Source organism: Micromonospora sp. NPDC048907 (genome assembly GCF_055586885.1).
The window spans coordinates 55,514-96,555 of the sequence record NZ_JBVJHI010000013.1 but is presented as its reverse complement, the minus strand read 5'-3'; the positions used below and the strand labels follow the sequence as shown (position 1 = coordinate 96,555).

The window sequence follows — 41,042 nt, the reverse complement described above, 5'->3', positions numbered from 1 at the left end:
CGACCGCCTGCTGCAGGTGATCCGCGAGGAACTGGTCAACGTCAAGGCCGAGTTCGGCGACGAGCGTCGCACCGAAATCCGCCACAGCGAAGAAGACCTGGACATCCTCGACCTGATCGCGCCGGAAGACGTGGTGGTCACCGTGTCGCACGCCGGTTACGTGAAGCGCCAGCCGGTGAGCGTGTACCGCGCGCAGCGCCGTGGTGGCCGGGGCGGCCGTGCGGCGGCGCCCCGGGGCGCGGCGGGCGGCGCCCGGCGGGGGCGGGGCGGGGGGGGCGCGGCGCCCCCCCCCCCGGCTCTTCTCCGGCTGGGGCGTGCGCACCCTGGCCACCGACTGCGCCCGCTACAACCCGCTCGGCTACCACGTGGGCACCGTGTGGCCGTTCGACAACTCGATCATCGCCTGGGGCCTCTGGCGCTACGGCTACCGCCGCGAGGCCGCCACCATCTGCCAGGCCATGTTCGACGCCGCCGACTACTTCCAGGGCCGATTGCCCGAGGCCTTCGCCGGCTACCCCCGGGCCCGCACCACCTACCCCGTGGAGTACCCGACCGCGTGCAGCCCGCAGGCCTGGTCGGCCGGAACCCCGCTGCTCCTGCTGCGGGTGATGCTCGGCCTGCAACCCCACGACGAGCACCTCATCATCGACCCGGAACTCCCACCGAGGCTGGGCCGGCTGGAACTGCTCGACATCCCCGGCCGGTGGGGCCGGATCGACGCCCTGGGCCGCAGCCGCACGGCGGCCGACGGGGCCCCGCCGGTTTCGGGCCGCCGGCCGGCCACCGGGACCTGGTGAGCCCGGCGCTCCACGGTCAGGAGCGGTCGGAGAGAACCGCGCCCACCGCCCGCCGCCACCGGTCGCGGTAGGTTGCTCAGTCATGGCCACGACCGCCGACGTCCGCCACGATCTCGCCAGCCTCGCCGACCCGCGGCGGGTGGAGGCACTGAGCCGGCTCCTCCAGATGACCCCGGGCGGGTACGGCGAGGGCGATCGGGCCATCGGCGTGCCGGTGCCGGAGCAGCGCAGGGTGGCCGCCCGCTACTGGCGCGATCTCTCCCTGGGCGAGACGGCGGAGCTGCTGGCCGGTGGCGTGCACGAGGAGAGGCTGACGTCGCTGTTCATCCTCGTGCGCAAGTTCGCCAGGGGGGACGAGGAGGAACGGGGCCGGATCTTCCGCCTCGTCCTGGCCAACACGGCCCGCATCAACAACTGGGATCTCGTGGACTCGTGCGCGCCGTACATCGTCGGCCCCTGGTTGGTCGACAGGGACCGCGGCGTCCTGGACCGGTTGGCCGGGTCGAGCGTGGTGTGGGACCGGCGCATCGCCGTGATGGCGACCTTCGCCTTCATCAGGGCGGGCGACTTCCACTGGACCTTCCGCCTCAGTGATCGGCTCCTGCGCGACCCGCATGATCTGGTTCAGAAGGCGGTGGGCTGGATGCTGCGCGAGGTGGGCAACCGGGACCGGGCGGCGGAGGAGGAGTTCCTGGCCGGACGGTACCGGGCCATGCCCCGGGTCATGCTGCGGTACGCGATCGAGAAGTTCGAACCGCAGCGACGTCGGGAGTACCTGTCCGGCACGGCCTGATCGCGCCCACCTGCCGATACTCCCTGTGCCGGGCGGAGTGGACCACCGTGGTCACTCGACCGGGTTCCGCGATGAAATCTCACAACTCGCCCCAAACCGCCCGTAATACCGTCGGTGGGCACGCTAGCCGGAGGCAGAAGTCCTTCTGGCCGGACTGGCGGTCATCGATCGGGAGGAGACGGACATGCACGATCTTTCTCGTCGCAAGCTGCTCAAGGCGACGGCGGCCGTTGGCGCCGGGGCGGTCGCCCTTCCGGGCCTCCTGTCCGGAGGCACCCCGGGCTTCGCGGCCGACGACCTGGGATGGTCCACCAGCGAGAAGTGCCCGCCCGCGACACTGACCGGCCGCATCGTCCGCCCCCAGGACCCCGGGTACGCGAACGCGAGCCTCGGCTGGGACGAGCTCTTCGTCCGCTATCCGCTGGTCATCGTCTTCGCCCAGGACACCCAGGACGTCGTCAACGCCCTCACGTGGGCGCGGCAGCACAACGTGGCGCTGCGGGTGCGCAGCGGCCGGCACAGCCTCGAAGGCTGGTCCAACGTGGACAACGGCATCGTGATCGACGTCAGCGAGTTGAAGTCGGTGCGGATCGACACCACCACGCGCGTCGCGACGGTCGGCGCCGGGCTCAACCAGTTGGAGGCGGTGACCGCGCTCGGCGAGCACGACCTCGCGGTGACCACCGGCACCGAGGGAAGCGTGGGGCTGTCCGGCGCCACCCTGGGCGGCGGCCTCGGCTTCCTGACCCGCTACCTCGGCATGGCCTGTGACAACCTCATCGGCGCGGAGATCGTGGTCCCGTGGGGCGTCGACGGCGCGAAGGCGATCCAGGTGGACCTGAGGAACCACTCGGATCTGCTCTGGGCGCTCCGTGGAGCGGGGAACGGCAACTTCGGGATCGTCACCTCGCTCACCTACCGGGCGGCTCCGCTGCGGAGCGTCGCCTACCTCCAGGCGACCTGGTCGGGCCTCGACGACCTGCACGGGGTCTTCGACACCTGGCAGCGCCTCGCGCCGTTCGCCGACAACCGCCTCGGCACCCAGGTCGAGATCCACAAGTCCCAGATCCTGCTGTTCGGTGTTCTCGCGGACGGCTCGGAGGCGGAGGCGAGGGCACTGCTGGAACCGATCCTCTCGATCGGCGCGCCGAAGGTCACGGTGCAGACCGGCGGCTGGGGCGACATCTATGCCGGATTCCAGATCCCGACGGAGGACGAGCCCGCGAACTGGAAGTTCTTCTCGCAGTTCACCAGGAAGCCGTTCCCGACGGAGGCGATCAACCTGATCCGGACCTTCATGCAGAAAGCGCCCACCGACGACAGCAACTTCTTCACCCAGGCCTTTGGCACGGGGGCGCAGGCGCGGGAACCGCTCGGCGGTTCCGCGTTCCCGCACCGTGACGCGCTCTTCTACTCCGAGCCCGGCACCGGATGGGGCACCCGTGGCGTGCCGGACAGCGGCGACGCCCTCACCCCGGTCGCCCAGGCGTGGATCGCCGAGTTCAGCCAGGCACTGCGGCCCTATGTCAACGGCGCTTACGTCAACGTGCCGAACATCGGAATGGCGGACTGGGAGACCGCCTACTGGGGGTCCAACTTCGACCGGCTGCGGAAGATCAAAGCAAAGTACGACCCCCACAACGTCTTCCAGTACGAGCAGAGCATCCCGCCCGCGGCATGCTGACCTACGAGGCCTTCCGTCCCCAGGTCGGCGTCCAGACCTCGGTGTCGGGTGTCGCCGCCCGCCTGGCGCCCAGGTGATCGCGCAGTGTGGTGAGCGCGGGATGCCGGTTGTCGGCGCGCCAGATCAGTGACATCGGGTATACCGGTGCGGGGCCCCGCACCGGTATGCGCCGCAGGTCGTAGCTGTCCGGCCACAGGTATCGCGTGCGCTCCCCGGCCAGCGTCGCCAGTTCCGGGGAGTCGGCGATCTCGGCCAGCAGCGCCTCGTTCCCGAAGACCGGCCCGGCCCGGTCGATGGTGAGGCCGAACGCGGCGGCGAGCTCGTCGTAATAGTCGGACCATTCGGTGCCGGCGGCCATTCCCGGCATCCAGATGCGGTGTTCGGCGAGCTGTGCGGGCGTGACGGCGCGGGCGTCGGCGAGCGGGTGGCGTGGCCCGACGAGAAGCTCGTGGTGCTCGTCGATCATGCGGGCGGCCCGGATCGCGCCGGGCAGGTTGCGGGCGGGGACGGTGACGGCGTGGAAGGTGGCGTCGACCGTCCCCGCCTCGACCGCGGCGATCGCGGCGTGGACGTCGGCGTCGAGGGTCACGACATCCAGCTCGATCCGCGGATGCGTGCGATGGAAGTCCTGGAGCAGCACCGCCGGCGCGGTCCGCCGGCTGTGGACGTCGACGCGGAGGGCGCGCCGACCGGGACGCACCGACGCGTCGGCCCGGTCCGCCACCCGGAGGAGTTCCCGGGCGTGCGGCAGGAACGCCTGGCCGTCGACCGTCAGCCGCACCCCCCGGGGCGTACGGGTGAACAGGCGCACGGACAGGTCCCGCTCCAACGCGGCGACCCGCTTGGAGACGGCCTGCTGCGTGATCGACAGCGCGGTGGCCGCCACCTGGAACTGGCCGGCGTCGGCGGCGGCGACGAAGGTGCGCACGGCGTCGAGATCCACCCGCCGACCCTAGACGCACCACCAACCGTTGTGGCTCGCCGCCGGCTCGGTTGTTTGATCCCGCCTCCCCGGCCCTGCTGTGATCACGGCCGTCGACGGTCCGGGACGGGAGGTGCGCGGGCTGGTGGTCAGACAATCCCTCGGCCGGCAGTTCGGGTGGCTCTGGGCGGCCTACGCCGTGAGCGCCTACGGCTCGGCGCTGAGCTTCGGCGCGATGCCGCTGATCGCCCTGCTGGTGCTGCACGCCAGCCCCGCTCAGGTGTCCGCGCTGTCCGGGGTGGGGCCGGCCGTCGGCGCCCTGATCGCCGTGCCGCTCGGACCCTGGGTGGAGTTCCGCCGCAAGCGACCCGTGATGATCGGGATGGACCTGGCCCGGTTCGCGGCCCTCATGACGATCCCGGTCGCCTACGCCGCCGGCCGGCTCGGTTTCGTCCAGTTGCTGATCGTCTCGGCCGTGGTCGCCGCCGCCAAAATCACCTTCCAGGCGGCCGGCGGCGCCTGCCTCAAGGCCCTCGTCCGGCCCGACGACCTGCTCGTGGCCAACGCGAGGTTCGAGTCGACCACGTGGAGCGCCATCGCCGTCGGGCCGCCGCTGGGCGGTGCGGCCGTCGGCCTCATCGGGCCGGTGACCACCGTGCTGGCCGACGCGCTCAGCTACCTGTTGTCCGCCCTGGGCGTCACAGCGATCCGCGGTCGCGAGGAGGACCCGCGGCGAGCCGACCGGCAGCCGGTCCGGGCCGGCGAGCTGCTCGACGGCTGGCGCCACCTCCTGACCCACCCCGGCCTGCGCGCGCTCTACCTCAACCAGCTGCTCGTCGGCGGACTGATCATGGCCACCGAGCCGCTGCTGGCCGTGCTCCTGCTCGGCCAGCTCGGGTTCCCGCCCTGGCAGTACGGCCTCGCCTTCGCCGCCCCCTGCGTCGGCGGTCTCATCGGCTCACGGCTCGCTCGCCGGGTCGTGGCGCGGTACGGCCAGCACCGGGTGATCCGGACGGTCGGCACGCTGCGCGCCGTCTGGCTGATCGGCCTCGCGTTCGTCCAGCCCGGCATCGCCGGCCTCGCGACGGTGATCGCCGTCGAGCTGGCGATCATCCTCAGCATGAGCCTGTACAACCCGGTGCTCGCCACCTACCGGCTCGAACACACACCCGGCGACCGCATCGCCCGCACCCTGTCGGCCTGGTCGATCAGCAGCAGCGCCGCCATCGCCGTCCTCAGCGCGCTCGGCGGGCTGCTCGCCGACGCCACCAGCCCCCGCACGGCGATCGCGATCGCGGGGCTGCTGATCCTCGCCAGCCCGCTGCTGCTGCCCCGCCGCCAGGACCCCCCGGTCGCACCCGCCCGTGAACCCGCGACGGCCCACGCCGGAGCGCCGGGGGCCCCTTCGCGCGAGGCCGATTTCCCCGGTGCCCTCAGGCCAGGAGCGTCTCCCGCATCGTCGCCCCCGGGTTGATCCGGCCGACGACCCGGGGACCGTTCGGGTCGTACACGTCCAGGGTGTTGTTGCGGCGCATCAGCTCACGAACGGCGGGTGGCAGCCGGGGCGGGTCGTCCATGGCCGCGAGGACCTGGCCGGCGGTCGAGATGAGCCGAGCGGCCAGGGCCGCGGAGTCGGCGTCGATCCGCACCCGGCCGTACTCCCACCCGGCGGTGGTGAGGTCGAGCAGCTCGAACACGCGGGTCACCACCGGGGTCGGGTCGGTCACCCGGTCGAGCCGGGTCGCCCCGCCGCCGACCACCGCGACGGCGGCGGCCACCTGCGCGTACGGGTGGAAGCCGCACGGGAGGTCGAACAGCGGCCACCGCAACGCCCGGCCGGCCTCCTTCCACAGCGGCCGGTAGTTCCGGCGGTGCACCAGGAGCCGCCGGCCCGTCCGCCGGTGGACGTCGTGCGCCTGGGCCCGCAGGTCGTCGTGGGCCTGGTCGGCGACCTCGCGCACGACCTGGGCCGCCACCACGAGGCCGTCGTCACCGTTCAGCATCCGGGTGACGGCGTCGACCTGGTCGGCGAACCGGATCCGCGCGTGTGCGCCGTACCGGTGCCGGACCTCGGCCAGCAATGTCTGCTGCCGCTCCGGATCGAGCTGGACCCGCCCGCCACCCAGCAACCGCCGGAGCCACCGCATGTCGCCTCGTTTCAGCAGAGCCGTCCCGGACCGCGGCAATGCTATGCGTCGGACCGGCCTCGTATGGTGATGGGGTGGCAGACAGATCCCTGACCTTGATGGCGGTGCACGCGCACCCCGACGACGAGGCGACGAGCACCGGCGGCATCCTCGCCCGCTACGCGGCCGAGGGGGTCACGACGGTTCTCGTGACCTGCACCGACGGGGGGTGCGGCGACGGCCCCGGTGGCAGCAAGCCGGGCGACCCGGGGCACGACCCGGAGGCCGTGGCGGCGATGCGCCGGGCCGAGCTGGAGGCGAGCTGCGAGGCGTTGAAGGTCACCCACCTGGAGACGCTCGGCTACGCCGACTCCGGGATGATGGGCTGGGCGACCAACGACCTGCCCGGCGCGTTCTGGAACACGCCGGTGCCGGAGGCGGCCGACCGGCTGGCCGAGTTGATCCGGCGCTACCGGCCCGACGTCGTGGTCACCTACGACGAGAACGGCTTCTACGGCCACCCGGACCACATCCAGGCGCACCGCATCACCATGGCCGCCGTCGAGCGGACGGGCATCCCCGCGAAGGTCTACTGGACCACCGTGCCGCGCAGCGCCTTCCAGGAGTTTGGCCGCGTGATGAAGGAGATCGGCGTCGAGTTCCCCGAGCCGGACGGGGCGGAGGAGATGCCGCAGCTCGGCCTGCCCGACGACGAGATCACCACGTGGGTGGACACGAGCGCCTACGGCGCGCAGAAGTTCGCGTCGTTGGCCGCGCACGCCAGCCAGGCCGAGAACATCTTCTTCCTGCAACTGGGGCAGGACCGGTTCACCGAGCTGATGGGCGTGGAGACGTTCGTCCGGGTGCACGACACCACCGGCGCGCCGGCACGCGAGGACGACCTGTTCGCCGGGCTGCGCTGAGCACACTGGCGGGCCTGGCCGCTCGCGTGCGGTGGCTCTCGCGCTGTCACAGTTCGCCGCGGGCCAGCCGGATCAGCCGGTCGAGGACCTGGCCGCCGCTGACCCGCAGACCGTCGTGCTCGTACTCGTTGGTGACCCAGGTGCGCAGGCCGCGCACCGCGTGGGCGGTGGCGAGCGAGTCGTCGGCGTCGACGTACATGTCGTCGTGGTAGACGGCCGCGGCCACCGGGACCTCGTTGCGCGCCAGTTGCCCGGGGTCGTAGAGGTCGGGCCAGTCCTCCCGCTGGGCGAGCAGGTCCGCCACCTCGTGCAGCGGGGCCAGCGCCGGGTCGGTGGCGAACATCCAGGGGTAGATCATCTCGCCGGTGAGCAGCACCGGGACGCCGTCGGCCAGGGCCTGGTCGGCGACGAACCGCGGGAACTCCGCGCGTACCGACTGGGCCGCCCATCCGGTGCCGCGCGGGGACACCGAGCGCTGTCCGTAGATCGACTCGTGCAGGACGGCGTAGAGCGGCCGGCCGGCGAACGACAGGTGCCCCTCGACCTGGGCGAGGAACGGGTCGGGAAGCCGGCGACCGCGTGGAACGCCGTCCTCGAGCAGGTAGTGCAGCGTGTGTGAGCCGCTGGCGGTGCCCAGCATGATGCCGAGCGCCTGGAACGCCTCGGCGGTCAGCAGCCCGCCACCGGGCAGCCGTACCTCCTGCTCCCGCAGGTGCCGCACGAGAGCGCGGACGGTTTCGACATCCTCCGGGTAGCGGGCGTAGTGCGCCTCGACCTTCCGCTGCACCCGGGGGTAGGCGGCCCGGTAGACGGCCTCGGGCCCGCTGCGCAGGCCCGGGAGACCCCCGGTCACGAAGGCCTCGCGGACGCCCTCCGGCGCGTACGACAGGTAGGTGAGGGTGCAGAAGCCGCCGTAGCTCTGGCCCAGCAGGCTCCACCGCCCGGCCTCGCCGAGGAGTTCCCGGCGGATCAGTTCGCAGTCCCGGACGATCGAGTCGGCCCGGAAATGCGCCAGGTACCGGGCCTGGGCGGCCGCGTCACCCCGCAGCGGCAGCGTGTGCCGGTCGGCGGGCGTGGAGCGGCCGGTGCCGCGCTGGTCCAGCAGCAGCACCCGGTAGTCGTCCAACGCCCGGTCCAGCCAGCTGTCGCGGCCCACCGGGCGCGGTGACCGGCCACCCGGCCCGCCCTGCAGGAACAGCAGCCAGGGCAGTGACTCCCGCTCCCGGCCGGCGGCGACGACCTCGCGGGCGTACACCTCGATCCGCTCGCCGGCCGGATGGGCGTGGTCGAGCGGTACCCGGAAGGTGTGATCGGTGATGACGGTGCCCGGCTGGCGGTAGGTCGGCACGCGATGTCCCCTCCCCACGCCGGGCGGCGCACTCGTCGACCCTAGCGGGACGTGGCATCGACACCGTCAGAGTGGGCATAGCGGGAGGAAGCCGGGACGCCGTTCGCGACGGTGTCTTCCGGTCAGACCCCGGGCGGTAAGAAAATTCCGCCCGGGGTCGACGGGGCGTCAGGAAGGGCCCCCGCACCGCCACGAGGGGTGGGAAGGGGGCCCTGCCTTCTCGGCTGTGCCGGCACGACCTAGCGGTGCCGCATCTCCCCGGCGGCCTGCCGCGTCTCCTCCTGCATCTGGTGTGCGGCCGACCGGCCCTGGTCACGGACGGCCGACGCACCCTGCGCGGCGGTGGACCGCACCGACTGGGCCGCCTGCTGCGCGGGCTCCCGCAGGTCGTCGCGGAGCTGGTTACCAACCTGGCTCGCCTGCTCGCGCAGCCCGGCGGAGTGCTCCCCGACCATGTCCCGGGCCTGCCCGGCCCACTGCCGCTCGGGGCGGCTGGGCGGGATCAGGGAGGAGACCAGCAGCCCGGCGCCGAAGGCGATCAGGCCGGCCGCGAGCGGGTTGCCCTGCGTCTGTGACCGGGACTGCTGCCCGAGCGACCGCGCCTCGTCCCGGACCGAACCGGCAGCGCTCTGCGCATGCGCGCGGGACTGCTGCCCGAACGACCGGGCCCCACCCCGCACCGAACCGGCGCCCTGCGACATCCGCTGGCCGGCGCCGTGCCCGTCCATCTGCCCGCCCATCACCTTCTCCTTGACTCGGGTCAGCGCGCCGCGAGCCTGCCCGACACGCTCGCCGGCGATCCGACGCGGGTTCATCTTGTCGGTCAGCGCATCCACGTCGCTGCTCAACTCGTTCCGGGTGCTTTCGATCTCTGATCGGATCCGATCCGGATCGGTGGACATGATCCGCTCCCCTCCTGGCTCGGTCACCGGCCCCGCATGGCCTGCGGCATCTCCCGCGCGGTCTGTTTCGTCCGTGGCAGGACCGCACGGAGCTGCCGCACCTTGGTCCGGGCGTTGGCGAGCAGGATGGCAGCGACGACCGCCCAGATGACCGCCACGATCAGTGCGGCCCATCCCTCGTCCATCACGTTCGACAGGCCCCACCACACCGCGTACGACACGAACAGCACGGCGAGGAAACCGGCCAGCGCCGCACCGCCGAACATGCCGCCGGCCTTTCCGGCCTGGCTCGCCTCCTCGCGCAGCTCGGCCTTGGCCAGCTCGACCTCCTTGCGAACCAGCGTGGAAAGATCCCGGGTCACGTCGCCCAGCAGCTCACCGACCGAGGCCTGCGTCCGCTCCTTCTCCGGGGCGCTCACGGCGCCACCCCGCCCGGGATGTCCGGCTCCGGCCGACCGGCCGGCGACACGTTCTGCACCCGGGCCACCCCGGTGTAGGGCTGCTCCCCGGTGTACGGCGCCTCGACCGCGCGCTCGGACGACGGTGCCGCCGGCGCCACCGGCTGCGCGGGCTGGGCCGGCGCGGCGCCGGAGCCCGACCCGTCGGAGGCGGTCAGGTTCCGGGTGAGCCGGCCGACGAGCAGGCCCGCCACCACGGCACCGGCGAGGAAGGTCCCGGGATGCTGCCGGGCGTACCCTCGCACCTCGTCCAGAACGTCGCCCGGCTCCCGCTGGTCGAGCCACCCGGCGGCGCGCTGCGCCGCGTCGGCCGCCCGGCGGACCGCCTCGCCGGCCATCCCCGACTCCCCGCTCTGGTCGGCCATCGAGCCGAGCTCACGGCCGAGGTCGCGCAGCCCTTCGGCGGCCCTGTGCTGCTGGGTCCGAGCCTGCTCCCGCAGTTGCGTGGTGGCCTGGCCGGTGAGGTTCCGTGCCTGTTGCATCGCCTCCGCGGCCACCTGCCCGCCCTGCTCGGTCGCGGCGTGCGCGACCTGTCCGCCCGTCTGCATGGCGTGTTGCCCGACGCGGGACGCCTCCTGCCGCGCCTGCTCCCCCGTGCCGCCCGGGGGCCGGCTCTGGTTGGTTGCCGTCATGGCCCTACTTCCTCCCTCGCGACGGGCCGGCGAAGCTTCTGCTCCGCCCGCCCGGTCACAGCAGATCGGCCGCCGTTGCGGGAGCGCCATCCGGATGAACCGGGAACCAGCTGTCCTTCGTCGAGATGCGCCTTGCCGTGCGGCCGTGGATTACTGCACGCTCCGGCCTCTCCCGTTTCCGGCAGGTGAGTGCCCACCGGACCTGCCGTTATGCCCGCCCGCCCGGACCCGGATCCGGAGACGGCGAACGGCCGGGACGACTTCGGTCAGGCCCGCTGGGACGCCTCGAACGCGTCGACGCGGGACCGGACGGATGTGCACCGGTGGCGGCGCGGGTCACCGGACCACCTGGTAGTGGAGGTGGGTCACGCCCGGGGCCGGGACGGCCTCGACGAGGCGGAGCCGCACGTGCTCGGGGAGCGACTGGAAGTAGGGCAGGCCGCCGCCGAGCAGGATCGGCACCTGGTGCAGGATCACCTCGTCGACCAGTCCCGCGGCGAGGGCCGCCGTCGCGACGCCGCCGCCCATGAGGGCGACGTCCTTGTCGCCGGCGGCGTCCCGCGCGACCGCGACCGCGTCCTCGATCCCGGTGGTGACCAGCGTCTGACGGTCGTCGCTCATGCCCGGAACCGGCCGGTGGCTGAGCACGATCAGCGGCGCCGTCGGGTGCGGCGTCCCGCCGTGGACCCACCCGGAGTAGTCGTACGTGTTGCGGCCGGCCAGGCTCGCGCCGACGCGCCCGGCCACGGCGTCGAGCACCCGGGCGCTGGGCTCGGTCAGGTGGAACCCGTCGAACACCTGGCTGGGGGTGTCACCGTCGAAGAACCAGTCGAACAACGCCGTCCCGTCGCCCAGCCCGCGCCCGACGCCGGGGTCGCGACCGGTGATGTATCCGTCGACCGAGACCGACAGCGCGATGAACACCTTGCTCATGCCGTACCCCTCCTCAGTTCCTTCAAGAGACTCCATGACCGTAACAGCTCAAGTTCCTTAAGGGAACTCAGCTTGCTACACTGGCGTCATGCAGCGCACGAACTTCGGCGAGATGGCGTGCTCGATCGCCCGCACGCTCGACGTGATCGGCGAGCCCTGGTCACCGCTGGTCCTGCGTGACGTGTACGCCGGGTTCACCCGGTTCGAGCAGATCCAGGCGGACCTCGGCATCTCGCGCAAGGTCCTGACCGAGCGGCTGAACCACCTCGTCGACCAGGGGGTGCTCGAGCGACGGCCCTACGACCAGCGACCCCGGTTCGAGTACGTCCTGACCGAGAAGGGCACCGAACTGGTCGACCTCCTGCTGGTCATGGTCCGGTGGGGCGACAAGTGGCTCGCCGGGCCGGCCGGGGCGCCGGTGCTGTACCGCCACCACGCGTGTGGCGAGGTCAGCAGCGTCGACCTGCGCTGTGCACACTGCGGCGAGCCGATGCACGCCGGTGACGTCGACCTGCTTCCCGGCCCCGGTGCGGCGGTCTGACACCGCCCTGACCGCCGCCCCGCGTCACGGACCGGCGTACCGCGAGCCGCTCAACGCCCCGGCACGCGGTCACCGGCGGCGCCTAACCCGCGCCGGTGCGGCGCGTCGTGCTGAACCGGCGCTGGTAGGCGGCGGGGCTGATCGACAGTTTCCGGGCGAAGACCCGCCGCATGCTCTCGTAGCTGGGAAACCCGGCGAGGGTCGCGGCCTGCGTCGCGGTGTGCCCCTGGTCGAGCAGTGCCCTGGCCATGTCGAATCGGATGTTCTCCACGTAGCGCGCCGGCGTCGTGGACAGCTCGTCGTGGAAGAGCCGGGTGAGGTGCCGGGTGCTCACGTTGAGGTGTTTCGCGAGTTCACCGAGCGAGTGGTCCCCGCGCGGGTTCGCCGTCACCAGGTCGGTGATCGTGCGGAGAGCCGGCGACCTGGGCGCGGGCCCCTGCAGCGGGGCGGAGAACTGGGACTGGCCGCCCGCGCGCTGCATGTACACCACCAGGGCGCGTGCAACGTCGCGGGCCACGTCGGGTCCGTGATCCTCCTCGACGAGAGCGAGCGCCAGATCGATCCCGGCCGTGACCCCGGCCGAGGTGTACGTCGTGCCGTCGCGCACGTAGATAGCGTCGGGCTCGACGCGGGACGTCGGGTGCCGGGCGGCGAGCTCGTGCGCGACCTTCCAGTGCGTGGTCGCCCGCTTGCCGTCGAGGAGGCCGGCGGCGGCGAGGACGAACGCCCCGGTGCAGATCGACGCGACCCGACCGGCTTCGGCCGCCGGCATCCGTACGGCGTCCGCCAGGTCGGCCGGGACACGGGTGCGGGGAAAACGGTCGGACCCGGCCACCAGCAACGTGTCGAAGGCCGGCTCCGACGAGATCGCGCCGTCGACCGCGATCCGGACTCCGAGGTTCGTCGTGACGTCCGCTCCGGTCGGCGACAGAAGCACGATGCGGTAGTCGGCGCCGAACCGGTTCGCCTCCTTGAACACCTCCCCAGGCCCGGCGACGTCCAGCAACGTCACGCCGTCGTAGACGAGGATCGCGACGCGGTGGGAGCCGGCAGTCACCACCGCGGTCCCTCCGGAGCCGGAGCCCCGTCGGGGCGGCCGGACGCCGGCGGCACCGACCGCCGTCGGGTCGGTGCGGCGGGAGGCTCGGGCACCGCTCATTGGTAGCACGCCGCCGCCGGAGACGGCGGGCTCTTCGTGGTCAAGATCGCTCACGGTACGACGTCCGGGTGACCGGACCACCGGTGCTCTCGGGCCGATCGCGCCCTGTCCGGATATGAGGGATTCCTGGCCGGACGAAGGCGGCACCGTACGACGATCGGTGGGCAGCATGGAGGCCGGAGACAGCGAGCGCGAACATTTCCGGGAAGGCCAGAAATCATGCCAGAGGTCATCGCGGGGTGGGAGATTCCGGAGACAGCGGCGGTCGCCGAGGCGACCAGGCGCATCCGGGAGACGACCAGCCCGCTCATCTACCACCATTCCCGGCGGGTCTTCCTCTTCGGCCTGATCCACGCGGAGCGGCTCGGCGTGAAACCCGACCGGGAACTGCTCTACCTGGCCGCCATGTTCCACGACACCGGCCTCCTGACCCCGTTCTCCGACGTCGAGCAGCGCTTCGAGGTCGACGGGGCCGACCACGCGCGCACGTTCCTCCTGGACCGGGGTTTCCCGGCGGCCGCCGCGGAGACCGTCTGGACGGCGATCGCGCTGCACACCACGCCGGGCATCCCCGACCGGATGGCCCCGGAGATCGCGACCACGTACCTCGGCGTCCTGACCGACGTGCTCGGCCTCGGCCTCGACGGACTGGACCGCGATCAGCTGGACGAGATCCTCGCCGTCCATCCGCGCGGCGACTTCAAGAACGAGTTCCTGCGGACCTACGTCGAGGGGCTGAGGAACCGGCCCGAGACCACGAACGGCACCGTGAACTCCGACGTGCTCGAACACTTCATCCCCGGCTTCCGCCGGGTGACGACTGTCGAACGCATGCTCGGTTCGCCCTGGCCGAGCTGATCGCCCACGACCACCCCGAACCGAGAATCGCCCTGGAGAGGATCCGAGCATGCGAGCGATCACCGTACGCGACCGCGAGGCGGGTGTCGGCGGGCTCACCCTGACCGACAGGCCCTACCCGCACGCCGCCGAGAACGACGTCATCGTGCGCGTGCACGCCGCAGGCTTCACCCCCGGCGAGCTCGACTGGCCGGCGACGTGGACCGATCGCGCCGGTCGCGACCGGACACCCAGCATCCCCGGGCACGAGCTGTCCGGAGTGGTGGTCGAGCTCGGCTACGGGACCACCGGCCTCACCGTCGGCCAGCGGGTGTTCGGACTGACCGACTGGGCCCGCGACGGGTCCCTCGCCGAATACGCCGCGGTGGAGGCCCGCAACCTCGCTCCCCTCGCGGCCGACATCGACCACACCGTGGCCGCCGCATTGCCCATCTCCGGGCTGACCGCATGGCAGGGACTGTTCGACCACGGCCACCTCACGACCGGCCAGACCGTCCTCATCCACGGCGCCGCGGGCGGTGTCGGCTCGCTCGCCGTCCAACTCGCGCGGGAGGTGGGCGCCCGCGTGATCGGGACCGGCCGGGCCGGCGACCGCGATGTCGCGCTCGGGCTCGGCGCGCACGCCTTCCTCGACCTGGACGCCGACGAGCTGCGGCACGCCGGCGAGGTGGACCTGGTGCTCGACGTCATCGGCGGCGACATCCTCACGCGATCGATCGAACTGGTGCGGCCGGGCGGCACCGTCGTCACCATCGCCGCGCCGCCCACCGTGCAGCCGAAGGGCGGGCGAGCCGTCTTCTTCGTCGTCGAGCCTGATCGCGTCCGGCTCGCCGACCTCGCCCAGCGTGTGCGGACCGGGCGGCTCAACCCCATCGTCGGCGCCGTGCGCCCGCTCACCGAGGCGACCTCCGCGTTCGCCCGCCACCGCCGCACGCCGGGCAAGACGATCATCCAGGTCGCGGCCTAGTGGGGAACGCCGCAGTCGTCATCGGTGCGCGGCTGCCACCGGCCCGCCGATCGCCGGCACGGCATCCGGAGCACCCGCCGTTCATCAGGCGATTCAACCTCCGCGCAAGGTTTGTCCACACCGGCACCGGAAGCCTCTGACGCAGGTGCCCCGGACACCCCGGGGCGACTCTCACAGGAGGTTCCCATGCAGTTCCGGCGAATCGCGACGGTGGGCGCCCTCGCCGCCGGTGGGGTGCTGACGTTCGTCGCGCCGGCCTCGGCGTCGGCGCCGTCGATGCAGGCGGCGGCGAGCCCGCCGTCCGTCTGCCACGGCGACTACTCGTACGACGGCGGCGCGTTCGCCTGCTTCGCGCCCTACGGGGAGCACCTCTGGGTCTGCGACACGGGCTCGGACCACCACCCGGTGGTGAACTACGCGATCAACGGTGGCTCGTGGAGCGGCAACAAGCACTACTACCCCGGCTACGGCAACTGCGTCGACATCGACCTCGACATCGCCGAGACCGGCTACATCACGTTCACCGTCGCGAACTACGAATCGTCCACGTTGGTCAGCGGCAGCCGGCTCTTCGAGGTCTCCGCCGCCGGCTGACACCGCCGGTTCGCCCAGCACCGTCCCGAGCACCACGTCAGCGGGCCCCGCGACTCCTCCGAGTCGCGGGGCCCGTTTCGGTGTCCGTCCCAGAACGTAGGCGCGGGACCCGCGCTATTCGAGTCGGTGAATGTCCCGGGTAGACTGGAACGGTTTCTTGAGCAAATCTTGAATCGCCTGGTCAAGCCGGGAATGGGCGACAGCGGGGGACGGTGTCGGTGGAGTTCAGGCTGCTGGGCGAGGTCGGGGCGGAGATCGACGGCGTCTGGGTCGACCTGGGTCACGCGCGGCAGCGCAGCGTCCTGGCCGTCCTGCTCATCGAGGCGAACCGCGTCGTCCACGTCGACCAGCTTCTCGACCGGGTCTGGGCCGACCATCGTCCGCAGCGCGCCGTGAACTCCCTGTACAGCTACCTGTCCCGGCTGCGGTCCTGCCTCGCCGGAGCCGCGGGTGTCGGGATCTCCCGCCGGTCGGGCGGCTATCTGCTCACCGTGGACCCGGCGGCGGTGGACCTGCACCGGTTTCGCGAGCTGGTCGCCGGGGCCGGTGCCGTGAACGACGACGAGGCGGCACTGCGGCACTTCGACGAGGCGCTCGGCCTGTGGCGCGGCGAGCCATTCGCCCGGCTGGACACCCCGTGGCTCAACGAGACGCGGGAGGCGCTCACGCAGGAGAGGCTGGCCGCGGAACGGGACCGCACGGATGTCGCCCTGCGGCTGGGCCTGCACGCGTCACTCCTGCCGGACCTGCTGCGGGAGACACAGGCCCACCCTCTGGACGAGCGTCTCGCCGGGCAACTCATGCGGGCCCTCTACCGCTGCGGCCGGCAGGCCGAGGCGCTCGACCACTACGACCGGCTCCGGCGCGTCCTGGCGGACGAGACCGGTGTCGACCCCGGACCCGATCTGCAGGCGCTGCACCTGGGCATCCTCAGCGGCGAGCCGACGCTCGCCGCGCCGTCCGGTGAGGCGGCGGTGCCCTACCCGACGCCCCGGCAACTGCCGGCGCCGCCTCCCCTGTTCACCGGCCGCGTCCGCGAACTGGCCACGCTGTCCAGGCTTCTGGAGGGTCAGGCGGATGGCGCGGAGGCCGTCGCCGTCGCGGTGATCGGTGGGATCGGTGGCATCGGCAAGACGTGGCTGGCCCTGCGCTGGGCCTACGACAATCTGGACCGCTTCCCCGACGGTCAGCTCTACGTGAACCTCCGGGGCTTCGACCCCTCCGCCGATCCGGTGTCCCCCGCGGTCGCGCTGCGCGGCTTCCTCGACGCCCTCGCCGTGGCACCCAGGGCCATCCCGAACGGCCTGGACGCACAGGCGGCCCTCTTCCGCAGCCTGATCGCCGGGCGGCGGATGCTGATCGTGCTGGACAACGCCCAGGACACGGCGCAGGTCGTCCCGCTGCTGCCCGGCAGCCCCACCTGCACGGTGCTGGTGACCAGCCGCCGCCGTCTCGGCGGACTCGTCGCGCAGGGCGCGCAGGGATTCACTCTGCCCGTGCTGACCGGCGACGAGGCCCACCACCTGCTGTCCCGCCGGTTCGGGGCGCGCCGCGTCGCGGAGGAACCCGACAGCGTCGCGGCGCTGCTGGACCGGTGCCATGGTCTGCCGCTGGCCCTGAGCATCGTCGCGGCCCGCGCGGCGATGCAGCGTGACCTCCCGCTCCGGGCGCTCGTCGAGGAGTTGTCCGAGGAGGCCACGCGGCTGGACGTCCTGACCACCGGCGAGTTGAGCGCCGACCTGCGGGCGGTCTTCGCCGCCTCGACCCGGGCGTTGCAGCCCCGGGCGGCAGGGCTGTTCCGCCTGCTCGGGCTCACCCCGGGCCCCGACGTCAGCCTGGGGGCCGTGGCGAGTCTGGCCGGCCTGTCCGCGCAGCAGACCCGCACGCTGCTGCACGAACTGCACGAGGCCCACCTGGTCCACCAGCAGACGCCGACGCGATACCGCCTGCACGACCTGGTGCGCCTGTACGCGGCGGAGCAGGTCGAGCGCGACCTCCCCGAGACCGGGCGCCCCGCCCTGCGTCGCATGCTCGACCACTACCTGCACACCGCACACGCGGCAGCCGGCCTGCTCGACCCGCTCCGCGAGCCGATCACCCTGCCGCCCCCGGAGCACCAGCTCACCCTCGATCCGGTCGCCGACCAGGGTCAGGCGCTGGTCTGGTTCCACACCGAGCACGCGGTCCTGCTCAGCATCCTCGACCGGGCGGTCCGGGACGGCCTCGACGCGTACGTCTGGCGGTTGGCCTGGACGCTGGAGAGCTACCTCGACGAGCAGGGGCACTGGCGCGACTGGACGACGACCCAGCTCGCGGCGCTGCGTGCCGCCTCCCGCCTGGACGACCGGCGCTGGCAGGCCTGTTCCCACCGCAGCCTCGGGGTGGCCCACACGCAGCTCGGGGAGCTCGACGAGGCCCACCGGCACCACGCGACGGCGCTCACGCTCTTCGAGGACCTGGGCGACCTGGTGAGCCAGGCGCACACCCACCGAGGGATCGGCTGGGTCTACAACCAGCAGGACCGATGGTCCGACGCCCTCCACCACAACGAACTGGCCCTCGACCTCTACCGGCAGGCCGGGCACCGGGCCGGGCAGGCGCGGGCCGTCAACAACGCCGGGTGGCTGCACGCACAACTGGGCGACCATCACGCGGCGCTGGCGTACTGCGAGCGGGCCGTCGAGCTCAACCAGGAGATCGGCGACCGGCACGCGGAGGCGGGTGCCTGGGACAGCCTGGGCTACACCTACCACCACCTGGGTCGCCACGCGGAGGCCAACGCCTGCTACCAGCGGGCCCTCGACCTGGTCCGCAGCTTCCGGGACCGGTACAACGAGGCGGAGATCCTGACGCATCTCGGGGCGAGCCACCGCGCCGCCGGCGAGGTGGATGTCGCGCGGGACTATCTCCGGCAGGCGGTCACCATTCTCCGCGAACTCGACCATCCGCACGCCGACGAGGTGGCCGGCACGCTGCGCGAACTCGACCGCGCAGCAGCACGGTGAATTGCTCCAGCCATACCGGCCGCATTCCTGCCGGATCCGTTCAAGACACGTTCAAGAATCGCCCAAGCACGCGCGCCGAAGCTTTCTGACGACCCCATCAGTCAGAAATCGGAGGAGCAATGAAAAGCATCCGGATTGCGCTCGTCGCCGCGGTCGCGGTCGCGGCGTCGGCCTTCGGCGTGGCCAGCCCCGCGTACGCCGCGGGCGACACCCAGCTCGGCATCGACGTCGGCAACATCGCCTGGGAGCAGTTCACGTCCACCAATTCCGACGTCCAGGCACGGCTGTCCGAGACGTCGACCGAGGACTGCAACTTCTACAGCGGCTTCTGGGCCGACCCGGCCAACGACCGCTACGACGGCACCGCCTCCACGTACGCCAAGTGCGGCAAGACCACCAACGGCTACATGTACCGCGACGGCACCAAGTCCTGGGGCCCGGTGGCGTGGCGCAAGCGGCCCTGGTGCGCCGACTTCGCGAAGTTCGCCTTCTACTGGGGCGGCGCGAAGTACACCGGCCTCACCGCCGCCGCCGGCAGCTTCCGGACGTACGGCATCAACAACGGCACCTGGCACGGGCGGGGCAGCGGCTACGTCCCGCGCAAGGGTGACGCGGCGGTCTACGACTGGGACGGCAACGGCACCTACGACCACGTCGCCATCGTCACGTCGTACTACGACACCAGCACGGACGGCAACCACTACGTGGTCGGCGGCAACCAGTCGGACGGTGTGACCCACCCGCAGTACAGCAACTGGGCCTCGTCCATCGTCGGCTACGCCTCGCCGGCACCGAAGTAGGCCGCCCGCCCACTCGAGACGCGACACCGGCTCTGCGCCTTCGGCCAGGGCCGGTGTCGTCCGAGCTCGGGGGTGTCGCGGCGGAGCTTCCGTCCAAAAATGTTCTGGCATAGCGTCGGATCCGGGGCGAGTCGTTCGTAGAGCAGGTGAGGGGCGGCCGGAGCGGGCCGCCGGGACTAGGGAGTCATGGGATGACGCGGTACCTGATCTCGTTCAACGACGGCGCGATGGACCACATCCCCGACGAGGAATTGCCCGACGTGGCCAAGGCCTCGCACGCCGTGGTCCAGGAGGCCGTGAACGCCGGCGTGTGGGTTTACGGCGCCGGACTGCAGCGCCAGCGGGCGAGCGTCGTGGCCACCGACGGGATCGTCACCGACGGCCCCTACCCGGAGACCAAGGAGGTCATCGGCGGGTTCTCGATCGTGAAGGTGGACTCACGCGAGGAGGCGCTGGCGTGGGCCGCCAGGATCGCCGCCTCCTGCCGCTGCGCCCAGGAGGTCCGGCAGCTCATGCCCGACCCCGATCAGGACGCGATGCTCCGCCAGGCCGACAGGCGATGGTGACATCCCGACGACGACCGACCGAGCGACGCGCCACCGGCATCCCCGGTCTCGACCCCGCGGTGCCGGCGGAAGACGGGTTCACCGAGGCTGAAGCAGTCCGCGCTCGGCCATGAAGGCGCGCAGCGTCTCGGCGTCCTGCGCGGACATCAGGCGGCGCGGGATCACGGTCGCCGGCATCCGGCCGACGTACACGATCCAGAAGTCAGGGGTGTCCCGTACCTGGGTGACGCCGTCCCAGGCGATGCCGCCGGACTCCGAGCCGCTGCGCATCATGATGTTGTCGTCGGTGATGTCGTAGGCGCCCTCGACCGCGTAGCGGCCGGAGCGGCGCTCGGCGCGTCTGCGCACCCACGGTGCGTAGAGCATCGAGAGCACGCCGGCCAGGACCAGCGCCAGGCACAGCGGCAGGATCCGGTCGCCCCATGCGAGCCCCCACGAGACGGCGAGACCGATCGTCCCGAGCGCCGCCAGCGCCGCGCCGATGTAGCCGTACCTGCGTAGCCGGTCACGGCTGAGCGCAGCGGCCACGCGGCCCGGGTAGGCAGGATCGGCGGGGACGTCGAAGCGGATGTGCACGCCAGAACGATAGTGCCCCGGCACCTTCACTCCCGCCGCGAATCCTTGCGCCGGTCCGGTGGACACCACCACCCCGGCCAGGCCCAGCCCCACGGACGGACGGAACTCGCCGACCCCGATCGTTGCCGGGCCGTCACGCAGGTCGCTCGATCCGGTCCACCGCCGTACGTTCGCGGTCACCGGCGCTACCGCATGCCAGAATGCCCCCAAACCAGGAGCAGAGCTGGCAGGACGGGCGGGCCGATGACGACGAGCAGGGCGGCCGAGCTGGTGCGGGAGCCCGGGGATCCACAGCGCGCCACGCTCCTGGAGCTCTTCTTCGACCTGGTGTTCGTCCTCGCGCTCGCCCAGCTCTCGCGCGGCCTGGCCGAGGATCTCGGGTGGGGCGGCGCGGTATTCGGCCGCGTGTCCCGGTCCCGACCGATCGGCGTCCTCGCGCTGGCCGCCCTGACACCGGCGATGCTCCCCCTGCCGCCAGTCGTGGTCGCCGCCGCTGCCGCCCTCGTCCTGACCGGGATCGCCATCTCCGACGCAGCCCGCGCTCGCCGGCACCCGTCCGAGCCGCCGTCACCACCCGCTTAGCCGGCAGTGTCACCCGTGTCCTGAGACTGATCTGCCACCGACTCCAGCGCTGCTTCCACTCCGTGCGGTCCGAGCCGCTCTGCGGCTACCGCTCGCACGATCCGCTGTCGAGGTGGAAGTACCTCGTGTTGGCCCAGCGGCAGAGCCGGACGCCGACGACGATGCCGGCGATCGTGACCAAGGCGGGGAGGTACCCGCTGGCGACCTGCACGATGGGGATCGCCGGGCAGCCACCCGAGATCGCCCAGCCCGTCCCGAACAGGATTGCGCCGGGGACGACGCCGGCGTGGATGCGACCTGGGGTGCGGCGGACGCGCAACACGGCGAACACCACGACGATGATCGCTACGGCGCCGGCGAAGGCCAGGAACATGCGGGGATCCTGGAAGGTGAACATGCGGTTCAGTTCGGCGTAGTCACCGAACCCGATGTTGGCGACGGTGTAGCCGAGAGCCAGCCCCGCGATGATGTTGGCGACGATGATCCCGCCCCGGGTACGCATCAGATCACCTTCCACAGCAGGAACGACACGAGGACGCCGGTGCCGAAGAAGACGGCAGTCGCCACGATGCTGACCGGCTGTAGCCGGCCACAGCCGTTGAGCCCGTGACCGCTGCTGCACCCTCCGGCGAGACGGGTACCGAAGCCGACGAGTACGCCGCCGACGAACAACGCGCCGGTCATTTCGATCGGCTTGTCGGTCACGATCTGACCGAAGGCGTCGCCCATGTCGAGGCGGAGGTGGAACCGGCCGGCGGTGACCGCCGCCACCCACCCGCCCACGAAGATCGACAGAAGAAGGGCGACCTGGCTGAGCAAGGGCGCCGGGAGCATGCTCGCCAGCGAGAAGCCCGGCGAGGCGGGTGGTCGCCCGCCCTGTCGCGGTGCCCGCGCGCCGCCGTGCGGGGCGGGAGGCGCGGCAGGTGCCGCCGAACCGGCTCCGAACTGGTCGACCGCGGCCGCGGCGAGAGCCTCGGTGAGGACACGTTCGTCAGCGAACTGCTCGTTCACCCGTTCGACCCGACGTTCGGCGCGCCAGTGCAGCACGCGGTCCCACGCACCGGAAACCCCGAAGGATCGATCGGTTGTGACGGCGTAGTTGATGGTGGTGAGAGCCAGCCCGGCAGCCCCCGCCCACCAGGGCCAGTAGTCAGTCATGCTGGACCTGCCATCCATTCACGAGTCGGGTACACCACCGGACCCGCCGAGGCGCCGGTGGAGCCGATGGAGTTCTGGAGAGGTGCGGACCCGGTGCGGACGAGCCGGGCTGGAGCCTTCACCGGGCGCCGGTGCCAGGTGGAGCTCACGGGCCGGCACCGGCTCGAACCGCTGCCTGCGTTGAGCAGGGGGAAGAGGGAGCGGCCCTGAGCGTCCGAGCAGCCCATGTCACTCCGATCTGGCCAGCGCCACCCGGCGAACGGGTGGGATGACATGAGTTAAAGAGGCAGGTCTCGATCAGCAAGCATACATCCGTATGGACGACTGGCGATCGACAAGCGACCATGTCGAACGCCGCTTCGATCAACGGCCCGGGCGCGGCCGGACGGCCATTGTCCATGGTCGACGACCCCGCCGTCGGCCGCCTGAACGGTGACCGCGAGATGCGGCACGCCGGCTCGAATGATGCGGCGGCCTCGACCTGTCACTCGACCAGTGGTACCCATGCGGCGGCGACGGTTCCGTCGCGTCGCGCCTCGGTGAGCCGTTGAGCCGGAAGCGGCTCGGCGTGCGCCGCCTGCGACAGGGGACCAACTCCGTAGACGGCGGCGACGGCGCCCCTCGCCCGTGCGGCGGCCGTCCAGGTGGACGGTATCTCGGCCATGCCGTAGGCGAATACCTGACCGGTCGGGTCATGCAAGGCAAGACCCGTAGCGCGCAGACCCAGACCCCAGGTGGTCACCGTCGCCGGAGGTGTCGCCGACGGCCAGCGCGGCAGGCCCAACAAGACCGCCGCCTCCAACTGCGCCTCGCACCGCGAGCCGGTGAGGGTTTCCGTCCACGCGGCGCTGGCCGGCTCGAACCAGGCGACGGCGACCTCCACCGGTCCGTCGGCGTGAGAAGGCTCCCCCTGCTGTGGGAGGGGAGGAGGAGCAGACCACGGCCCCTCCTGGCTCGTCACCCACAGGTGCAGCCGCTCACCGCCGCGGCGTTTCGCATCATCGGCGACGGCAAGCACCCATGCGTCGCTGACCTGGTCTCGGGCGCCAGAGTGATCCGGGTGGTCGACCGATGGACTCGGCTCCGTAGCACCTGCGCACTCCGCAGCCGGTGATCCATCCGACACCTCTCGCGATGGTGCTGATGTCCCAGGGCGGCCTACGTTCACCGGTTGCGTGGGCCTGGGTACTGCCGCCGGTACGGGCCGGAACACGTCGACCCCGTTCGGCAGGAGCGTGATCGGCACGAGCTGGCCGGTCCGGTACAGCTGGTACCGGACGCACGTCCGCCAGCCCTCGGCGTTGTCGCAGTAGTGGTTGCGCCAGGCGCTCAAGCTCGCGTTGAGCAGGGGGAACAGGGGGCAGTCCTGAGCGTGTGAGCAGCCCATGTCACTCCGATCTGGCCAGCGGCACCCGCGAATGGGTGGAATGGCATGAGTTGGAGGGGCAGGTCTCGGTCAGCAAGCATACATACCGTATGGACGCCTGACGATCGACAGGCGACCATGTCGAACGCCGCCGCTGGATCACCGACGCATCGTACGGTCGCAACCCGTCCTGTTCTGGTCCCCTCTCCCGCGGCTCCGGCTGTCATTCCCGCCGACGGCGGCAGTTCGTGATGCGAGTGATGGGTGCGAGCCATGAGGTAAGGACTGCCGGTTGACGACGAACGCCGACAACCTGTTCGCGGCACCTATCGCCTTCCCTGTGTTACATCGGGTGCGAGGCACCGTGAGTGCCCTCCCGATGGGCGTGGGAATGGGCCGCGATCACCAGGCGGTACCCCGAGGGCAGGGTTGTCGTGGGCACCGTCACCAGAGTTTTCCCAGGCAACCGCGAGTACACGGTCATGCTCGACGATTGCTGGTCGGCGGTCGAGTATGAGGACAACGCGCCGCCGGTCGGCTGGACCGGCCCGTTCCGTGTGACCCGTCTGCTGGAGTGGACCCACCGAATCTGCTGACCCCGACGGCGTAGGGATCGACCCGAGGGCTGGGCAGAACCACGTCGATCGCGCCGAGCGCCTCCGGGTCGGCGGCGGGCTGACGTACTCGACCCGGCAGTCGAGGCCGAGGCGATCGTCCGGTGCAAGCCGCGCGACGCCTCAAGTCATTCTCAAATCCAGCTCGGCCGATCCGCGGAAGCGACGAACCTGCATACGCTCGGCGCAACCCGGCTCACTCACGGTCCTCCCCGACCCCGTCACGGCGGCGACCACCGTCGTGCACGGGCCGACCCTGCGCGAGCCCGGCGTGACCGTCACGCATGGACGGCCTGACCCGCAGCCTGGCCGGCCACCGCGTCAACCGCACGTCGCAAGCAGAAGGAGGGGAGTATGCGCCACACACGACGACGCATCGCGCTTTTCGCGCTGCCCACCCTGGTGGGAAGCGTCCTCATGGCAACCGGGCCCGCGGGTGCGGATGCCGCCGGGCCGGCAGCCGCGGCCGGTTCAGGACGATCCGGCCTTGAGGTTCCGGAGGCCGCACGCCTCGTACACATCAAGCTGACCGGCGCCGACATGCTGGACAAGGTGGCCGCCGCCGGCTTCGACCTCGAACACGGTCTGAAGCGCGTGCCGACGGGCATCGAAGGCGAGGCGGTGGCGACCGCCGAGCAGGTCGCCGAACTCGAGGCGCTGGGCGTCGAGATCCTCGGCGACAGCGAGGGCTTCGCCTGGAGCGAGGAGGCCGACGGTGGCCTCCAGACACTCCGCACGACTGCCGTCCAGCCGCTCACCCACCAGGAGACGGTACGGATCGCCCGCGCCGACTGGTTCACGACGAAGGGCCAGGGCTTCCTCTACGTCGAGGCACGGACCACCGAAGGGGCGCAGACGAGCCCGGTCGTCGGGATGCAGCTCGAGAACGACTCGGGCGCGGGCACCCCGTTCGGCTCCGCGCGGACCATGAGCCGGTTCGTCGACTCCGGGCAGTACATGTTCCACCGGAACCTGTTCAAGCTCGACGCCCGCCCGAGCCAGATCCGGGTCACGAGCTCGACGGGAGGCGTCGCCACCGGCTACGTCTCCAACTGGCTCGAGGACGGCGCGGCGCCGCTGACGGCGAACCCCGCCTACAAGTGGGACTTCGTCGACGGTTACCGGCACCCGCAGCAGCTCTTCAGCCGCGCCGAGGAGATCGCCCACCAGTACCCGGACATCGCCGAGATCGTCTACCTGCCGAACAAGACGAACGGCTACCAGCGGAAGGCGCAGGCCACGATCGGCGGCACCGGGCAGAGCGCTGTCGTCGTCAGCTCGGCGGCCTGGGGCCACGAGGGCGGCAACGACATCACCGTCGAGTTCGTGGACCGGCCGGGGGCGAACCTCCCGCTCGGTGTCGAGGTTGCGGGCAAGGCGATCCGCGTCCTCCTCGCGAAGGACGCTTCCGGTGAGCCGGCGAGCACAGCCGCACAGGTGGCGGCGGCACTGGAAAGCCAGTCTCAGGGCCTGATCGACCGGGCGCACCCGTACCGGACCAACGCGGGCACCGGCATCGTCGCGGCGACCTCGGGCCCGGTCGCGCTGACCGACTTCCTCGACCAGAAGCGCGTCGGCGCGCCGGAGGGTGAGGTGCCGCGCGGCCCGGCCACGATCCCCGTCCTACGGATCGGCAAGCACCGCGACGGCAGGAACCCGGGCGTGCTGATCCAGGCGCAGGACCACGCCCGCGAATGGGTGCCCGCGACGACAAGCCTGGAGTCGGCCGAGCGTCTGGTGCACAACTACAGGTCCGACCGGGAGACCAAGAAGATCGTCGACAACACCGACATCTTCTTCATCCTGTCCAACAACCCGGACGGGGCGAACTACAGCTTCTACAACTTCGCCTCGCAGCGCCGGAACATGACGAACCACTGCCCGGACGACAACGCCGATCCGGCCCGGCGCAACTCCTGGGGCGTCGATTTGAACCGGAACTACCGGGTCGGATCGGCCCACGACGGCTACTCGGGCGGGTCGAACAGCTGCGTCAGCGACACCTACCAGGGCCCGGAGAAGCTGTCCGAGCCGGAGTCGAAGAACATCATCTGGCTGGTCGAGAAGTACTCGAACATCAAGTTCATGATGTCGGTGCACTCCAACGGCGGCCAGCTGTTCTGGCAGCCGGGCGCCTACATCGCGGACGGGCGGATCACCACGCCGCGTCCGCCCCTGGGTGACGAGGCGTTCTACTGGCAGTCGGCCGCCCGGATCCTGTCGCAGGTGAAGGCGCACCGGCAGACCGTCGTCACGCCGGAGAACGTCGGCGGCTCGTCGGACGTCCTCTACTCCTCCGCGGGCAACGTGCGCGAGGACCTTTACTACACGTACGGGATCTACGCCTTCGGCTGGGAGGTCGGCGGCTCGGTCTACAACCCGGCCACCGGCAACTGGCAGGGCGGTTCGTTCCAGCCGGCGTGGGTGGGCGACCCGGACCTCGTCAGCGGCCACTCGGAGACGATGGAGTACGCCAACGGCATCATGGAGATGTTCCGGATCGCGGCGGACTGGGGCAAGGACCACCAGAAGCCGACGTCCCAGCTCGTACCCGGCGGCGGCAGGTACACCACGCCCGTCGACGTGCGCTTCGAGACGAGCGAGCCGGCCACCATCTACTACACGACGGACGGCAGCCGGCCGACCCTCGATTCGCCGCGCTACGCGGCGACCGAGTTCCGTGAGCCGGGGCAGGTGTTCCACGTGACCGAGACGACCACGTTCCACTGGTTCTCGGTCGACAGCGCCGGCAACATCGAGCAGAACTACGACCCGTCGAAGAACGACAGGCGCAACAACTACCGTACGGCGACGATCACGATCGCCCAGCAGTAGTCAGAACGCACAGCGTCATCTCGTGATCATTGCCTCGTCAGTGAGGGCCCGCCCTCGCTGACGAGGCAATGGCCCTTCGAGCAGCGGTTTTATTCCGCACGACGGGGTGGCCAGGGTCACCGGCCCCACCTCCGCGATAAGTGGACGGCTCTCGTCCCCTTGAACTAGCTTCGCCAACCGGACGACAGTCGTCCGGCTGCGGTCCTGAGGAACCCGGCCGCAACCAGCAGCTAAAAATGTGGAGGCAAGGCATGAACTCCCAGCGTTTTACCGGCAAGGTCGTTCTCGTCACCGGCGCCACCTCAGGGATGGGCCGAGCTCTCGCCGAACGGGTCGCCGCGGAGGGCGCGAAGGTCGTTCTGGCGGCGCGCGGCAGGGACGCGGGAGAGGCGCTCGTCGCCGAGCTGCGGTCCGCCGGCCGAGAGGCGATCTTCGTGCCGACCGACGTGACCAGCGCCGCCGAGGTGGAACAGGTGGTGGCGCGCACCCTCGACCACTACGGCCGGCTCGACGGCGCCTTCAACAACGTTGGCGCCGCCACCGCGATGGGTCCGGTCACCGAGATCGACGAGGACGCCTGGAACGCCGAGGTGGCACTCAACCTGAACAGCGTCTTCTTCGGGTTGAAGTACCAGATTCCCGCGCTGCAGGCGTCCGGTGGCGGCGCCATCGTCAACAACGCCTCCACCACCGGCGTCACCGGCGCGGCGGGGATGGCGCCCTACAGTGCCACCAAGCACGGGGTCGTCGGGCTCACCCGGTCGGCGGCACTCGATGTCGCCGCGTCGGGTGTGCGGATCAACGCTCTCGTCACCGGCGGCGTGGACACCCCGCTGCTGCGGGGCAACCTCGGCCCGGACCCGGAAGCGAGCCTCCGGGCCGGCAGCGCGATGCACCCGGTGGGACGCATCGGGCGGCCCGAGGAGATCGCGGCGTTCGTGGCCTTCCTCCTGAGCGACGACGCCCCCTTCATCACCGGGAGCGCGCTCGCGATCGACGGGGGTCTCACCGCCGGCTGACGCGGGGTGAGACCCCTTCCACCGACGTTGCCGGAAGGACAGAGCTCTCCGGTGGACGATTCCGGCACCAGTCGGGATCTGCAGCCGGAGACCTCGCCCGCCAGCGCCTCGCCGGTTGTCCGGAGGCTGCGCCCGGGTGCCTCCGAGCAGCCAGTGAACAGGATTCGGACGGAAGCCGTCCGGTTGCGGTATGCTGTTCTGATGCCTGATCTGGACCGCGAGCCGAACGTCCGGTCGGACGCGCGACGCAACCGGCGCCAGCTCATCGCCGCGACGCGGGAGGCGATCGCCGCACGGGGGCTCGACGTCTCGGCGCTCGACATCGCGACGGCGGCCGGCGTGGGGGTTGGCACGCTCTACCGGCGTTTCGGCACCAAGGAAACGCTGCTCAACGCGGTGGTGCTCAGCCTCTATGACGAGTTGTGCGACATCGCGCGGGAGTGCATGGAACGCGCGGATCCCTGGGACGGCCTGGCCGAGTTCGTGGTGGAGCTGGCTCGAGCCCACCGGGAGAGCCGCGGACTGGCCGAGGTCACCGCCGAGTGCGAAGGCCCCCCGTCGCCCGAGGTAGCACAGCGGACCGCCGCCCTTCAGGACGCGGTCGCCCAACTGACCGAACGGGCACACGCCGCGGGCGCACTACGCGCCGACGTGACCTGGCAGGACATCCTCATCTGCTCCCGCGCCCCACTGGACATCGACCACTGCCTGGGCGTCGACGCGGGACCCGACGGCTGGCGTCGCGTCGTCACCATCCTGCTCGACGGGATACGCGCTCCCGGACGTACCCCGCTCGAGGGGCCTGCGCCGCGGATCCACCGGGCGGCCTGACGCGCCCAGCGCGGGTAGGACATTTCACACAAGCAGCGCAGTGGTTCAGTACACGTCATCGTCCGCCTCGTCGAGGTATTCGGCGTCGATCTGATGTGCGGCCAGGACCTCGGCTGCCTGATCCGGCCGGCCCTGAGCACGCAAGGCTCGCGCGAGGAGGGCACCGGCTGACCAGCCGTACTCGTCGGGATCCTCCGCCAGCACCTCGCGCGCCTCCGACTCCGCGGCGGCCGGATCACCGGCGCGAAGTCGCAGGCGCGCCCGTTGAAACCGGACAGCCCGGCGCTCGTCGGCCAACTCGTCGGGGCTGAACAGGGTCACGGCCACCTCGAGTCGGGCGAGCGCCTCGTCGATGCGGTCGGCCGCGGCCAGCAGGCGGGCAGCGGCGGCCTGGACGTTCCCCGCCTGCTCCGCTGGTGGTTGCCTGGCAACGTTACGCAGGGTGTCAACGCGCTTCAGTACGGTCCATGCGTGCTCGCTGGGCGGTCGACGGGCAAGCAGCACGAGCGCCTTGCTCAACACCCGCAATTCCGCTTCGGTGGTGCCGCTGGCGCGATGGCGATCGGCGGCGGCGAGCAGGTGGGTGACAGCTTGCTCGCCGCGCGTCGAGCCGGCGGCGTCCTCCAGGATCACCTCCAGCGGCGGCACTCCTTCGGGCAGGTGCTCCATCTCGCTGAGCTGGGTGAGGAGCGCTTCGGCGGAGTCCCGGTGGTGATACGCCCTTCGATACAGCTCCCACAGCAGGTAGCGGCAGCGAGCGGCGTCGTCGCGCAGACCGGCACGGTCGAGGCTGCGGACCGCCTCCTCGGCGGCTTCGACCGCGTCCTCCCACCGGCCGGCGTTACGCAGCGCGTGTGCGACGTCGAGCCGGGCCCGCGCCGCGCCGGCGGCGTCGCCGGCGCCGGTCAGCACGGCCACCCGCTCGACGAGGGCCACGAGCTTCGGGTCGGTGGCCCGCGCGGTGTCGGCCGAGCACCCGGCGAGAACGGTGAGCGGCAGCCGCTCGATCACCGGCTCGGCGGCCATCCGCGCCTCGATCCGGTTGCTCTGGTGCCGGTTGCCGTTGCGGGCGTCGAACCGGGCGGCGATGGTGCGGGCCTGTCGGGCCACCTCGTCGTGGACCTCGGCCACCGTCGCGTCCCAGCGGCGGGTGCCGTCGTCGGAACGGCGGGACACCACGAGATCACCGCGCCCCGACGCCCGCAGCCGGCCAAGGACCAGTGCGGCGGAGGCGGCGAACTCCATCGCCGCGTAGGGCGATGAGGGCCGTTCCAGCCAGCTCAGGTGCCGTTCGACAAGCTCCAGCCCGCGCGGCTCATTGCCGGTCAGCCCGCAGAACAGCACATGCTGGGCGAGGTTGTCGAGGTGGTGCCGGTCGTCCCGGATCCGCCGATAGCCCTCCCGGTGCGCCTCGACGGCCTCGTCGAAGCGGCCGGTACGCAGGTACGGCGTGAGAAGCTCGCTGAGCATCCATTGAGGCTGTTCGCTGCAGCCGCCGCGCTTGAACGGCTCCCCCACGGTAATGGCCTCCTCGAAGCGGTCGAGGGAGGTGAGGTGCCGGACCTGTCCCGAGGGGACGCACGCCGAGCAGTCCGACAAGTTGTCGCGCTTGGCGGGGAGCATCCGGTCGTACGAGTCCTGCGCCGCCGCCATGTCCCCGACGTGGTGCGCGACCAGCCAGCGGTGCTGGTGGACAGCGTGCAGGCTGTGGCCGGCAAGCTGGTACCGGCGCTGCATGTCGTCGAGGACCGCCATGGTGCGATCCATGGGGATGTCGGGGAACTGTGGCAGTGCCCAGACGATCCACTTGAAGTCCCACAGCAGGCGGTGGGCGTACTGACGGCCGACCACCTCTGGTTGCTTGTCGAAGACCGACAGGCACCAGGAGAAGGCGAGGAACGCCCGGGTGGGGTCACCGCCGTGGTGGAAGTCGCTGATCGCGTTCATCCGGGCAGAGAAGGCGAACGGGATGTCTCCTGCGGCGTCGGCGTGCCGGAAGACCGCGTCCAGCGCCGCGAAGCGCGCCGGGCCGCGCGGAAGCGCGTACGCCTGGGCTAGCCGCTCGTGCAGCTCGCTCGACGAGGTGGTCATCGCGGCTGTCCCATCGCTCGGGCGAGCAGGCCGAGGAACGACTGGTTCAAGGCCGCGGTGTCCGCCGGTCGCAGCGGCTGGTGGCCCAGCAGCAGCGCCTGCACGTAGAGGCCCTCGACCGCCAACGTGGTGAGTTCCTCGTCGGAAGCGGCGACCGCTTGGCGGACCAGCGGGTTGCGATAGTTGAAGACCAGCTGCGGACGGTCGGTGCGGTCCTGAGTGAAGGTGCCCAGGATCGACGACCACAGCGCGTCGGCCTGTTCCTGCCCCTGACGCAGGTCGACCGCCAGCGCGGTGTCACCGTCGAGCAGGTGCAGCGCCGGCAGGCTGGCCGGATCGAAGGCGCGGACGAGAACCTCGACGCCGAGTGGGTCGAGGGTGCGTTGCGCCAGGGTCTGGAAGGGGCGCACCGCGAGATCGGCCTCGGGGTCGAGCGGTTCCAGTCGGGTCGCGAGGTCACTCGCGGTGAGCAGCTCGGTGACGATCGCCGGGTCGAGGTCGGGCAGCCGGCCCAGCAGCTGTGCGTCGTACACGTAGCCGGCGTTGACCACGGCGATGCCCTGCGCGGCGGCGACGGCGGCGAGCTGGCGAAACTCGTCGACCGACGGCGTGTACCGCACCACCGAGTGCCGCTCACGGAACTCGGCGAGGGTGAGCGGGCCCATGTTCGTCTCGAACGGCCACCACTGGTCGACCAGCCGTAGCATCTCGTCATCGTGCACGGCGAGCGCCTTGACGCCGAGATGGTGAACCCGCAGGAAGGCCTGCAGCCGTCGGGGATCAGTGCGTCCCAGCCGGGTGAGCCAGCCTCGCAGGCAGTCACCCAGGGACTCGCGGACCTGGTCGAGCAGGGCGTCCTCGTAGAGAGCCTCCCGGCTCGCGGTCGGCCGCAGTTCGCCCGTGTCGACCACGCAGCGGACGAAGAACGCCCAGTCGGGCAGCAACCGTTCGATGTCCTCGGAGAGCAGCATCTGCTTGAGGTAGACCCGGTGGGCCGCCCGCGCCGCCGGGCTGGCCGGCATGGGCAGTACGAACGCCACCCCGCGCAGCCCCGCCGCGGGCACCGCCAGGTCGATCACGTCGAACGGCGCGAACCCGAACACCTCCCGGGCGTACGCGTCGACGCGCGCCCGGCGGGCCGCCGGCGTCTCCGCGGCGTCGGTCTCCCACGGCGCCAACCCGGTGGTGATCAGCCTGTCGTCGACGTGCACCGGGAGGGGCAGCATGGAGCCGTACAGGGACGCGATCTCGATGACGGCGTCCCGGCGTAGCCAGTGCTCCTCGCCCCGCCGCGGCACAAGGGTGACCCTGGTGCCCTGCTCGGCACGGTCCCGCTCCGCCGGAGCAAGGCGCAGCTCGTAGCGCCCGTCGGCGTACCCGGTCCACTCGACGGTCGGCGAGCCGGCCGCGCGGGTGCTGACCCTGATCTCGTCGGCAACCAGGAAGCAGGAGAGCAGGCCGATGCCGAACTGCCCGAGGAACTCGTGCCGGGCGAATCCCAGCTCGTCCCGCTTGGAGCTACGGCCGATGGTGGCCAGCAGCTCGTGCACCTGCGCCTCGGTCAGGCCGACGCCCGTGTCCTCGACGCACAGGGTCCCGTCCCCCGTGGTCTCCGGAGGATGGATCCGGATCACGCCCGGAGCAGCGGGGTCGATCACTCGCCGTGCGGTGATGGCGTCGACGGCGTTCTGCAGCAGCTCCCGGACGTAGACGCGAGGGCTGGCGTACAGGTGATGACTGAGCAGGTCGACGATGCCGCGCAGGTCGACGTGGAACGTGTGACTCACCACGAACTCCCCCATGATCCGGTCGGGAGCACCTTAGCGGCTGCGGCTATCGCGAGACACCCCGTGCGTGGGCCTCCGCAACGGCCCGCTCCCGAGGCTCCCTCAGCCTCTGAATCGCGGCTCCGGATCTGGTGCCAGGTCGCCACCCGCAGCGCCTCCACCCTCGGCACAGCCACCTGATGCGAAACCGAACATGCATGCGTGGCGCATGCGGACAACCTCGGCTGCGGCATGGCAAGTCCGCGCCACATCGGGCGATGCGCCGCCAATGCCGCCACGACCAGACCGGCCGGTGGGGACGCGCGAGGGTGAGCGCTGCCGCCAGGACGTACTCGTCGTAAGAAGTCCGCCTCATCGGCTCGCCACAACGGCTGGCTACGTGAGCGGCCGAGTTGGGGAGGTCGAAGGGAGCGCTAGCGCCTCCTCGTACCGCAGCTATCCGATGGCGTGGATGCCCGATCGCAGGGGACGCGCCATACATCCACGCCGGCGAGGACGGCCGACAGCGCCAACCGGGGAAAATCGTCCTCCTCGGCAACCTCCCATAGGTGCCGTTGGGTGAAAGCCTGCCAGGTGTGGGCGTCTTCGTCGCGGAGTAGGTCCCTCACTGCAGTCGAACTCTCATAACGGGGAGGAGAGCGATCTTGAGGTCAGCGGGCGGCCCGGTGGAACTTAATTAGGTCACAATTGTCGGGGTCGCCTTCAAATCGGTACAGCCAGGGCTCTTCTCGGTTGCCGGAGATCCACAGCTGCAGGTCTTCAAGCCTCAAGTCCTCGGTGCTCTCTGAATCGAGATCGAGCGTCCACGTGCCCTCTTCATTGGCCCCGGGAAGATTGCTGGCGCTGTAGCGCCCATCTTCGCCTAGCTCGACTCTTCCACCGTCAAGACTGGTGTAGACCCCTGCCAGGTCTGACTCGGAGATGTCTTCTGGCGGCTGGGGTGCGCACCCGAAGTACCGGCTACATCCTGCGGGGGCCATCAGTACGAGCAAGCTGAACGCCAGGGCCGCGGCGAATCGCGGAACTCTCCCCATCAAAGGCTCCGTCCTGCCCGGCGGATATGCAGCCGGCCGACAGCGGACTCTACAGCCCGCCGCCTACCTGGGAGCACGCTCTGGCCTGCCGTCGGTCAGCACCTCGCGGCCAGGCGACCTCAGACCCCTTCGGTGTGGACGCGGCTGGAGACCACTGACGGCTGTCGCCTGCTCCCAGGAAACCTCAGTCCATGCACGTTGTTCGGAGTCCAGCCACGTCCGGTGTTACCGGTTGCCGTTTCGTTCGCTGCCTCTGTTGCCCCGCGCCTCCGTAACCCGCACGCGCATACGGCGGCCAGATCGCTACGCTTCCCCGGTGACGAATGGTGCCGGAGTGGCATTGGGTATCGAGGCCGCTCGGCGGTTGGCACAGCTGGACCTGGTTCACATCCAGCCAGGGCTCACCGACGCCGAGTTCGTCAGCATCGAGCGACGGTTCGGCTTCGAGTTCGCCGACGACCATCGCGCCTTCCTCGCGGCCGGGCTGCCCGTCTGGACACCTGGGCACGATGACCACCCCGACAAGGCAAGTTGGGGCTGGCCGAACTGGCGCCTCGACTCCGACGCCCTGCAGGAGCAGGTTGACTGGCCGCTCACAATCGCGCTCGACGACATCGAGCAGGGCGAGTGGCCACCCGGGTGGGGCAATCGCCCTCACGACCCCAACCGGCGCATCGCCAAGGCGAAGCGCCTCCTCGCCGACGTTCCTCAGATGGTTCCCGTGTACGCCCACCGCTACCTGCCGGCCGGCCGCGGCTCGTTCGCGCATCCCGTGCTGTCCATCCACCGGCTGACCGACACCATCGTGTATGGCCACGACCTCGCCCACTACATCGATCAGGAGTTCCGACAGCCCAGGGTGACTGTCACCTTCTGGCGTGACTACGTGTGAGAGGTGAGGCTGGCGCGCCTGCTCGACCCCCAGGCAACAATCACGGCCCGATCACCTGCTGCCTTGTTGGCTCTGGGCTGCGGACATGGTCCACGATCGTCCGTGCTCGTCGCATGGTGTCCGACCCGATCGTCACCCAGTTAGTCACCCACGTCACGCAGCATGGTTTCCGCCTCGCGCACCATGTCCTGTTCAAGTTGGGCACGCCCAGCGGCGTTGTCCTCCCACAGGTCGGCCAGGATGGCGAACGTGGCAAGGGGCTCCGGGAATCCTAGAGAGCCGCCATAAGCGGCGATGGCGTGCGCGCCTTCCACCGGCGCGACGGCCCCGGACACCAAACGTCGCGCATACGAGACGACCACCTCCCAGACGGCCTGATCCTCGTCTGGCAGCTCAGGCAGGCCCAACTCGTCGACCACCTGGTCCAGCAGCTCGCGTGCCTCGCGGTACTCGCCTCGGGAGAGCCCAGCGAGTACGCGCAACGATGGACTATCCAGCCCCTCGGCAAGCGCTCGTGCCGCAACCATCGGCAGTTCCTCGCTAGCCATATCACCGGCCAGGACCCGAACCCCGACGTCTCGCATGTTGATCACTTGCCGACCGTGCTTGCTCCGCGGATCCCCGTCCGCCGGGTGCGCCAGACCACACGCTTGTAAGTTCTGGTCGCTCCGTCCGGCGAGGTCCGTCCTCGTCCGCGACCTCGGGCGACTGTCCGTGATCGGCGGTCGGCGCCCGTCCCCGTACCAACCCGTTTCTGTCGACACTCGCTATGCCTCGGATCCAGGAGTCGTGGTGTCGAAGCTGGCTTGCTCGGTGTGGAGGATGGCCGCCCAGCGTCCGCCACGGCGACATCCTTGCTGACCCTCCCGCTGTGCCAGCGGCGGGCGATGCTCAAGCGGTGGGCCATTCGTCAGATCGGCCGTCAAGCTCAAGCGACTGCTCTGCGACGTCATGGAAGGCGTCGTGCGTTTCCCGCTGATCCGCGAACGCCGGACTGAGGTGGACCAACTCCTTCGCTCCACCGAGGCTAACGCCCCGCAAGGTGCGGACCGCCTTGATGCAGGAGAGGATCCCGAACCCTTCCCTGCGCAAGAACGCGATCGTCGCGTCCAGGTCCTCTCCGCCCGCCGTCCTCTGCCGCGCCGCACTGAGCGCCCGCTCGTACTCCTCATCTGCCAGCACGTGCCCAGTATCGTGCGGCCCTGAATCCGGCGTACAGGTCGACTCGTCCGTCGCCCACCAGGTCAGCCACCCGCGCATGGCGGCTGACCAGCCGTTCCTTCGGGCGTTGCTGGTCGTCTCTGGTAATCCCTGGTCGCGTCTGACGGCCCAGGCGGCCCAGAGACGGCCCGGTGTCTCTAGCTCGGCTAGCCGATCGAGGAGCCGGCAAGCGGCCACCGTGCCGTTCAACCATCGCGGACAGGGCTTCCATCCGCGCCTCGGATGCTGGGCCGGGCATGAGTTCGGTAGGCGGATCAGTAGCTGTCGGGGCTGACCTCGTGCATCGTGCCGTCCGGCCCCATGCGGTACATCCGAGGCGGTCCCATGCTCTGTAGTGCCTCCGCGTATGCGGCCTCACGGGCGGCCTGTTCCTTGCCGGACGGGTCGGTCACGCGAAATCCGTGCAGATGAACGGAGTCAGCGTCGATGTCGTCGGGGGAAGGAAGGCCCTCGATGATGAAGCCGAACAACGCATGCAACGCTTCCTCGCCGAGGTCGAGGGGATGGAACGGCAGCGGGTAGGGATCCTGGTTGTGCAAGCCTGGTACTGCCTCGACGGGATGCTCACCGGCCGAGTACGGCAACTCGAAGTCGTACGGCTTGCCGATGTTCTCCTGGATGCCGCCGTCGGGTGACAGGCTCAGCGATCTGATGAGTACGCCGTCCTCCCACACCGCGAAACCGAGCCAGTCCACGACCGAGTGCATCCCGTGCATGATGATTCGCCGGCCCGCTCCGGCTCGGCGCAGGTGCTCCGGTAGCTCAGACGGGCGATCGAGCATGAGCCGTCGATCGCAGTACAGCTCTGCCCCGGCCCGCACGGTGGCGTACGTGAGGTCATCTGGCGGGTAGGTGCCGTCGAGCAACGTGTTGTCATCGGCGGGTTCGACGACGTAGCCGGGGTGGACTTGACGTACCAGTGCCTCGGTCTCGGCTCGCTCAGACCGCGTGGCGCCACGCAGCGCCGGACGGATGTTGCCGTCGGTGAACGCCAGCAGGGCTGTTTTCGCGCCCACGTCGCTCCTCCCAGTTCTGTGACAGGCCACCTCCCGCATGCCACCCGGCGGACATGATCGTTTAGCGGAAGGTGTCACAGACGTCCTGAGACCGATCTGTAACCAACGTTCTGAGACCCGACAGCCTGCCGGCCTCAGAAACTCTGTGACAGATCGAAAGGCCACCATATGGTGCCGGCCAGGCCGCCGCGTGCGGCGGTGGCAGCCACCGTCAGGGGCTGGCTCGGACCGGCGGTCCGATCTCCTGGATACGCCGCCCAGACGGGGATCATGGAAGCGGCCGTCGCCGCTTCCGTGCCACTGACGGGTGGGTCTGCACCGCCCCCGTCGAGCGACAGAGAAGAGGGCATCCAGCGGGACGTGTCACCCCGTCCGGAGACTGATGTGTAACGCAGACGCTCGTCGGCCACGCCAGCGCGGCGTTCCTTGCCGGATCGCTGGACTCGACGTCGGAGATGCCGAGCGGCTTTCCTGCCGCTGATGCGGCCACGCCCGCCGGCCTTCGATCAACTCAAACGCCGCGGCGAATTCCTCGGCAACTGACGCACCACCCGGTCAGGTGCCGGGCGGCACAGGTGGCGGCGGTGCTCCGTCGGCGGTCGCCGGTGCTGACGCCGGCAGGTCGAGGTAGGCCAACAGCCGCAGAACACCGGCGAGGTGTTGCAGGTCGTGCCAGAGCACCGGCATCTCGCCAGCCGGACGGCGCAGCAGTGCATGCAGCTCCGCCACATCGTCACTGCTCTGCCCGACGTCAATCCCCACCGCCGGGTCATGCCCCAGCTCGAACGCGGACCGCAGGTCGACGTTCCAGTAGAGGTCGACACCAACCCCCAACGGGTCGAGTTCCGCCCCGAACCGCTCCTCCACCGCGTCCAGCAGCAGTCCGCACACCTGGCGAAGGTCCTGGACCCTCAGCACGTCCGTCACGTTCGCCATCCTCCTCGGCAGTGCCCCACCCACAACGACCGCGGTTGCTGCAACTGCTGTACGGGCAGCAAAAGGCCACCCCCAACGAATGGGATGGCCTTCTACCTGTGTGGGCAATACTGGGCTCGAACCAGTGACCTCTTCGGTGTGAAGCAGGACGCTGCACCGACTCTGACCTGCGGAAACGAGAACTCGCAGGTCGCGGTGGGTGCATTTAGACGCCGTTCAAGCCCGTTGAGTGCTGTTCCATGCCGTTGAGCGCACCCGCCTGCTCCCATCCCGCTCCCCCGGTCCCGGCATGAGACCGGTGTCGGTTAACCAGCGGCGGTGGACTGCTGCCGCGCAGGCCGGCACCGGCATGGTCGCCGGATCCGGGGCGATTGGCCGTCGGCTGAGATGCGGTCGCTACCTTGGCGTCACCGCATCCTGCACTCGTAATCCGCTCCCTACGGACGTCAGCACCAGGCGTCCGCCGCGCCAGTCACGCCTCCTGCATTCACCGCACCACGCACACCGCGATGGCCGACCGGATACTGAACGTGACGAGCCCAGCACGCACCAGAGCGGGAGAGGCGCACGCGCGGTCTTGGTCAGCACAGCTGATCGAACTGTCACACGTACGAAGGCCGGCGCGGGTCCAGCAAATCGGTGACGCGGCCACGGCTGAGAACCTCGATGAGTGCGTCGGTACCGTGTTCGACCTTGACCGCTATCCGCCGCGGGTGCAGCGGGATCAGCTGCAGTCCATCCACGCGAAACTGGTAGCCACCTCTGCTGGCGCCTGCGCCTATGCGGGGCGCCACACCCTCGCCGTCAGCCATCTGTACCGCCCCGTCCGGTGTTCGACGGCGCTTCGCGGACCAGGCGTGGACCACGACGCCCACGATCGAACCCTGAACCCACTTCCACTGCTGAAAATCAACCTCAATCGGACGGATCTGCTGGTTGACCTGCGGCAAGCTTGGCGACAGTTGACAGCATCTGTCGCCACTCATCGTCGTCACTTGTGCCGGATTTGTACCCGACGATCTTGCGCTGACACACAGCCCGTGCTGCCCCGTGGTATTCCCGGTCTGGGCCCATAGGTCTGCACAGAGACCTTGATCAACATACGACCGAGGACTAGCGTGCTGCGCGCGCAGTTGTTGCGTACGCGAACCATCCCTGAGGGAGACCCTATGACCGCGCGCCGAACGGCTCGCCACCTCCTACCCTGGGCCACCACCGCCCTGCTCACCGCCGCCGTCACAATCCCTGCCGCCGCAGCACACGCCTCCACTGGCAGGCACAAGGTGTCGCTGACAACGGCTACGGCCGCCGCCGACAGGGACCTCAACGGCGATGGCATCCCGGATCTCCTCACGGTCGGCGGGACGTCCGGTCTCGCCTCCGGGCTGTGGCAGGCCACCGGCGTCATGGGCGACGACAGCGCCACCGGGACCGGACGGGTCAACACGCCCGCGCTGAACATCGGAGCCAACGGCAACAACATCTTCCTCGACAACGTGCCATCCGACTTCGACGGCGCACAGGTCATCACCGGAACCTTCACCGGTCGTGGAGTCCAGGACGTGCTGGCCTACTACCCCTCCGGCAACAGTGCCGGCGGCGCGGTGATCCTTGATGGGACCGGCGACGGCTCAGTTCTGCAAAGCCAATTCGACGAGAACGCGGCCCCAATAAGCCCCGGCACGTTCACCGACAACAACGGCGCCAACCCGCTGCAGTTGGCCAACGCCTACAACGCCTCCGGGAACAACTACCTCTACCCCGACCTCATCGGGATCAGCGGGGACGCCGCCACCGGCTACTACCTGGACTACTACCCCAACTACAACGGCACCGGCGGCTACGCGTATGTCGCCCAACTCAACACGGCCACACCGACCGGCGGCCACGACTGGAACACCTGGACGATCGCGTCCACCCAGCTCTCGTCCGGTACGGCCATGTTCCTGTGGAACCAGTCGACCGGGCAGCTGTACCTGTGGGAGGGCGTTACCTTCACCGATAACGGCGACTTCACCGGCACGCTCGCGTACACCCAGTACCAGATCTCGACCAACTGGAACCGGGACACCACGCTGTCCGCTCTTGAAGCCGCCGACATCAACGGTGACGGCGTACCGGATCTCTGGGCCGTCACCCCAGCCGGCGCCGTCACGGCCTACCTGATCTCGGACCTGTCAACTACCCGGGCCGCGACCGTACGAACCAGGAAGCCGCAGACCTTGTCATAACCCGCCGCGCGAGGACCACATGGGACGGATGTGGTCCTCGCGTCGCGACATGAGCTCGCGAACCAGATCACTCTGCGTCGCTGGCGACCCAGAGGCGGACTCCCGGTCGAGGGGCCCGGGCAAGCCGCGTCGGCGACGAGGGCCGTCGGCTCACGAGCAGGATCGCACCGCAGAGCGCGGCCAATGCGTCCAGCGTTGGCCACGCGTGGACATGCCGCGAAGCGTGCGCCCGCCGCGCCCGGCCCTTCTCCAGACTCGCCGGTCTCATGAGACACCGTTGGTCCGAGGTTCAGAGCGTCCCGACAGTAGCGGCGGACAGCCCGATCAGATCCACTGGATGACTACGCCAGCTGACGACAGCGCGTTACCAAGACGAGGGGCGGAGCGCCTGGATCGCGGAATAGAAAGACGTCCTTGCCCAAGCGCAGGGTGACCCTCCCTCGTCTGTCCCGTCGCTGGCCGACCGTCGGTGACTTTCCCGTGGCACGGGTGGCCTGTGGAACAGGTAGTCGCCCGGCTCATTCGACAGCCGGCCCCGGCCGGTGCAGGGGACAGGCTGGCGGTAGCGGCTGGGAGATCATGTGCCGAGGCAGTTGACCTTGACGCAGGGTCAATCTCTCAACATGGGTGACATGACCACGAAAGAAACCAGTGCGACGGAGGTCGCCGGACTACGCAAGTCGGGTGGCCATCACGGCGACGATGGGAAGCCGGCGGAGAGTGGCGACAGGGCGGCACGGCACTTCACTATTCACCACGACGGTGTCACGATCCCGGTGTCTCGCGGCGGCCGGGGACGGCCGCTCGTTCTGTGCCCCGGGCTGAACTCGACGCAGGCAGACCTG

General features: G+C 70.4%; 38 protein-coding genes and 2 pseudogenes (1 of these 40 cut by a window edge). 21 read left to right on the top strand and 19 right to left on the bottom strand.

Annotated features, from left to right (window positions below; all coding sequences use genetic code 11):
* Positions 1 to 16: 16 nt before the first annotated feature.
* The 4 genes and pseudogenes from ACZ6PY_RS30095 to ACZ6PY_RS30080 all read left to right on the top strand — a co-directional run.
* A pseudogene (locus ACZ6PY_RS30095) lies at positions 17 to 202 on the top strand (hypothetical protein); the annotation flags it as partial.
* 88 nt (positions 203 to 290) lie between these two features.
* Positions 291 to 797 (top strand): annotated as a pseudogene (locus tag ACZ6PY_RS30090) (MGH1-like glycoside hydrolase domain-containing protein); the annotation flags it as partial.
* 82 nt (positions 798 to 879) lie between these two features.
* Positions 880 to 1,590: a DNA alkylation repair protein gene (locus ACZ6PY_RS30085; protein ID WP_466078570.1), complete on the top strand. Its 711-nt coding sequence runs from the start codon at positions 880 to 882 to the stop codon at positions 1,588 to 1,590.
* Positions 1,591 to 1,774: 184 nt separating this feature from the next.
* Entirely contained in the window at positions 1,775 to 3,274 is a 1,500-nt protein-coding gene (locus ACZ6PY_RS30080; RefSeq protein ID WP_466078567.1) for an FAD-binding oxidoreductase, read from the top strand.
* 1 nt (position 3,275) lies between these two features.
* Here ACZ6PY_RS30080 and ACZ6PY_RS30075 read toward each other — a convergent pair whose 3' ends face one another.
* On the bottom strand, positions 3,276 to 4,217 hold the full coding sequence (locus ACZ6PY_RS30075; RefSeq protein WP_466078564.1) for a LysR family transcriptional regulator: 942 nt from the start codon (positions 4,215 to 4,217) through the stop codon (positions 3,276 to 3,278).
* Between the two features lie 124 nt (positions 4,218 to 4,341).
* Here ACZ6PY_RS30075 and ACZ6PY_RS30070 point away from each other — a divergent pair, with 124 nt between their 5' ends.
* Positions 4,342 to 5,670 carry an MFS transporter gene (locus tag ACZ6PY_RS30070; RefSeq protein WP_466078561.1) on the top strand — a complete coding sequence of 443 codons (1,329 nt, stop codon included), beginning with the start codon at positions 4,342 to 4,344 and terminating at the stop codon, positions 5,668 to 5,670.
* Here ACZ6PY_RS30070 and ACZ6PY_RS30065 read toward each other — a convergent pair.
* Complete coding sequence (locus ACZ6PY_RS30065) at positions 5,630 to 6,343, bottom strand: hypothetical protein (RefSeq protein ID WP_466078558.1); 714 nt, start codon at positions 6,341 to 6,343, stop codon at positions 5,630 to 5,632. The two genes, ACZ6PY_RS30070 and ACZ6PY_RS30065, sit on opposite strands and share 41 nt — an antisense overlap.
* A gap of 74 nt (positions 6,344 to 6,417) precedes the next feature.
* Between ACZ6PY_RS30065 and ACZ6PY_RS30060 the strand changes: the two genes are divergently transcribed.
* A complete protein-coding gene (locus ACZ6PY_RS30060) occupies positions 6,418 to 7,245 on the top strand; it encodes a PIG-L family deacetylase (RefSeq protein WP_466078555.1) in 828 nt (275 codons plus the stop codon).
* Between the two features lie 46 nt (positions 7,246 to 7,291).
* Here the strand turns inward: ACZ6PY_RS30060 and ACZ6PY_RS30055 are convergent, their stop codons facing one another.
* From ACZ6PY_RS30055 to ACZ6PY_RS30035, 5 genes are all read right to left on the bottom strand, one after another.
* Positions 7,292 to 8,593 carry an alpha/beta fold hydrolase gene (locus ACZ6PY_RS30055; protein WP_466078552.1) on the bottom strand — a complete coding sequence of 434 codons (1,302 nt, stop codon included), beginning with the start codon at positions 8,591 to 8,593 and terminating at the stop codon, positions 7,292 to 7,294.
* Positions 8,594 to 8,832: 239 nt separating this feature from the next.
* Complete coding sequence (locus ACZ6PY_RS30050; protein ID WP_466078549.1) at positions 8,833 to 9,495, bottom strand: DUF3618 domain-containing protein; 663 nt, start codon at positions 9,493 to 9,495, stop codon at positions 8,833 to 8,835.
* Positions 9,496 to 9,518: 23 nt separating this feature from the next.
* A complete protein-coding gene (locus ACZ6PY_RS30045; protein WP_466078546.1) occupies positions 9,519 to 9,914 on the bottom strand; it encodes a phage holin family protein in 396 nt (131 codons plus the stop codon).
* A complete protein-coding gene (locus ACZ6PY_RS30040; RefSeq protein WP_466078543.1) occupies positions 9,911 to 10,585 on the bottom strand; it encodes a hypothetical protein in 675 nt (224 codons plus the stop codon). The genes ACZ6PY_RS30045 and ACZ6PY_RS30040 overlap by 4 nt, the downstream gene beginning before the upstream one ends.
* 336 nt (positions 10,586 to 10,921) lie before the next feature.
* Complete coding sequence (locus tag ACZ6PY_RS30035; protein ID WP_466078540.1) at positions 10,922 to 11,518, bottom strand: dihydrofolate reductase family protein; 597 nt, start codon at positions 11,516 to 11,518, stop codon at positions 10,922 to 10,924.
* Positions 11,519 to 11,606: 88 nt separating this feature from the next.
* On the opposite strand from ACZ6PY_RS30035, the gene ACZ6PY_RS30030 reads away from it, so the two are divergent.
* Positions 11,607 to 12,059 carry a winged helix-turn-helix transcriptional regulator gene (locus ACZ6PY_RS30030; protein ID WP_466078537.1) on the top strand — a complete coding sequence of 151 codons (453 nt, stop codon included), beginning with the start codon at positions 11,607 to 11,609 and terminating at the stop codon, positions 12,057 to 12,059.
* Positions 12,060 to 12,141: 82 nt separating this feature from the next.
* Here ACZ6PY_RS30030 and ACZ6PY_RS30025 read toward each other — a convergent pair whose 3' ends face one another.
* A complete protein-coding gene (locus ACZ6PY_RS30025) occupies positions 12,142 to 13,116 on the bottom strand; it encodes a GlxA family transcriptional regulator (protein WP_466078534.1) in 975 nt (324 codons plus the stop codon).
* A gap of 321 nt (positions 13,117 to 13,437) precedes the next feature.
* Between ACZ6PY_RS30025 and ACZ6PY_RS30020 the strand changes: the two genes are divergently transcribed.
* The 6 genes from ACZ6PY_RS30020 (at position 13,438) to ACZ6PY_RS29995 (ending at position 20,008) form a co-directional block, all read left to right on the top strand.
* A complete protein-coding gene (locus tag ACZ6PY_RS30020; RefSeq protein ID WP_466078531.1) occupies positions 13,438 to 14,076 on the top strand; it encodes an HD domain-containing protein in 639 nt (212 codons plus the stop codon).
* Positions 14,077 to 14,125: 49 nt separating this feature from the next.
* Positions 14,126 to 15,043, top strand: a complete 918-nt coding sequence (locus ACZ6PY_RS30015) for an NADP-dependent oxidoreductase (protein ID WP_466078528.1) — start codon at positions 14,126 to 14,128, stop codon at positions 15,041 to 15,043.
* Between the two features lie 186 nt (positions 15,044 to 15,229).
* Positions 15,230 to 15,637 carry a hypothetical protein gene (locus ACZ6PY_RS30010; RefSeq protein ID WP_466078525.1) on the top strand — a complete coding sequence of 136 codons (408 nt, stop codon included), beginning with the start codon at positions 15,230 to 15,232 and terminating at the stop codon, positions 15,635 to 15,637.
* Between the two features lie 218 nt (positions 15,638 to 15,855).
* On the top strand, positions 15,856 to 18,642 hold the full coding sequence (locus ACZ6PY_RS30005; RefSeq protein WP_466078522.1) for an AfsR/SARP family transcriptional regulator: 2,787 nt from the start codon (positions 15,856 to 15,858) through the stop codon (positions 18,640 to 18,642).
* Between the two features lie 119 nt (positions 18,643 to 18,761).
* The gene (locus ACZ6PY_RS30000; protein ID WP_466078519.1) at positions 18,762 to 19,442 is read left to right on the top strand and encodes a CHAP domain-containing protein; all 681 of its coding nucleotides are present in this window, start codon (positions 18,762 to 18,764) and stop codon (positions 19,440 to 19,442) included.
* A gap of 191 nt (positions 19,443 to 19,633) precedes the next feature.
* Positions 19,634 to 20,008 carry a YciI family protein gene (locus tag ACZ6PY_RS29995; protein WP_466078516.1) on the top strand — a complete coding sequence of 125 codons (375 nt, stop codon included), beginning with the start codon at positions 19,634 to 19,636 and terminating at the stop codon, positions 20,006 to 20,008.
* A gap of 78 nt (positions 20,009 to 20,086) precedes the next feature.
* Here ACZ6PY_RS29995 and ACZ6PY_RS29990 read toward each other — a convergent pair whose 3' ends face one another.
* Entirely contained in the window at positions 20,087 to 20,584 is a 498-nt protein-coding gene (locus ACZ6PY_RS29990; RefSeq protein ID WP_466078587.1) for a YcxB family protein, read from the bottom strand.
* Positions 20,585 to 20,827: 243 nt separating this feature from the next.
* Between ACZ6PY_RS29990 and ACZ6PY_RS29985 the strand changes: the two genes are divergently transcribed.
* Positions 20,828 to 21,166 carry a low temperature requirement protein A gene (locus tag ACZ6PY_RS29985; RefSeq protein ID WP_466078513.1) on the top strand — a complete coding sequence of 113 codons (339 nt, stop codon included), beginning with the start codon at positions 20,828 to 20,830 and terminating at the stop codon, positions 21,164 to 21,166.
* 85 nt (positions 21,167 to 21,251) lie between these two features.
* Here the strand turns inward: ACZ6PY_RS29985 and ACZ6PY_RS29980 are convergent, their stop codons facing one another.
* From ACZ6PY_RS29980 to ACZ6PY_RS29970, 3 genes are all read right to left on the bottom strand, one after another.
* On the bottom strand, positions 21,252 to 21,668 hold the full coding sequence (locus ACZ6PY_RS29980; protein ID WP_466078510.1) for a YeeE/YedE thiosulfate transporter family protein: 417 nt from the start codon (positions 21,666 to 21,668) through the stop codon (positions 21,252 to 21,254).
* Complete coding sequence (locus tag ACZ6PY_RS29975; protein WP_466078507.1) at positions 21,668 to 22,324, bottom strand: YeeE/YedE family protein; 657 nt, start codon at positions 22,322 to 22,324, stop codon at positions 21,668 to 21,670. Before ACZ6PY_RS29975 ends, ACZ6PY_RS29980 begins: the two co-directional genes overlap by 1 nt.
* A 484-nt stretch (positions 22,325 to 22,808) precedes the next feature.
* The gene (locus ACZ6PY_RS29970) at positions 22,809 to 23,342 is read right to left on the bottom strand and encodes a hypothetical protein (protein ID WP_466078504.1); all 534 of its coding nucleotides are present in this window, start codon (positions 23,340 to 23,342) and stop codon (positions 22,809 to 22,811) included.
* 782 nt (positions 23,343 to 24,124) lie between these two features.
* Here ACZ6PY_RS29970 and ACZ6PY_RS29965 point away from each other — a divergent pair.
* From ACZ6PY_RS29965 to ACZ6PY_RS29950, 4 genes are all read left to right on the top strand, one after another.
* Complete coding sequence (locus ACZ6PY_RS29965) at positions 24,125 to 24,286, top strand: hypothetical protein (protein ID WP_466078501.1); 162 nt, start codon at positions 24,125 to 24,127, stop codon at positions 24,284 to 24,286.
* A 558-nt stretch (positions 24,287 to 24,844) separates the two neighbouring features.
* Positions 24,845 to 27,139, top strand: a complete 2,295-nt coding sequence (locus ACZ6PY_RS29960) for a M14 family metallopeptidase (protein WP_466078498.1) — start codon at positions 24,845 to 24,847, stop codon at positions 27,137 to 27,139.
* Positions 27,140 to 27,390: 251 nt separating this feature from the next.
* Positions 27,391 to 28,158, top strand: a complete 768-nt coding sequence (locus ACZ6PY_RS29955) for a glucose 1-dehydrogenase (RefSeq protein WP_466078495.1) — start codon at positions 27,391 to 27,393, stop codon at positions 28,156 to 28,158.
* A 201-nt stretch (positions 28,159 to 28,359) separates the two neighbouring features.
* Positions 28,360 to 28,989 carry a TetR/AcrR family transcriptional regulator gene (locus tag ACZ6PY_RS29950; protein ID WP_466078492.1) on the top strand — a complete coding sequence of 210 codons (630 nt, stop codon included), beginning with the start codon at positions 28,360 to 28,362 and terminating at the stop codon, positions 28,987 to 28,989.
* Positions 28,990 to 29,034: 45 nt separating this feature from the next.
* On the opposite strand, the gene ACZ6PY_RS29945 is transcribed toward ACZ6PY_RS29950, so the two are convergent.
* A complete protein-coding gene (locus ACZ6PY_RS29945) occupies positions 29,035 to 31,080 on the bottom strand; it encodes a tetratricopeptide repeat protein (protein WP_466078489.1) in 2,046 nt (681 codons plus the stop codon).
* Positions 31,077 to 32,867: an HSP90 family protein gene (locus tag ACZ6PY_RS29940; protein ID WP_466078486.1), complete on the bottom strand. Its 1,791-nt coding sequence runs from the start codon at positions 32,865 to 32,867 to the stop codon at positions 31,077 to 31,079. The genes ACZ6PY_RS29945 and ACZ6PY_RS29940 overlap by 4 nt, the downstream gene beginning before the upstream one ends.
* A 1,350-nt stretch (positions 32,868 to 34,217) precedes the next feature.
* On the opposite strand from ACZ6PY_RS29940, the gene ACZ6PY_RS29935 reads away from it, so the two are divergent.
* Positions 34,218 to 34,793 (top strand): hypothetical protein, encoded by a 576-nt coding sequence (locus tag ACZ6PY_RS29935; RefSeq protein WP_466078483.1) that lies wholly within the window; start codon positions 34,218 to 34,220, stop codon positions 34,791 to 34,793.
* 140 nt (positions 34,794 to 34,933) lie between these two features.
* Here the strand turns inward: ACZ6PY_RS29935 and ACZ6PY_RS29930 are convergent, their stop codons facing one another.
* From ACZ6PY_RS29930 to ACZ6PY_RS29910, 5 genes are all read right to left on the bottom strand, one after another.
* Positions 34,934 to 35,386 (bottom strand): hypothetical protein, encoded by a 453-nt coding sequence (locus ACZ6PY_RS29930; RefSeq protein WP_466078480.1) that lies wholly within the window; start codon positions 35,384 to 35,386, stop codon positions 34,934 to 34,936.
* Between the two features lie 298 nt (positions 35,387 to 35,684).
* Complete coding sequence (locus ACZ6PY_RS29925; protein WP_466078477.1) at positions 35,685 to 35,975, bottom strand: hypothetical protein; 291 nt, start codon at positions 35,973 to 35,975, stop codon at positions 35,685 to 35,687.
* A gap of 293 nt (positions 35,976 to 36,268) precedes the next feature.
* Positions 36,269 to 37,030 (bottom strand): DUF6928 family protein, encoded by a 762-nt coding sequence (locus ACZ6PY_RS29920; protein ID WP_466078475.1) that lies wholly within the window; start codon positions 37,028 to 37,030, stop codon positions 36,269 to 36,271.
* 555 nt (positions 37,031 to 37,585) lie between these two features.
* Positions 37,586 to 37,966 carry a hypothetical protein gene (locus tag ACZ6PY_RS29915; protein ID WP_466078472.1) on the bottom strand — a complete coding sequence of 127 codons (381 nt, stop codon included), beginning with the start codon at positions 37,964 to 37,966 and terminating at the stop codon, positions 37,586 to 37,588.
* 602 nt (positions 37,967 to 38,568) lie between these two features.
* Positions 38,569 to 38,916 (bottom strand): hypothetical protein, encoded by a 348-nt coding sequence (locus ACZ6PY_RS29910; protein ID WP_466078469.1) that lies wholly within the window; start codon positions 38,914 to 38,916, stop codon positions 38,569 to 38,571.
* 219 nt (positions 38,917 to 39,135) lie between these two features.
* Here ACZ6PY_RS29910 and ACZ6PY_RS29905 point away from each other — a divergent pair, with 219 nt between their 5' ends.
* Together ACZ6PY_RS29905 and ACZ6PY_RS29900 are read left to right on the top strand one after the other, a co-directional pair.
* Positions 39,136 to 40,197, top strand: coding sequence for a hypothetical protein (locus ACZ6PY_RS29905; protein WP_466078466.1), 1,062 nt, complete (start codon positions 39,136 to 39,138; stop codon positions 40,195 to 40,197).
* A 632-nt stretch (positions 40,198 to 40,829) separates the two neighbouring features.
* Positions 40,830 to 41,042, top strand: the 5' end (the start) of a protein-coding gene (locus tag ACZ6PY_RS29900; RefSeq protein WP_466078463.1) for an alpha/beta hydrolase. 702 nt of this gene lie beyond the right edge of the window; the window shows 213 of its 915 coding nt (coding positions 1-213); it begins with the start codon at positions 40,830 to 40,832; its stop codon lies beyond the right edge, outside the window.

Coding starts and splice junctions, on each gene's coding strand:
- ACZ6PY_RS30085 (WP_466078570.1), top strand. CDS start 880: ATGGCCACGACCGCCGACGTCCGCCACGATCTCGCCAGCCTCGCCGAC.
- ACZ6PY_RS30080 (WP_466078567.1), top strand. CDS start 1,775: ATGCACGATCTTTCTCGTCGCAAGCTGCTCAAGGCGACGGCGGCCGTT.
- ACZ6PY_RS30065 (WP_466078558.1), bottom strand. CDS start 6,343: ATGCGGTGGCTCCGGCGGTTGCTGGGTGGCGGGCGGGTCCAGCTCGAT.
- ACZ6PY_RS30050 (WP_466078549.1), bottom strand. CDS start 9,495: ATGTCCACCGATCCGGATCGGATCCGATCAGAGATCGAAAGCACCCGG.
- ACZ6PY_RS30040 (WP_466078543.1), bottom strand. CDS start 10,585: ATGACGGCAACCAACCAGAGCCGGCCCCCGGGCGGCACGGGGGAGCAG.
- ACZ6PY_RS30035 (WP_466078540.1), bottom strand. CDS start 11,518: ATGAGCAAGGTGTTCATCGCGCTGTCGGTCTCGGTCGACGGATACATC.
- ACZ6PY_RS30030 (WP_466078537.1), top strand. CDS start 11,607: ATGCAGCGCACGAACTTCGGCGAGATGGCGTGCTCGATCGCCCGCACG.
- ACZ6PY_RS30020 (WP_466078531.1), top strand. CDS start 13,438: ATGCCAGAGGTCATCGCGGGGTGGGAGATTCCGGAGACAGCGGCGGTC.
- ACZ6PY_RS30015 (WP_466078528.1), top strand. CDS start 14,126: ATGCGAGCGATCACCGTACGCGACCGCGAGGCGGGTGTCGGCGGGCTC.
- ACZ6PY_RS30010 (WP_466078525.1), top strand. CDS start 15,230: ATGCAGTTCCGGCGAATCGCGACGGTGGGCGCCCTCGCCGCCGGTGGG.
- ACZ6PY_RS30000 (WP_466078519.1), top strand. CDS start 18,762: ATGAAAAGCATCCGGATTGCGCTCGTCGCCGCGGTCGCGGTCGCGGCG.
- ACZ6PY_RS29995 (WP_466078516.1), top strand. CDS start 19,634: ATGACGCGGTACCTGATCTCGTTCAACGACGGCGCGATGGACCACATC.
- ACZ6PY_RS29985 (WP_466078513.1), top strand. CDS start 20,828: ATGACGACGAGCAGGGCGGCCGAGCTGGTGCGGGAGCCCGGGGATCCA.
- ACZ6PY_RS29980 (WP_466078510.1), bottom strand. CDS start 21,668: ATGCGTACCCGGGGCGGGATCATCGTCGCCAACATCATCGCGGGGCTG.
- ACZ6PY_RS29975 (WP_466078507.1), bottom strand. CDS start 22,324: ATGACTGACTACTGGCCCTGGTGGGCGGGGGCTGCCGGGCTGGCTCTC.
- ACZ6PY_RS29960 (WP_466078498.1), top strand. CDS start 24,845: ATGCTGGACAAGGTGGCCGCCGCCGGCTTCGACCTCGAACACGGTCTG.
- ACZ6PY_RS29955 (WP_466078495.1), top strand. CDS start 27,391: ATGAACTCCCAGCGTTTTACCGGCAAGGTCGTTCTCGTCACCGGCGCC.
- ACZ6PY_RS29950 (WP_466078492.1), top strand. CDS start 28,360: ATGCCTGATCTGGACCGCGAGCCGAACGTCCGGTCGGACGCGCGACGC.
- ACZ6PY_RS29945 (WP_466078489.1), bottom strand. CDS start 31,080: ATGACCACCTCGTCGAGCGAGCTGCACGAGCGGCTAGCCCAGGCGTAC.
- ACZ6PY_RS29915 (WP_466078472.1), bottom strand. CDS start 37,966: ATGGCGAACGTGACGGACGTGCTGAGGGTCCAGGACCTTCGCCAGGTG.
- ACZ6PY_RS29905 (WP_466078466.1), top strand. CDS start 39,136: ATGACCGCGCGCCGAACGGCTCGCCACCTCCTACCCTGGGCCACCACC.